This window comes from Shinella sp. JR1-6 (assembly GCF_004284735.1).
Lineage (GTDB): Bacteria > Pseudomonadota > Alphaproteobacteria > Rhizobiales > Rhizobiaceae > Shinella.
This window is the reverse complement of the sequence record NZ_SHMI01000011.1, coordinates 57,672-113,759: the sequence shown is the minus strand read 5'-3', so window position 1 is coordinate 113,759 and position 56,088 is coordinate 57,672. Positions and strand designations below refer to the sequence as shown.

Below are 56,088 nucleotides of genomic sequence, written 5' to 3'. Positions count from 1 at the left end.
GGCAGCATCGTCCAGGGACACGGCAAGCCGGGCGATACCGCCCGCTCGCTTTCCGACCCCGACGTCACGTTCCGCGTACTCGACAATGGTAAGGTCGAACGGACGAACGAGCGGCTCGGCACGGTCTCGATCACGAATCCGAAGACCGAGTGGACCCGGACCTCGCGCAGCAGGTAGGATGACGGCCAAAGGCACCGCACGCGTAATCCCGCGCCTGCAAGACTACCAGCAGACACTGACTTTGCTATCCTCCCGAGCATAATCAATAATTTATGGCGCCTCCCTCACATGCAGGATCATCTCCGCATGCGAGAGAAGCGCCATAACTTGCCGCAACCGGATCCTTACATATCGCCTAGGCTCAGGACCTATTAATTTGGATTGAGATGTGATTCAGGATCTCTGTTGAAGGAGGCTGTGATGGGTGATCTTTTGCGCTGAGCGAGCGCCAGATGGCGCTGATATCGCCGTTCCTCCCGCTGTCGCACGGTGTTCCGAGGGTTGACGACCGGCGAGTGATCAGCGGCATCGTCTATGTCATCAGGAACGGCTTGCAGTGGAAGGACGCGCCGATAGGGTATGGCCCGCACAAGACGCTCTTCAACCGCTTCGTCCGCTGGAGCCTAATGGGCGTGTTCGACCGCATCTTCGCTGGCCTTGCGGGTGAAGGGCCAAAACCCGAACGCATCATGATCGACGCAACTGAAGGCTCATCGCACCGCGGCGAGCCTGCTAAAAAAGGGGATATTTCCCGTCGTATCGGGCGAACCAAGGGCGGGCTGAACTCCAAGCTCCACACCGTCTGCGACGGTGACGGCCGGCCGATCATCTTGCTCCTGTCGCAAGGCCAGATGAGCGACCACAAAGGCGCGCGCCTCATGCTTGATGCCCTGCCGCCGGCCGAACACCTCATCGCCGATCGCGGTTTTGACAGCGCCTGGTTCCGCCAGGAGCTCGAAGCCAGAGGCATCGAGCCCTGCATCCCATCCAGTCGCAGCCGCAAAGTCCCATTCGCCTACAACAAGACGCTCTACCGTCAGCGCCACAAGGTCGAGAACCTGTTCGCCAAACTCAAGGATTGGCGGCGCATCGCAACACTCTACGACCGGTGCGCACACACATTCTTATCCGCCATCTGCATCACAGCCGCCGTCATATTCTGGATCTGATCAACGAGCCCTGAGCCTAGATCATGCCGAGATCTGCGTAGCTGTCGTGCAGGGCCTGGTCGCCAGCACTGAAGCGCGCGGCGGCGAAGTTGTGCTGGTGCCAGTAAGGGTAGATGTAAGGTGGGCGGCTGACCTTGTTCAGCGCGTCCAGCTCCTCCTCGCTCAGCTTCAGATCGACAGCGGCGATGTTGTCACGGAACTGATCCTCGCTGAGGCCGCCGACCACGAGACTTGTAACGGCAGGGCGCGAGAGGGTCCAGGCCAGTGAGACCTGTGCCACCGAGACACCACGGGTTTTGGCGATGACCTCAAGCGCGTCGACGATCGACCACAGGCGCTCCCGGTCCCGGATCGGTGGTTCGCTCCAACCGACGGCCTGACGGGAATCGGCAGGCGCCCTGTCGCGTCCGAAGGCACCGGAAAGCAGACCGGCGGCGAGCGGGCTCCAAACCATGACGCCGAGGCCCTGATCGACAGAAATCGGCAGAAGCTCGTATTCGGCTTCGCGTGCCTCAAGCGTGTAGTGGATCTGCTGGGTCACGAAGCGCGGCAGGTTCTTCGCCTCCGCCAAGCCGAGCGCCTTCATGATGTGCCAGCCGGAATAGTTGGAGCAGCCGACATAGCGGATCTTGCCCTGCTGGCACAGTGTATCGAGTGCCGACAGCATTTCTTCGACCGGTGTCACACCGTCCCATTCATGCATGAAGTAGATGTCGATGTGGTCGGTCTTCAGCCGCTTGAGGCTGCGCTCGCATTCGCGGATGAGATGGTAGCGCGACGTGCCTTCATCGTTCGGCCCATCGCCGATACGCATGCGGGCCTTGGACGAGATCAGCACCTTTTCGCGCTTGTCACCGAGCGCTTCGCCGAGAATTTCCTCCGAGCGACCGAGCGAATACATGTTGGCCGTGTCGAAGAGGTTCACACCGCCGTCGATGCAGCAGTCGATGAGACGGCGCGCTTCGGTGACACCCTGGTTGGCGACCCGGGCAAAGGCGCCGACCCCGCCGAAGGAGAAGGTGCCCATGGCGATCGCCGAAACCTTGAGGCCCGTGCGGCCGAGCGTCCTGTATTCCATGATGCTTCTCCCAGGTTCTATTGCGCCGGCTGCCGGGTTTTGCGCTTCGGGCGCTCCGGCACCGTCTTCGAGACACCGTGCTCGTGGCTGGCGCGCAGAACGAGCTCCGCGCCAACGAGGATCTTGACCGGCGGCTGAGGCTCGGCGGCGGCGATGAGGTCATCGAGCACGGTGACGGCGAGATAGCCGATCTTGCGCTTCGACACGTCGATCGTCGTCAACCCCGGTTCCATCGTCGCGCTCTGCGGCAGGTTGTCGAAGCCGATGATCGAGACGTCTTGCGGAATCGAAATGCCATGTTCGCGAAGTGCGCGGATGAAGCCGTAGGCGATGATGTCGTTCGTGCAGAAATAACATTCCGCAAGATCGAGCCCGGCCGACAGCAGCGCGCGCGTATCGAGATAGGCGCCGTCATAGGTCGATTCCACCGAGAGGATGTCAGCCCCGTTCACCGGCAGGCCCAGCCGCTCCATGTTCTTGAAGAACGCTTCGCGGCGCAGGCGGAAGTTGGTCGTGTCGACATGAGAAGCGACAAAGCCGATACGCTGGAACCCCTGCATGCGGAAACGCGAGAGCACCTTGTAGACCGCATCCTCGTTGTTCATATCGACGAAATTCGCTTCGAGCACGTCATAGAACGTATCGATGAAGACGGTCGGGAAACCCAGGCCCTGGATAAGCCTGATATCGGCTTCCGTCAGCTCCGTACCGAGCGCGATGACGCCTGATATCGGCGCGCCGGCCAGCGATTCCGCCACCGTGCTGATCGGCTGGCCCTCGAAGCTCACGACCTCCAGCGTGTAGTTGCGCCGTGTCGCCTCGGCGGACATGCCGTCGATATAGTCGGAGATGAAGACGCTATGGTCGCGGTTGACGGTATGGCCATGCTTGGCGATCTTCAGGAAACGCAGTGTTTCGCCGGGCTCCGCACTGCTTCGCGTTGCCCGGGGTACGTAGTTGAGGTTTGCCACCGCCTCCAGCACCCGCGCCCGCGTCACGCCGGAAATCTCTCCCTTGCCGTTCAATACGAGCGAAACCGTCGCGGGCGATACGCCTGCCGTCTCGGCAATATCCCTGATGGTCGGTTTTCCCGGTTTCTTCATGCGGAGATGCGGGCCTTTTCATGCTGCGACTGCGAACAAGTTTACTAAACGATTTAGATGAACTTTGCGAGACCTAGGGCAAATCGACCCCGTTCGCAACCAATTTTCCGCTCCGACGGGGCTTGTCAGGCCAAAAGTCCTTTGCTAGCGTTTTAGTGAAGCTAGACTTTGTTTAGTAAACAAATGGGAGGAAATCATGCAAAAAACCGGCAGACAGCTGGCGATGCTTGCTGTCATAAACGGCCTTTTGCTGGTGGCGGGCGCCCTGATTTCCGGCGGCTCGTTCCTTTCCCTCTTCAATCTTCAGTCCATGGCAAGCCAGGTTCCGGAAATCGGTCTCCTGGCCATCGGCGTGATGCTCGCCATGTGCGCCGGCAATGGCGGTATCGATCTTTCGGGCATTGCGCTCGCTAACCTTTCCGGCGTCCTGTCGGCTGTCATCGTCTCGTCGTTTATCTCGGCGGCGGAAAGCGGCACGGCCTTCAGTCTCGCCTTCATCCTGGGCGCCCTCCTCGTCGGCCTTGCCGGCGGCATCATCAACGGTGTCCTCATCTCTCGGCTGAACATCACGCCCATCCTCTGCACACTCGGGACGCAGATGGCCTTCATGGGGCTCGCCGTGGTCGTCTCCGGCGGCAAGGCCGTGACGGTCGGCAGCCCCGCGCTGCTGTCGGGTATCGGCAACGACATGATCGCCGGGGTTCCGATCGGCTTCCTCGTCTTCGTTCTGGTCGCAGCCGCTGTCGCCGCATTGCTGAAGTTCACGCCCTATGGCCTGTGGCTGATGCTGATGGGCACCAATCCCAAGGCCGCCGTCTATGCAGGCTTTCCTAGGAACGGCGTGATCGTCGCCACCTACGCGATATCCGGCCTGCTGTCGGGCCTTGTCGGCATCATCATCGCGGCACGCAACGTCAATGTGAAGTTCGACTACGGCAGCTCGTACCTGCTCATCGCCATCCTCATTGCCGTGATGGCCGGGGTGAAGCCGGAGGGCGGCTATGGGCGCGTCGTCTGCGTCGTCCTCAGCGCCATCGCCCTGCAGCTCATGTCGAGCCTGCTCAATTTCAGCGGCCTTTCCAATTTCGTGCGTGATTTCGCCTGGGGGCTGCTGTTGCTCACCTTCCTGGCCGTCGGCCGCTACGACATCGCTGGCTTCCTGTCCCCGGGACGCCGCTCGCCAACCCCTTCGGTGCCTGTCCCTCAAACGCCGAAGTGAAACAGGAGGGAAAATTCGTGGAGGAAAACATGAAATCGTTTTCGAAGAAGGTACTGGCTGGAACCACAGTTGCGGCCGTTGCGCTTGCCGGCTCGATCGGCACGCTGGTCGCACAGGAAAAGCCGGTCATCGCCACCGTGGTCAAGATCAGCGGCATTCCGTGGTTCGACCGCATGAACACCGGCGTCGTGGCTTATCAGGAAGCCAATCCGGACGTCGTTGCAAGCCAGAGTGGCCCGGCAACAGCGGACTCGGCCCAGCAACTGCAGATCGTCAACGACCTCGTTGCCAAGGGTGTCAACGCCCTTGCCGTCGTGCCGATGGACCCGGCCGTTCTGGAAGGCACCTTCCAGCGCGCCATGGAGCGCGGCATCGTCGTCGTCACCCATGAAGCCGATAACCAGGTGAACACCCATGCCGACGTCGAGGCCTTCGACAATGCAGACTATGGCTCGGCCCTGAACGAACGCCTCGCCGAATGCATGGGCAAGGAAGGCAAGTGGACGACCTTCGTCGGCTCGCTCGGCAGCCGCACGCACATGCAGTGGGTCGGCGCCGGTGAGGAGAATGCCAAGAAACATGCCGGCATGGAACTCGTCGATCCGAACAACGAATCCTTCGACGATGCCAACGGCACCTATGAGAAAGCCAAGGAAATCCTGCGCAAGCACCCCGACATCAAGGGCTTCCAGACCTCGGCGGGCAACGACGTGCTCGGTGTCGGTCGCGCTATCGACGAAGCGGGTCTGAGCGGCAAAGTCTGCCTCGTCGGCACCGGCCTGCCGAACCCCTCGGCCGACCTGCTGGAATCCGGTGCCATCACGGCGATTGGCTTCTGGGACCCGCAGAAGGCCGGCATGGCGATGAACGCCGTCGCACGCCTGCTGCTGGAGAAGAAGGAAGTCACCGACGGCATGGACCTCGGCGTCGAAGGTTACAACAAGGTCTCGGTCAAGCAGGGCCCGGGCAAGGGCCTGCTGATCCTCGGCAACGGCATGGTCCTCGCCGACAAGGCGACCTACAAGGAACACCTGTTCTAATCGACAAACCGTCAGCCGGCCGGAAGGTTCCCCTTCCGGCCGGGATCGTCCGGCGTGGCAAAACGCCGGTCAGCATGAGGACAATTTCCGTGGCGGCACAAGCACAAACAGCGCAGCAACCGGCAGCGCTCCTTGAACTCAGGAACATCCAGAAGTGGTTCGGCGGCGTCCATGCCCTGCGCGGCATCGATCTGACGCTCCATCCGGGCGAGGCCTACCACCTTCTCGGCGAGAACGGGTGCGGCAAGAGCACCGTCATCAAGATCATGTCGGGTGCGCATGCCCCGACGTCAGGCGAGATCGTGCTGGGTGGCGAGACCTTTGCGTCGCTGACACCGATCCAGTCGCTCGCCGCTGGCATCGAGACCGTCTACCAGGATCTGTCGCTGCTGCCCAATCTGACGGTCGCCGAGAACGTCGCGATGAACGAGCAGCTGGTGAACGCCAGCGGCCGTCTCGCACGTCTCTTCGATCGCAAGCGGTTGAAGGAAACCGCGGAGCGGGCGCTGGCCGCCGTAGGCCTGCCGAGCGACCGGACCTTCCTCAACACCATCGTTTCCGACCTGCCGCTCGCCTCCCGCCAGCTTGTCGCAATCGCCCGGGCCATAGCGACCCGCGCCAAACTCGTCATCATGGACGAGCCGACCACGTCACTGACACGCAAGGAAGTGGACAACCTCATCCAGGTCGTCGAGCGCCTGCGCACTGAAAACGTCGCCGTACTCTTCGTCACGCACAAGCTGGACGAATGCTATCGCATCGGCGGCCACGCCGTCGTTTTCCGGGACGGCCAGTGCGTCGCTCAGGGGCCTATCGAAACCTACAGCAAGAAGGAACTCGCCGAACTGATGACCGGTCGTTCCATCGATGCCCAGCGCTACCGCACGGGCAAACTGTCAGACAAGGAGCTGCTCAAAGTGGAGCGGCTCGTTGTCGATGGCGTGCGGGAGATGAGCTTCTCCCTGAAAAAGGGCGAAATTCTCGGCATTACGGGTCTTGCCGATTCCGGCCGCAACGAGCTTGCCCTGGCCCTGACCGGCGTTGCCCCTGCCACAGGCGGCACAGTGACACTCGATGGCAAGGTCGTTTCCGTCCGCTCGCCTGCGGAAGCCATCGCGCATGGTATCGGCTATGTCCCGGAGGACCGGCTTGCCGAAGGTCTCTTCCTGGACAAGTCGATCTTCGAGAACGAAATCGCCCTCATCGTTTCGCGCCTTGCCAATTCGCTTGGCGTTGTCGACCGGGAAGAAGGACGCGGGATCGCCGCCCGTCTTTCCGAGGAGATGCGGCTCAACACGAAGAATCTCGATCTGCCTGTCGGGGCGCTCTCGGGCGGCAACCAGCAGCGCGTGCTGATCGGCCGGTGGCTGAGCATCGCACCGAAACTGCTGGTGCTGCACGGGCCCACCGTCGGCGTCGATGTCGGCTCCAAGGACACGATCTATCGCGTCATCCAGGCCCTTGCCGAAGCGGGCATGGGGCTCGTCATCGTCAGCGACGACCTGCCCGAACTCCTTCAGAACGCCGACCGCATCCTCGTCATGAACGGCGGCCGGGTGGTCGCGGAAATGGGCGCCGGAGAGGCAACCGAAGACCAGCTCTACAAAGCAATGCTGGCGACCACGACGGAGACCATGCAATGAGTGCCTCACGAACCGATGAACTCCACGGCACCGCCGGCCCGTCGCGTTCCTTCAGCTTCAGCGAACTCGTGCGCCGCCGACCGGAAACCATCACGTTCCTGCTCCTGGTCGCAATCTGTGTCGGCGTCACCATCGCCAACCCGGCCTTCCTGCAACCCTCGACGCTTATCGACATCGGCCGCGCCAGCGTGGTCATGGGGCTTTTCGCGCTCGGCGTCTTCATCATCCTGGCGGCAGGCGGCATCGACGTGTCCTTCACGGCGATCGCGGCCTTCACCATGTATTCGATGACCGTGCTGGTGCAGACCTATCTGCCGAACCTGCCCATCGCCCTCATCATTCTCATGGCGACGGTCGGCGGCGCGGCGCTCGGCATTGTCAACGGCCTGCTCGTTCATCACCTGAAGGTGCCATCGCTGATCGTCACCATCGGCACGCAGTATCTCTTCCGCGGCTTCCTGCTCTCCTTCATCGGTACGGTCTGGATCATGTCGCTGCCGCCGCAGATGGGCAGCTTCGGGCGCATGCCGCTCCTGCAGCTCGAATCCGCCAATGGCGCATTGATCACGCTGCCGTTCTACTTCCTCGTCCTGCCCATTGCCGCCTTCGTGACCTGGTGGATCCTCAACCGTACCCTGATGGGCCGCGCCATCTTCGCCGTCGGCGGCAATGCCGACATCGCAAGCCGTCTCGGGTACAACTTGCGCACCGTGCATGTTTTCCTGTTCGGCTATGCGGGCGCGCTCGCGGGCCTTGCCGGCATCATCCATGTCTGCGCCAACCGGCAGGCAAATCCCTTCGATCTCGTTGGCACCGAGATCAACGTCATCGCGGCCGTCGTACTCGGCGGCGCGCGCATCACCGGCGGCACCGGCACGGTCCTCGGCACCCTACTCGGCGTGCTCCTGATCGTTGTCATCAACAGCGTGCTCGTCATGGTCGGCATTCCCAGCACCTGGCAGCGGCTCGTCGTCGGCAGCTTCATCCTGCTGGCTGCCGCCTTCTTCGTCACGCGCCAGCGCAAGAAATAATCCCCAATTCCCGGAGCAAGAGCATGAAGAAGTTTCTGAACGACCCCGTCAATTTCGTCGACGAGATGCTGGAAGGCATCTACAAGGCGCATCCCGCCGTCACCTATACGGCCAACGACCTGCGCTGCCTGGTCAGCGCAAGAACCAAACCCGGCAAGGTCGGCATCGCGACCGGCGGTGGCTCGGGCCACCTGCCGACCTTCCTCGGCTTCGTTGGCGAGGGCATGCTCGACGGAGCGGCGGTTGGCGGCGTCTTCCAGTCGCCCAGCGCCGAGCAGATGTACCAGGTAACGAAGCATATCGATCAAGGTGCCGGCGTCCTCTATATCTACGGCAACTACACCGGTGACATCATCAATTTCGACATGGCTGCCGAACTTGCCGATCTTGACGGTATCGTGGTCAAGCAGGTCGTCGGCAATGACGACGTCGCCTCCTCGGTGGTCGGGGAGGAACACAAGCGCCGTGGCGTCGCCGGCATCTTCTTCATCTACAAGACCGCCGGTGCAGCGGCCGCTGAAGGCCTCCCGCTCGATGAGGTCGCGCGCCTTGCCGACAAGGCACGGCTGCATACCCGCACCATGGGCGTCGCACTCTCCAGCTGCGTCGTTCCGGAAATCGGCCACGCCACGTTCTCCATCGGTGAAGACGAGATGGAAATCGGCATGGGCATCCATGGCGAACCCGGCATCAGCCGCAAGACGCTGGCGCCGGCCGATGCGGTCGTCGACGAGATGATGGAGCGCATCTTCGCGGAAACGGACTACAAGTCCGGCGACAACGTCGCCGTGCTTGTTAACGGCCTCGGCGGCACGCCGCTGGAGGAGCTCTACATCCTCTTCCGCCGCGTCGCGCAGCTTCTGGAAGCGCGCGGCGTTACCGCGAAACATGTCTGGATCGGCGAATTCGCCACTTCGATGGAGATGGCCGGCGCGTCGATCTCGATCCTGCATCTCGACGACGAGCTCGACCGCCTTGTCGCCGCTCCGGCCAACACGCCGTTCTTCCAGCATATTGCAGGGTGAAACGATGACGATCGAGACATTGAATGCCGCAGGCCTGATCGACCTTTTCAAGAGCTGGAAGGATCTCTTTTCCGAACAGCGTGAATTTCTCATCGCGCTCGACGGCAAGGTAGGCGACAGCGACCTCGGCATCACCATGAGCAAGTCCTTCGCCGCCGCTGCCGATGCATTGGAGGCAGAGGGCGAAGCGGCAGGTATCGCCAAGCTCCTGCGTACAGCCGGGGCAACAATGGCCCGCACCGCTCCCTCCACCATGGGTACGTTGACGGCGACCGGATTCCTGCGGGCCAGCAAGGCCGTTGAGGGCAAGGATGTGCTGGAAACGGCGGACATGGCCGCCTTCTGGCGCGCCTATCGCGATGGCGTTGCCGAACGCGGCAAGGCGAAGGTCGGCGACAAGACCTTGCTTGACGTGCTCGACCCGATTGCGGTGACACTGGAAGCACAGGCCGTTGCCGGCGCTTCGCTTGCCGATGCGCTCAACGCCGCGGCAGACGCCGCCGAGCAGGCGCTCGAAGCCACCAAGTCCCTGCTTGCCCAGCATGGCAAGGCCGCGGCCTTCCAGGAAAAGACCATCGGCCTGCAGGATGCGGGCGCGACAGTGGGGGCTTCCCTCATCCGCCGCATGGCGGACTTCGTGGCAAGCCGGTAGAGACTGCTTCCGGCGAGCCGCAGCGCATGTGCCTCGCCGGCTCGTCGCTCCGACCGGATGTCGGGGCCCCAACGCCAAACGCACCACCGGCGGGACAAGCCGCCGGCGGCGCATCCGGGGGAGGTATCAGTTGAGGGGGATGGCGTTGCCGTCCTTGCTTGTCTGGTAGACGACCGAGAGATCGTCATATTTCAGCCGGATGGCCTCGGCGCGTTCCTTGAACTGCGACCGCTGCGGCTCGGGAAGACGGTCGATCAGTGCGTGGATCGACTGTCCCTTCCAGAAGGCATTCGTCCTGTTGTAGCCGCCGGCGTCGAGCGTGAAGACCTCCTTCAGGATCTTCAGGTCGTGCGGGATGGAGAACGCGTCGCGGGAATCCTCGTGACTGAAGAAATAGAAGAAATTGTCGAACCCCGCCCAGGTGATCGCCGACAGACACATCGAGCAAGGCTCGTGCGTCGACAGGAAGATGAGGTCCTTGGAATCCGGCCGATCGCATTGCGGCATCTCGTAGAACCGCTTCAGGGTGTGGACCTCCCCGTGCCACAGCGGGTTTTCCGTCTCGTTGTTGGTCTCGACGAGCACCGTGGACAGGTCCGACTTGCGCAGCAGCGCCGCGCCGAAGACCTTGTTGCCGGCAGCAACGCCGACCTCCGTGGTGGGGATGATGCCGTCCTCCATCGTGCCGAACAGGGCATCGAGCAGGCTTCGGGTTTCGGTTTCTTCTGACATTGTGTCTCCGTTGGTGTCGTGGGGAAAGGTGGTCCGGATCAGGGACAGGGCACGATCCGGAGCCAGGGGAGTGTCGGGCGCCCTCAGTGCGCAGCCTCCGGGATCATCGGGATCTCGACGCCCTTGGCGTCATAGAGCTTGCCATTGAGGAAGTAGTCGCCGTCATGAAGCCGGGCGATATCGGTGTAGCGGATCGTTCGCTCGGTGGCCGCCACGAAGACGGACTGCTGGTCCGAATTGCCGGCCTTGACATGGTTGAACAGTAGGTTGAGGACGATCGCCATCAGGGCAGCAGAACTGATGCCGGAATGGAAGATCGTCGCGACCCAGGCGGGAAAGTGCTCGTAGAAGCCGGGCGAGGCGATGGGGATCATGCCGAAACCGATCGAGGTCGCGACAATCACCAGGTTCATGTTATTCTGGTAGTCGACCTTTGAGAGGGTTCGGATGCCGCTGGCCGCGACCGTGCCGAACAACACGATGCCGGCGCCACCGAGAACCGAACTCGGCACTGCCGCCACGACACGCCCCATGACCGGCAGCAAGCCGAGGATCACGAGGAAAAGGCCTCCGGTCGCCACCACATAGCGGCTCTTGACGCCGGTGACGGCGACAAGCCCGACATTCTGCGCAAAGGCGCTTTGCGTGAACGAGCCGAAGATCGGTGCGAGAATGCTCGACAGCATATCGGCGCGCAGGCCATCGCCCAGGCGGCGCGAATCCACCTTCGTCTCAACGATCTCGCCTACGGCGAGAATATCGGCCGATGTCTCCACCAGCGTGACGATGATGACGATAAGCATGGAGATGATGGCGGCGATCTCGAAGGTCGGGTAGCCGAAGTGGAAGATGGTCGGCAGCGCGAAGAAGGGACCGTTCGACACCTGCGAGAAATCGGTCATGCCGACGGCATAGGCAATGCCTGTCCCGATCACCAGCGCGAGCAGGATGGACAGCCGCGAGATCGAAGCGCTGCCGACCTTGCTGAGCAGGAGAACGATGGCCAGTGTCACAGCGGCGAGCTGGATGTTGGCCGGGCTACCGAAATCAGGCGAGCTGCTGTTACCGCCCATGGCCCAGAAGGCGGCGACCGGCATCAGCGTCAACCCGATCGTGGTGATGACGATGCCCGTGACGAGCGGCGGGAAAAAGCGGGTGATGCGCGAGAAGACCGGGGTGATCAGCAACCCGATCAGCGAAGCGGCGATAACGGCGCCCAGGATGGACGGAATGCCGCCATTGCCCGATATCGCCACCATCGTCGCAACGCCGGAGAACGAAACACCCTGCACCAGCGGCAGGCGGCTGCCGAAGAATGGCAGTCCGAGGGTCTGCAGGATGGTGGCAAGGCCGCCGGCAAACAGCGATGCCGTGACCAGCAGGCCGACATCGCTCGGGCTCAGTCCCGCGGCCTGGCCGACGATCAGCGGTACGGCGACGATACCGCCATACATCGTCAGGACATGTTGAAGCCCATAGGCGATGTTGGCGCCGACGCTGAGTTTTTCGTCTTCCGGGCGTGCGACGGTTGCACTTTCTTCGTCTGCATGTGCCAAGGTAAACTCCTCCCTACCTTTGCTTGCGTTGAATTCTGCGATTTGCCCCGTTTCAGTCGATTGCTTCGGCATGGCGCCGGGGCGCTGGCGCATGCCGGAACCTCACCTCTCGCCGGCGCTCCCTGCCGGTTGCAGTACTGGCGCGCGCGAAAAACCCGATGGCACATTGCCAAGCAGGCGCTGAGCGGACGGCAACAAAGGCGCCGAAGCGCGGCCCCAGGCGCGGCCCAAACAACAGTCATCTGGAAAGAGAGTATTTCTCTGCATGCCCCACCAGTTTCCACAGTTGGACCGGTCGGTTGACCGGTTTCGCTAGGACCCTGTTCCAGGAGGTGCGAGCTCCGGATCGTCATCAACTTGCGTTGAGCGGGGCATTTCATGTGAGGCCTAAACCTGCACTGTTACAAATCCTGCATTCTTTTAGCCGAGCCTGTCAAGCGCCAGCGCTGATCACCGAGGACGCAAACGAGCGCCCCCCCATTGGCAGGACGCAGCGGCGTGCCCGGCAATGTGTAGCCAAATCAAGGTGTCCCAGCCTCGAGGCCGCGCTCCATCCGATCGCATCTTTGCAGAAATGGCAAAAGACCTTCAGGAAAACGGACCGGCAACGCGCGGTCGACATTGCCAGAGAGGGGCGTCGCGGAGCGCTGATGCAGGTCGCGGATTTCGGATCTGATTGCGATGCCAGGACTATCTTGGCCGGCAGCCCGTTGCGCACATGAATGGGGCTACCCGCAGGAGTCCCGTTGCTCTAGAACGCCATCACGACGAGGATTGCACCGGAGGTTTGCCGTGAGCCAGAACAACAAGACCATCACCACGTGGTATGTCGATCCGGACGCTGAGGACCGGATGTCGGATGGTCATGCGCCCATCTGGCGGCACCTGATCGATCTCATCTCCGAGCGCGACCTCAGCCAGAAAAGCGTGCTCGATTTCGGCTGCAACCAGGGCGGCCTGTTGCGGCATCTCTATGCCATCAGGCCCTTCCGCAAGGCGCTCGGCATCGATATCGCCGAGCAGTCGATCGCCAAGGCCGAGGCATTCAAGGGCAATATTCCCGTCCAGCACGCTGTCGGCGGAACGCTGGGCCGCTGGATCGAGGAGTTCGATCTCGCGCTCAGCCATGAGGTGATCTATCTCGTTTCCGACATCGACGCCCATGCCGCCGATATTTTCAAGGCCCTGAAGCCGGGTGGCGTCTACTACGCCGTCACGGGCTGCCATACCGACAATCCACTCTGGCCGAAGTGGCGCGATCTCGTCGCCCAACGTACCAACACGGTTGTGCAGGACCGGTCGATCACCGACTATGCCAGGGCGTTTTCCAAAGCCGGTTTCACGGTCTCGGGCCGCAAGCTGGAATACGATGGCTTCATCCCGTTCTTCGAAGACGGCTGGACACCCGACTTCGCCGACGCGCTCGACTACTACACGCAGACCAAGATCGTCTTCCGGCTGGTCAAGACCCCAGCCGGTGCAGCGTCGTAAGCTCGACGTCGAAATGGGGCGGCTTGTCGGGCGCGACCTCGACGAACCGCCCTTTCACCCGGAAGGTCCGTTCAATCAGGCCGCTCTCGGCGAGCGCCCGCGGCGCGCCGTCGAAACGAAGCGCGCCCTTTTCCAGAAGAGAGATGCGGTCGCTGACGGCGATCGCCTGGTTGATGTCGTGGATCGCCATCAGGATCGTCACGCCGCGCTCGCGGCTGAGGCGGTGCACGAGGTCGAGCACCTCCACCTGGTAGCCGATGTCGAGGAAGGATGTCGGTTCGTCGAGAAGCAGGATGCCCGCCTCCTGCGCCAGCGCCGCCGAAATCCAGGCGCGCTGGCGCTCGCCGCCGGAAAGCTCCTGTAGCGTCCGGTCGGCGAAGCGCGTGAGGCCCGTGCTTTCAAGCGCCCATTCGATCGCCGCCTCGTCCTTCCGGTCATAGGAGCGGAACAGGCCGACATGGGGAAAACGGCCTTGCCGGACAAGCTGGGCGATCGTCATCTCGTCGGGCGCTGCCGGCTGCTGCGGCAGGAAGGCGAGTTTTTTCGCGATCGCGCGCCGCGACATCGCGGCGACGGCGGTGCCTTCGATCTGGGCTTTGCCGCCTGATGGTGTGATGAGACCGGCCAGCACTTGGAGCGCCGTGCTCTTACCCGAACCGTTCGGGCCGATGAGGGCGCGGATTTCGCCCTTTTCCATCGACAGCGAGAAATCGGTCAACGCCTTGCGGCGACCGTAGAGGACCGACAGGTGTGAAGCGGTGAGCGGCATGGGCGATCTCACGGAACCTTGCGCAGAAGCGCAAGCAGGACAGGAACGCCCATGAGGGCGGTGACGACGCCGATCGGCACTTCCTCCGGCCCGCCGGCCAGCCGGCCGATCAGGTCGCCCAGCGTGACGATGACGGCGCCGAGCACGACGGTGAGCGGAAGGACCAGCGGAAAATGCCGCCCGGCGAGGAAGCGCGCCAGATGCGGGACGATGAGGCCGACGAAGACGACCGGCCCGACGGCGCCGACGGCGCTGGACGCCAGCGCGCAGGAGACAAGCAGGACCAGCGAGAACTGTGCCTTGTAGGAGAGGCCGAAGGAGCGGGCGACAGTCGCATCGAACCGCAGCAGGATCAGCGGGCGGTAGATCAGCGGCAGCATTGCAAGGCCTGCAATCGTGAACGGCAGCAGGAAGAGCGCATGGTCCCAGGTCCGGGCATAAAGGCTGCCGGAGAGCCATTCGAGAATGATCTCGATGCGGGCCGAGCCCCAGCCCGCGATGAGCCCGATGGCAATGGCGTGCAGCACTGCGCCGATGGCGATGCCGCAGAGCGTGATCCGGAGCGGGCTGAGATCGAGGCGGAAGGCAAGCAGATAGATGATGCCGCCGGCGATCATACCGCCCATCATACCGGCGGGCGGGAGCCAGGCGATCGGTAGCTCGTTGACCGAGTAGGAATCGGGATTGCCGAGATAGACCGTGAAGAGAAGGAAGAGCGTCACGGTCAGCGTCGCGCCCTGCGAGACGCCCATCAGCGAGGGATCGGCGAGCGGATTGCGGGTGATGGTCTGGAGAAGCAGGCCGGCGAGCGCAAACTGCATGCCGGCCAAAATGCCGGTCACGATGCGCGGCAGCCGGATATCGAGGATGATCGAGCGTGCCTCCGGCGAACCGCTTCCAGTCAGCGCCGACAGGACATCACGGACGGGCAGGTCGACGATGCCGAGGAAGATGGCGGCGACGAACGACAGGAGGACGAGCGCGAGCGCAATCGGCAGGATCCAGCGGCTCGGCCGGCCAATCGTCGGGGCGCCCAGGCTCATGCGCCCTCTCCCTTGAAATCGAGCCGGCCGCGCTGGATGAGATAAACGAAGAGTGGACCGCCGATGAGCGCGGTGACGATGCCGACCGGCAGTTCCTTGGGAATGGCGGCGGTGCGCGCGACAAGGTCCGCCGCGGTCACGATCAGCGCGCCGATGGCAGCGGTCAGGCCGATCTCCCAGGCGGTGCCGCGCGGTCGCAGGAGCTTTGCCATATGCGGCGCGGCAAGGCCGACGAAGGCGACGGGGCCGGCAACAGGCGCGACGCCCGCGACGGGGCAGATGCCGAGCAGCAGCAAGACCGGTTTCCAGAGCGTGAGTTGAACCCCCATCGCCGCGGCGGAATGGTCGCTGAGCGCGAACATGGCGATCACCCGATGAAGGAAGAAGGCGCCCGACACCCCGACCAGCACCCAGGGCAGCATCTGGACGAGATGCCCCCAGGTCCGCCCGGCAAAGCCCCCGGCCAGCCAGAACAGCAGCGCCGTCGATTGCGGCCCGGCGAAAAGCAGCACGTAGATGGTGATCGCACCGAGGAAGAGCGAGACGCTGACGCCGCCGAGGGCCAGATGCAGCGGATGGCTGTTGCCGCCGCGCGCCACCCAGAACGTCACCGATGCGGCGGCAAGTCCGCCGGCGAGTCCGACGAGCGGATAGTAGTGCCCGGAAACCCAGGGCAGGAAGACGAAGCATGTGACGATCGGTGCGATCGCCCCGGCGGTGACGCCGGTTATGCCGGGATCGGCGAGCGGGTTTCGGGTCAGCGCTTGGAGGAGATAGCCCGACACGGCAAGCCCCGCACCGGCCGTCGCGGCGGCGAGGCTGCGCGGCAGCCGGAGCGTCCAGACGAGGATCGACTCGATCTTGCCGTCGGGGCTGAAAAGCGCCTGCAGGACCGCGCCGGCGGAAAGCGTGCGCGCGCCGGGCATCAAGCCGACAGCGATGACGAGAAGGGTCGCGACGACGATGCAACCGATGGCTATCGAGAATTTGCGTGCGTCCATCGTCGTCGCGGTCAGTCGCTTACTTCTGGAGTTCGGCCGGGATGATCTTGGCCGCTTCCGCCTTCACGTCAACCTTGGGAAAGACATCCGGATAGAGGTAGTGCGCGGCTTCGCGCAGCACGATCTCCCTGGCGATCGGACCGTTGGTCTCGACCCATTGATCGCCGACATAGTAGACGCGGTTGTTCTTGACCGCCGTGAGCTCCTGCCAGATCGGGTTGCCCTCATGCGGGCGATCCGGACCGTAATCATAGATGAAGAGGACTTCCGGGTCCTTTTCCAGCATGGTCTCCAGGCTGAGGTCCACGCCGAATTCGCCGCCCGGCACCATGGCGCCGGCAATGTTCTCGCCGCCGATGGCATTCAGGATCGAGGCGGACGTGTTCTCATCATGGAAAGCGAACGGCACTTCCCCGCCCCACATGATGGCGTAGCGGGGATGAGCATCCTTCGGCGCCTTGGCCGAGACGTCAGCGAGATGCGCGCGAAACGCCTTGTTCAACGCGACGCCGCGCTCAGGCTTGCCGAGGATTTTCGCCAGCGCCTCGATTTCCTTGTCGCTGCCGTCGAGCAGTTCCATGTTCCAGGCGACATAGGGCGCGATCTTCTCGAGCTGCGGCGCATTGCCGACGGTGTAGCGGCGGATCGCGACGATGAGATCCGGCTTTGCTTCCGAGAGAAGTTCGAGGTTCGGCTTGGCACGCTGACCGACCTGCACCATGTCCTTGGTGAGGCCGAGCAGGAACTCCGGCGGGCGGTCCGCGACCATATAGGTGCTCGCCACCGGCTTGATGCCGAGCGCCAGCGCCACGTCATCAGCGAAGAACGAGATGGAGGCGACGCGTTTCGGATGGGCAGGAACCGTCACCTCGACGCCGCGGTCATCAGTGACTTTCTGCGTGGCGTCTTCGGCAAGTGCAGGGTTCATGCCCGCAACGACGCAGGCGGCAAACACGCCGGACAGAAGGGCACGCCTGCTCGGCAAGGCAAAACTGGAAAACATTGTTCTCTCCCTCAAGGTGATCCGTGATGACAGTGGCGGACGGCTGACAGCATGAACGGTTGCACAGAATGCATGCTGCGCTCTTGAGGAAAGCCCTGTTCGCATCGATCGCACGGATGACGGACGTCGGTCTTCAAGGCAGGCTTCCCCGATCATTCTTGTCGCTCTGGCAGAATGTGGATAGATATGGTCAAGTTATTTGCAAGCGAAAGATTCTCACGCCGGCATGAGAAATCCTCAAACCGTCCGCGCCAAACTGCCGCCACTGGCAACACTGCCGGCCTTTTCCATCGCCGCGCGCACCGGCAGCCTGACGCTGGCAGCGCGCGAGCTGCATCTGACACCCGGCGCGATCAGCCGGCAGATCAAGTCGCTGGAGGAGGCCCTCGGCGTCCAGCTCTTCCATCGCGGGCACAATGCGATTTCGCTCACCGATGCCGGCCGACAATACCTGATCCACGTGAATGCAGCGCTCGCCACGCTGGAGAACGGCACGCGCGCCGTTCTGCCGGATCGCATACGCCTGGTGATCCAGGCGCCAATCACCCTGGCACGGCGCTGGCTCATTCCAAGGCTCGGCGCCTATCTTCAGGAAAATCCCAGCGTCGACCTCAACATCCAGTCACTCGCGCTTGGCGCCAGCGACGTTCCCGATGTCACGGTCAGCTACAAGCGCGGCTCAGACGAGGCCCGCTTTCCCAGCGCCTTCCTGCTCGATCGAACGGTCGCCGTCTGCTCGCCCCTGCTGATCGGCAGCCTGGCGAAGACGGTGACGCCGGGCGCGTTGCTGGGCCTGCCGATCCTGCTCGACACCGCCGATGCCTGGTCATGGCAGCGTTGGTGCGAGGCGGCGGGCATTGCGTTCCAGCCGCGCAGCGGCAGCCTCACCTTTGATACCGACGAGGCCTCCATCGATGCCTGCATGACCGGCCTCGGCGTCGGCCAGGCGAGCCCGTCGCTCATCGAGCGGGAATTGCGTGACGGCCAGCTCATCCAGCTCTGCCCCGCAATCAACCCGATCGTCGGTGCCTACGAGATCGCGGGACAAGCCACCGAGCGGGCAGCGGGATTTGACCGGTGGCTCCAGACCTGGCGGACCGACGCGGCACACTCCGACAGTGCAACCGTGCCATCATCAGAAAGGGGCATCTCGCAGTTCGGGTGACGCCGCCTCTTGTCCACGCAGCTAAAGGAGCAGGCTGTCACGTGCCCTGATCAAGATCCGCAAAACGGCGGCCGCGTTCCTTCATGCTGCCGGCATCCGGTTGCGGCCAGTGCCCGACCGAGCGAAAACGGGCCGCGATGCTGGCGGATTGGCCGTCTGCATGATCCAGGCGCTGCATGCCGATGGAGTAGAGGGCCGACAGCCGCTCGGGGGCACACATGTCGGCTACCGCCCCTTCTTCACAGCGGCCGGACCCGTAGAGCAAAACGGCACGATCGCCGATTTCGAGCGCATGGGTCGGTTCGTGCGTGGTCATGACGATGGTCAGGCCGCGCTCGGCGGCAAGCCGTCCAAGCATGGCCAGCATGATCGCCTGGTTGTGGAAATCGAGCGCCGCGGCAGGCTCGTCGAGCAACAGGATGTCAGCGTTCGATGCGAGCGCGCGGGCGATCAGCACCAGCTGCCGCTCACCGCCCGAAAGCGTCCCGATGGCCCTATGCGCAAAGCTGGAGAGACCAAGCAGGGCCAAAGCCTCGCGCGCGTGCTCGCGGTCGAGCGCAGTGGGGCTGGAGAACAGCCCGACATGCCGGGCGCGGCCCATCAGCACGACGTCGAAAACGGAATAGGAGAAGGGCGCGGCAAACTGCTGCGGCACATATCCGAGCATGCCAGCACAGCTGACATGACCTGTACTTGGCTGCATCAGGCCGGCAAGGCACTTGAGCAGCGTGGTCTTGCCGCGGCCGTTTCGACCGAGAAGCACGAGCGTCTGGCCCTTGCGCAGCGTGAAATCCAGTTTTTCGAACAGCCACGGATTGGCATCATCATAGCGGAAGCCGACGCCGCGGGCTTCTATGGCGACTACCATGCGTTCCCCCGGTTGCGATGCAACAAGATCAAGAAGACCGGCGCCCCGACGATCGCCGTCAGCACGCCGAGGGGTATTTCGGCGGCGATCATCGTGCGCGCAAGCGTGTCGACCAGCAGCATGAAGATCGCGCCGAGCAGCGCCGCTGCCGGCAGCAACCGGCCGTGATCCGGGCCTACCAGCGTGCGAGCGAAATGGGGAATGACCAGCCCCACCCAACCGATGATGCCCGAATTGGCAACGCTGGCGGCGGTAATGCCGGTAACGCAACAGAGCGCCAACCACCGCGTCGGCTCGACCTTGAGGCCGAGCGCGCGGGCATCCTCGTCACCGAGCGAAAGCACGTTGATCCGGAACCGCATCAACAGCAGCGGCACGGCGAAGAGCATGACGAGCGGCACCATGTAGAGCGCCCGTTCGGGGGTTGCGCTCGCAAACGAGCCCATGAGCCAGAACACGATGGCCGGCAGCGTGTCATTGGGATCGGCGAAATAGGTGCCAAGCGATACGAGTGCGGAAAACAGCGCCGAGACGACAATGCCCGCCAGCACCAGCATGAGCAATGACGATCGACCGGACTTGCGGCTCATCACGACGACGAGGAGCAGGGCGCCAATCCCGAAACCGAACGCCATTACCCAGAGCACGGCTGCCCCAAGCCCCAGCAGGATGGCAAGCACGCCCCCGAAGGCGGCACCGGAGGAAACGCCGATGACATGCGGATCGACCAGGGGATTGCGGAACACGCCCTGCAGCACCGCACCTGACAGGGCCAGCCCTGCTCCGACCGTCGCGCCGATCAGCAGGCGCGGCACGCGCACCAGCTCGACGACCCGCCAGACCGGTTCGGCAACGCCATCGCGACCGGGACCGATGCGCAGCCAACCGCCGACCAATGTCGCGAGATCGCCGAGACCCACGCCATAGCGGCCGACCGAAAGCGAGAGGATCATGGCAAGAACCAGCAGCCCGACCAGACCCGTCATGACCATGCGCACGTCGAGCGGCGGGTCTCCGGCAGCCGGCGCGGCGACGCCATCCGTCAAGGCCGCCCCTCCGCGGGAGCCGCCGGCGGTTCGTCGGAGAAGACCAGCGCGTTCAGAATGTCATGGAAAAGGTTGGGCTGCTGGCGGGGATCGGAGCAGAACTGCTCGATATGGTCGCCATTGTGCATGAAGACCTTGCCACCGCCGGGCATGCGCCAGACCCAGTCGACCGGGCCTTCAAGCACGGTGCCGTCCGGCCCCGGCCCCCCGATGAGGCAAAGCCATTGCGCGCCGGCGGGCGCGTCGGAAAACCCGCGTGCATACTGGCCGAGGATCCCCTCGTGCCGATGAAAGTTTTCAAAGTCCATCCGGCCGAAATAGGCGCCGGGCTGCGCAGGCCGGATCATCCAGTTGGTGAACGGCTTTGGCGGAACGGCGCGGAACGGGCTGAGGCAGGGCAGGAACGGCTGCAGGATATGGCCATTGAGCAGGAAGTGGCCGCCGCCAGCGAGATAGTCGACCAGCTTCGCCTCGATGGACTTCAGGAAGATCTGATCGGCCATGCCCGAGAGCATGACCACATCGACCTCGGCAAGATCGATCGTCTCGAGGTCATAAACATCGGCAGCGCTGTAACGCCAGTCCTGCGGCACAAGCCCGCCGATACGATCCCGGTTGTAGCTGCGGGTGGAGCGCAGATAGAGCAGATGTGGCCTGCGGCCGTCATGGCGGAGAACACGGTCAGCCATGGTTCTGCACCTCGCGCTTCAGCCAGGGATAGAAGCCGTTGAGGAACCGCGTCGTTGCGGGCATGAAACGGCGCCCGTGATGGGTATGCGGGTCGATGGTGGAGGCAATCAGCCGCCCGCCGCCGGCGACTGCCTGATCATAGAGCAGGCACCCCTCGTCGTTGTCGAGATTGAGGATCGGCGTTGCCGTCGGCGGCAGCCGGAAGGCACCGAAAAAGTGCCAGCACATATCCGCAAGGGGAATAGCCCGGGCCATGGAATGCTCGGGCCGCGGCTGATACGCCTCCATGCGCCCTCCCGGCCGCATCCACCATTTCCAGTCCTCTGTCTCACGCGAGAACCACTGGACCTCCACGACATCGAGCCATTCGTCCATGCGATTGGGCTCGAAGACGATGAGGAAGCCACCGCCGGCAAGATAGTCGTTGAGCTGACGGGCATGCCGCCGCAACAGGTCCTGGTTGGAGAAATCGGGAACGACGATGGCGCGGAACCCCGTAAGATCGACCTTGTCGAGGGTACGCAGATAGAGTTCCGCATCGAGATAGGCCTGATAATCGCGGTAGCATTGCAGCTGCGCGCCGTCACCCGACGTGATGAAGCCGATATCCTTCAAGGCACCCTCCCCGATCCTGGCTCGATCCCGAAAACTATCGAGTCCGCCCGAAGGCGTCGGCGTAGCCTGCGCTGCCGCCGTTCCATTCCATCTGCATGAGCTTGTCGACCTGTTCGTCGTTCAAGGTTTTGCCGTAGAGGAACTGAAAGCCATCGACGACAGCGGTGCGCATGTTGGTGTCGAACAGATCGGGATAACCGATTTCGGCAAACCACTGGTAGGCGAGTTCGCCGCCAGCCGCCGTCGCCGGGTCGATTGCCGGGGTCTTGTAGACCCGCGCCGCCTTGACCGCGGCCAGCGCGCCCAGCACGGGATGCTTGAGGATATCGTCGGGCTTGATGGTGTCGTTGTAGTAGTTGACGAGGACGATGTCCGGGTTCCATTCGAGCAGCGATTCCGCGCCGACGGTGACGGATCCTTCGGTGAAGCCCGCTTCGGTCGCGGCATTGATCAGGCCCGATGCTGCGAAATAGGCTTCCTCACGGCCGAACACCACGAACTCGTTGTCGCTCATGCTGTCGATGAAGACGATACGCGGTCGGGGCTTGCCTGCGGCCTTCAGCACCGCGGCGATGTCGGCGACGGTCTTGTCCTCCCAGTCGAGGAAGGCCTTGGCCCGATCCTCCTTGCCGAGGATCTGGCCGAGCATGGCGATGTAGCCGCGCCGGGTTTCGCGCGATTCCGTGCTGACCGTGGCCACCTTGATGCCCGCATTCTCCATCGGGGCAACACGCTCGTCGGCCTTGGCCTGCCATTGCAGCACCACATCGGGGCCTGCAGCGAGGATCTCTTCGACATTGGGGATGAAGTTGCCGGCGACCAGATCGGTGCGGATATCGGCAATCTCGGGGAAAAGCTGACCGATCACCCCGTTCATCAACGCCGCCTGCGCCCGCGGATTGATGGCGGTGAGGCGCTGGGTTCCCCCGTCAAGCGCGATCATGGCTTCGGGGATGGGCAGCGGAAAGATCGCCACGCTGTCCACCGGCCGTTCGATCGTGACCTGTTGCCCGCGGGAATCGGTGATCGACACTTGCTGCGCAAAACCGGCAGCGGGCACCGCCACGGCGATCAGCATTGCAAGACGCAGAGAAGAAAACAAGGAAGACACCACGACAGGCTCCGGATGAGGTGAAGGTGATGTCTCCTATTTTATCATGACGCTAATGGTCAAGTTTTATCTGCCGCGCTCCAAGGCATCGCCGCCGCGCTTGCTGTCCAGCAGCGATGCCGAAGCGCCGGCATCACGCTCCGACCGACTTCAATGCCGGAATGCGCTCGGCGTCACGGCGCTTGACGGCCTCGATATCCCGATAACCATCGGCCGGATGGGTTTTCGGCAGATACGGCCCCTCACCGAACAGTTTTTCGCGTAGCGTTCCGGGGCGGTAGCCCGTGGGATAGGCACCGCGTTTCTGCAGTTCCGGCACGATATGGGCAACGACATCCTCAAAGCTGTCCGGCGTGACAGCATAGGCAAGGTTGAAGCCGTCGACGTCCGTATCCGTAACCCATTCCTGCAGAATATCGGCGATGCGCTCCGGCGAGCCGACGAAGACCGGTCCCATGCCGCCGATGCCGCCGAACCGGGCGAGCTCGTCGATCGTCCAGGACTTGTCTCCGCCGGCGATGTGCTCGACGAAGGAGTGGATGGCATTGGTCTCTATCTTCTCGACCACGTCCGCCGGTGCATACTGGCCGAAGTCGATGCCGCTCCAGCCGGACATGAAGGTGAGCGAGCCGTCGTAGGAGACATAGCTCTTGTAGTCCTCGAACTTCTTCTCTGCCTTCGCCTCGCTCTCATCGGTGATGATGGTGACGAGCGTGTAGATATAGACCTTCTTCGGATCGCGGCCGGCAGCGGCAATGCGCTGGCGGATATCGGCAACATAGGCCTTGAGCACCGATTTGGTCGGCGCGGCGACGAAGATGCATTCGGCATGGGCGGCGGCAAAGGCCTTGCCCGGGCCGGACGCGCCGGCCTGGTAGAGAACCGGCGTGCGCTGCGGCGAAGGCTCCGTCAGGCCATAACCGGGAACCTCGAAGTACTTGCCCTTGTGGGCGATCTCGTGGACCTTTTCCGGGTGCGTGAAGATGCGCTTGCCGCCGTCGCGCACCACCGCACCCTCCTCCCACGAGCCTTCGAGCAGCTTATAGAGCACCTCGACATATTCGGCGGCGACTTCGTAGCGGTTGTCGTGCCGGCGCAAACCACCCTGCCCGACATTCTTCGCGCCGCTTTCCAGGTAGGAGGTGACGATATTCCAGCCGACGCGACCCTTCGAATGATGGTCCGCCGTCGCGAGGCGCCGGGCGAAGGTGTAGGGATGCTCGAAGGAGGTGGAGGCGGTGATGCCGATACCAAGATGCTTCGTGGCAAGCGCGATGGGGGCGGCAAGCTGGAGCGGGTCGTTCACCGGAATCTGTGCCGCCTGATGGATCGCGTGGTAGTTCGAACCCTTGTAGACATCATAGTAACCGATGACATCGGCGATGAAGATGCCGTCGAAGACGCCGCGTTCCAGCGTGCGGGCAAGATCCTGCCAGTAATCCAGGTCTTTGTATTTCCAGGATTTGTCATTCGGATGCGCCCACAGCCCCGGCGACTGATGACCGACACAGTTCATGTCGAAGGCGTTGAAGCGGATATGGCGGGCCATGGGAATCTCTCCAGGGATGCGGGAATGCCTGACGGCACGGACATATGGCGAGAATAACGCCTCCGTATCTTAAATACAGAAATTCTATCTTTTATATATACTAATTTCGGAAATGGCTTTTCTGGCCGCTGCCCAAGGGCTTTGGGAAGATGCGGCAGAGCGACGAACACCCGTACGCACCGATCCCCCAAACCCGACCGTGGCGCCCTGCCGCGTATCGGCCAGACCGCTGGAGACCGACCATGACTGCCCTGCATCTTGTCAAGGAACCTGAACTTCAAGACGACCGGGCTCGCCTGTTTGCGCGCGCCGAAGCGATTTCCGCCGATCTTGCCCGCCGCGGCGCGCAGCTCGATGCCGAAGGCAAGCCGCCGAAGGTGGAAATCGCCCGGTTAAAGAGCGAGGGCCTGCTGACGGCGCTACACCCGGTCGAGATCGGCGGCGGCGGGCTCGACTGGGTGGACGGGCTGAAGCTGGTGCGCATTCTCGCGCGCGGTGAAAGCTCGATCGGCCAGCTTCTCGGCTATCACTATGTCAACAGCCAGTACATCTATTGGGCGGCGGACGATCCGGACAAGGCCTGGAACCTCGGCGTCGAGACGGTTGCGAAGCGGCTCTATTGGGGCGCCGCGGTCAACCCGCGCGATCCCGGCCTCGTGCTGACCCGCAGCGGCGACCACTATCTGCTAAACGGCAAGAAGACCTTCTCCACCGGCGCGCATGTTTCCGACCGTATCAACGCCAATGCTGCCTTCGGCGACCAGATCGCCAACCTCGTCCTGCCGACCGACCGGCCCGGCTACATCGCCAACGACGACTGGGACAATATCGGCCAGCGGCTTTCCGACAGCGGCAGTGTCGAGTTCCGTGATTTTCCGGTCTACGAAACCGATTTTCTTCTGCCCCTAGCCGGGAGGGACAGCGCTCCGCCCGTGCAGGCGACGTTCAACACGCCGCTGATCCAGCTCGTCTTCGTCAATTTCTATCTCGGCACCGCGGAAGGCGCGCTTATCGCTGCTTGTGACTATGTGCGAACCACGACGCGGCCCTGGATCACGTCGGGCGTCGAGAAGGCGAGCGACGATCCCTATATCCTGGAGCGCATCGGCGAGTTCCGTGCAGCGTTGAAGGCTTCCGCCGCCCTTGCCGATGCTGCCGCAACCGCCGTTCAGTCGGCGCTTGCGCGTGGCCGGGGCGTTAGTGCCCGCGAACGCGGCGAGGCTGCAATCGAGGCCTATGCGGCCAAGGTCAGCGCCACGCATGTGGCGCTCGACGTCACCGCCCGCATCTTCGAGCTTACCGGCGCCCGCTCGACAGCCGCGCACCATCGCTTCGACCGCTACTGGCGCAACGTGCGCACCCACACGCTGCATGACCCGGTGTTCTACAAGGCGCGCGAGGTCGGCGATTTTACCCTGAACGACCGGGTGCCGGAACCAAGCCTCTATAGCTGAGGGCATTCAAACGACCTGCAAGGGGCGGCAAGGAGGGCCGCCCTTTTTTGTTGGTCAAAAAAAGGGCCGCAATCCCAGAGGATTGCGGCCAGGGGACCACCCCCACCACGAGGGTTGGATTTCAGAGCGCGCCGTTCTTCGGCGGCGTGATGCCGTTCAGGTGATAGTTGCCGACGACGTGGTACTTCCATCGCACCGGATCGTGCAGCGTGTGGGTGCGGGCGTTGCGCCAGTGGCGTTCGAGGTTGAGGCCGCGCTTCGTCGCCGAGGTGCCGGCCAGCTCGAAGAGCACGTTGGCCGCGTCGATCGCGAGTTCCGTCGTCAGCACCTTGGCGGCAGCCACCGCCAATGTTGCGGCGACCGCATTCTCCGAATTGAGGTTCACCTGCGCCTGATCGACCTTGCGCCCGGCCCGCTCCAATGTCGCCTCGGCCGCCTCGGCGCGGATGGCGAGTTCACCGATACGCGCGACGGTGAGCGGATCGTCGGCCGCGCGCTCGACGCCGCTGCCCGTCCACGGCCGCGCCTTGTCGCGCACATAACCGATCGTCTCCTTCAGCGCCGCGCGGGCGATGCCGAGATCGACGCCGGCATGAATGATCTGGCCGACCGAGCCGATCGTGCCGGGGCGCTCGAAGCCTTTGTGGTGCTGCACCACAGCGTCGGCGGGCACATAGACGTCGCGCAGGATTGTCGTGCCGCTGCCCGTGGTGCGCTGGCCGAAACCGTCCCAGTCGTCAACGATCTCGATGCCGTCAGTCTCGCGCGGGGCGAAGGACATGGTGAGGCGGTCCTCCCCGTCCAGCGCAAAGATCGTCACCCAATGGGCGAAGAGCACGCCCGTCGAATAGAATTTTCGACCGTTGATGCGGAACCCCGCGCCATCGGGCGCAATGCGCGTATTGTAATCGCCGACGGTTTTCGTGCCGACTTCGGAAAGGGCATTGCCAAACCGGTCGCCGGCAAGCACCCGGCCGAAATAGAAGCGCTTCTGCGTTTCGTTGCCGTCGTGGCGCAGCGCTTCGAGAATATAGAAGTGGTTCTGCGGGATCTGGCCGATCGAGCTGTCGGCTTCCGACAGGATCGCCGTCACCTCCGCGAGCACGGCGTTGGAGACGTCGATGCCGCCATATTCGGCGGGAACGGTAATGGCGAGCAGGCCGGAGGCGGAAAGACGGTCCAATTCCTCAAACGGCAGGGCCCGCTCGTAGTCCCGCCGGCTTGCACCGCCTTCGAATTCGGCAGCCAGCGTGCGCGCAATGGCAAGTGCCTCATCCTCGCTGGCAATGCGGTGGGCGGTTTCCTGTCGGTCGGCAAGCCGGGTGACGCTGCTCATGAAAAATCCTTTCGAAAAGTCAGGGATCACGCCCGGCGGGCGGCCTTGCGGTTGGCAAAGCCGATGGCGAGGACGGAGAAGATGAGAAGGCCGGTGCCGACTTGCTGCCAGTAGAAATTGAGGCCCGACAGCAGGAGCCCGTTGGCGACGACGCCGAGCAGCAGCACACCGAGTACGGTGCCCGGCACGTTCGGCCGGCCATGCGGATCGAAGGTGGTGCCGATGAAGGTCGCACCAATGGCGTTGAGCAGGAAGGCGTTACCGGACGAGGGGATGTAGACCGTCACCGTGGAGGTGAGGATAAGACCGACCACAGCGGCGATGGTCGAGACCAGGATATAGGTGAGCGCGGTGATGCGCGAGAGGCGCAGGCCCGAATAGCGCACGACGCTCGCCTGGATGCCGGTGGCGAGCGCCACCCGGCCGAAGCGGCTGCGCGCCAGCACGACCCAGGCGCCGGCGACGACCAGCGCCGTGACGATCAGCGGCACGGGAATGCCCGCCATCGCGCCATGGCCGAGGAAGCGAAACGCCTCCGGCACGCCGGCCGGCGGCAGGTAGACCGGGTTGCCGCCATTGGTCAGCAATTGCTGCACGCTGCGCCCGACGAAGAGCGTGCCGAGCGTCGCGAGGAACGGCGAGATGCCGATGCCGGCGATCAGCACGGCGTTGAACAGGCCGACCAGCGCCCCGCCGGCAAGTCCGCCAAGCGCCGCGAGCACGACCGGCTGCCCGGCAAGCACGAGGGAGACGAAGGCGAAGCTTGCAAAATCCACCGCCGTGCCGACCGAAAGATCAATGCCGCCGACCGAGACGGCGAAGGTCATGGCAATGGCGACGATGGCGAGCAGGGCGAAATTGTTGACCAGCACGCTGAGGAGGTTCGCGCTGGAGAGGAAACCAGGCGCGAGCGTTGCGAACAGGGCGAAGACCGCGGCGAGCGCAGCGATGAGCGCATAACGCGCCAGCCCTTGGGCGAAGGCGGGGAGGACGGCGGTCGCCATGTCAGGCGGTCTCCTTGCGGCCGAGCAGCGTGGTGGCGGAGACGAAGAGCAGGATCAGAAGACCCTGCACGCCGCTGACCAGCGTGCTGGAAATGTTGAGAAGCTGGAAGCCGTTGACGAGGAAACCGACGAAGAGCGCCGAGAGCAGCGTGCCCGTGATCGTCGGTACCAGCCGGCGGGAGAAGACCGTGCCGAGCAGGGCGGTGACGACGATCGGCAGCAGCATGTCGCCGGCCCCCGTGGTGCTGCCCGAGAGATAGGAGACCGAGAGGATGCCGGCAATGCCGCCGGTGAGGCCGCTCGCCAGGAACGAGCCGGCAACGAAGGTTTTGATCGGCAGGCCCGCCGCGCGCGCCGCATCCGGAAAGGCGCCGACCGCGTAGAGACGAAGGCCGAGCGGCGTATACTGCACCACGGCGGCGACGATGAGCGTGAAGCCGAGCAGGACATAGGCGAGCACTGGAATACCGAACGGTCCGCCGGCGGAGAGCGCCGAGAGGAAATCCGTCGAGGCGGGGACGACGGTGTTCTGTGTCAGCACCAGTTCAAGGCCGGCAACGACGTTCATGACGGCAAGCGTTGCGAGCAGCGGCACGATGCCGGCGAGCGTGACAGCGGCCGCGTTGACCGCCCCGATGGCAAGCCCCGTGCCGAGCGCGCCGAGGATGGCGACACCATCACCCTGTCCGGCCTGCACCAGTGAGGCGTAGACGGCGGCGCTGAGGCCCATATTGGCGGCGAGCGACAGGTCGATACCGCCGGTCACGACATTCGAGCCGCCCGCGATGATGACGATGGTGAGTCCGATTGCTAGCACGCCCGCGATGGCCGACTGACCGAGCACGTTGCCGATGTTGCCCACGGTGAGGAAAAACGGCGCGCTTACGGAGAAGACCGCGAGAACGCCAATGAAGACGGCCAACGCGCCGCCGCGCAGCGCGAGTGTGGCGAGCTGGCGGCCGAAAGCGGAGCGGGATTTGCCTGTCTCGAAAGCCTTCTGCGCCTCGATTTCGATGATGGAGGCCGGAATATAGGGGGCGTCAACCAGCATGGCGAAGCGTCTCGTAGGCGCCCGTGACATCCGCGAGGACCTCACCCGGGCTAGTTTCGGAAGAGATGAATTGCCGCGTGACGCGGCCGCGGAAGAAGACGAGGAGGCGATCGGTCACGCCGAGCAGTTCCTCGATATCGGAAGAGAGCACCAGCACGGCCGCGCCGCGCTCGGCAAGCTCGCCGATCAGCCGGTAGATCTCCACCTTGGCGCCGATGTCGACGCCGACCGTCGGCTCGTCGAGCAGGTAGATTTCCGACTGGCGGCTCAGCCATTTGGCGATCGCCACCTTCTGCTGGTTTCCGCCCGAAAGCGTCTTCACCAGCGCCTCGACGCCGTCGGTCTTGATCTCGAGCCGCTTGACGAGATCTTGCGTCTGGCGGCGTTCCGCGCCGCGGTCGATCAGCCCACGGGAAAACCGGGCGAGGCTGGCAAGTGTCGTGTTTTCGGTGACGGAGAGGTCGAGCGCGACGCCGTCGCGACGACGATCCTCCGGTACCAGTGCCAGGCGCCGATCGGTGGCGGCGGCGGGATCGACGGAGAACACCGTCTCCCCCTTGACGCGGACCGTACCCCCGGTCGGCCGGTCGAGGCCGAAGAGCGTGCGCACCACCTCCTTGGCTCCCGAGCCGACGAGGCCGGTGAGGCCCAGCACCTCGCCCTTGCGCAGCGTGAGGGAGACCGCTTCGAAACGGCCCGCCAGCGCGAGGTTTTCGACCTCGAGGATCACCGCGCCGGGCGCAACAGCCGGCTTCGGATAGAGGTCGCCGATGGCGCGGTTGACCATCAGCGCGCCGATCTCCGCCGCCGAGGTTTCTGCGACCGGCAGGGTGGCGACGTCGCGGCCGTTGCGCAGCACGGTGACCGTGTCGCAGAGATCGACGATCTCGCCGAGATAATGCGAGATGTAGAGCACCGTCACGCCCTCGGCGCTGAGGCGGTGGATGAGCTGGAAGAGCAGGTCCGCCTCGCGCCGGACGAGCGCGGCGGTCGGCTCGTCGAAGACCAGCACCTTGGGATTGGCGATCAGCGCGCGGGTGATCTGCACGATCTGCTTTTCTGCCGCCGAGAGATCGGCGATCAGCGCGGAATGCGGCAGCGCGAGGCCGAAATAGCGTTCGAGGATTTCGGCGGATTTGCGCCGCATCGCCGCGCGGTCGAGGAAGGGCGTGCCGGGGAAACGCAGCTCGCGGCCGAGGAACAGCGCCTCGCCGACCGTGAAGGTCGGCACCAGCAGGCGGTCCTGGTGGATGAAGTGCACGCCGAGTTCTTCCACGAGATGCGGCGTCAGCCGGTCATAGGCCTTGCCGTCGATCTCCACCGCGCCTTCGTCCGCCCGGTGAAGGCCAGCGATGAGCTTGATCAGCGTCGACTTGCCCGCGCCGTTCTGGCCGACGAGACCATGCACCGCGCCGCGCCGGACGGTGAGCGAGGCGCCCGAAAGCGCCTGCGCCCCGCCGAAACGCTTGACGATGTTTTTGAGGCGGATGATCGCCTCGCCGCTATTTGCCGTGTCCGCCATGGCCGTTGTCCTCGTTGTAACTCTCTCATCCGCCTGCCGGCACCTTCTCCCCGAGGGGAGAAGGTGGCCCGAAAGGGCCGGATGAGGGGGCTTCTCCTAAAAAATCAACCGATGCCGAGCTTTTTGGAGACGTCACCGACATTCACTTTGTTGGCGAGGAGCGCCGGCACGTAGGTTTCACGCGGCAGCGTGTCGCCGGCGAGATGGCGGGCGACGTTCTGGATCGCCACGCGGCCGAGTTCGGCCGGCTGCTGGGCGACGTCGGCGGCGGCCGGCGAATTCGGATCGGCGACGAGCTGGAGCACTTCCGGGCTGCCATCGACGCCATAGGTCTTGATCTCGGTGCGGCCGGCGGCAGTGAGCGCCTGCGTCGCGCCGAGCTGCGGGATATCCCAAGCCGACCAGATGGCCTTGATCGAGCCCTTTTCCGGATATTTGGCGAGGATCGCCGTGATCTGGGTGAAGGCGTCCTGGACGGTGTTCGGGATCACGTCGCGCAGCTCCGGCTGCACGATCTGCACCTTCGGGAAATATTTGACCACATTGACCAACTGGTCGTAGCGGATGGCGCAGGGTGTCACACCGTAGAAGCCGTTGAACACGACGATATTGCCTTCGCCGCCGATGTCAGAGACGAGCTGGAGGGCGAGGTCCTTGCCGATGCCCCAATTGTCCGAGGTGGAATTGTTGATCGAGTTGACCGAGCCGACATCGATGGTGAAGACCGGGATATCCGCCTCGCGCGCCTTCTTCAGCCAGGGGTCGATGACGCTGAGCGTGCCAAGAAGCTGGACGATGGCGTCCGGCTTCTGGGCGATGAGCGTCTGGAGCTGCGAGACAAGCTTGCCGTCGTTGCGGCCGGCGTCGACTGCGATCGGCTCACCGCCAAGGCGTTTCACCTCCTCGATCTGGGCGTTATAGGCTTGCAGATCGAAGAAATGATCGGTGCCGGCCGTGCTGATGCCGATGCGCTTGCCCTTCAGCGAAAGCCCCTCCTCAGCCGCGGCCGTGCGCGTCGAAAAAAGCCCCGCGCCCGCCACCACGCCGGCGACGGCGGTGAGCTTCAGGAGATTGCGGCGGTTGACGCCGGAAAGAGTGTCGTCGGTCATGATGTCCCCGTTAGATCAATAGTCATTTAATCTATAAATTATATAGACTACAGAGCGAGGACAGGCAGGATTTTCCAAAATGCGGGCGGGTTGGGAAAAGATTTCGGCTTTAGTCGACCGGCTCACGAACGTCGCGCGAACCCTTGCAAAAGCGCGATCCATCTCCGCAGCAAAGTCTTTAGCGCACCATGGAGGCTGATCAGAAACCGCCGCCGTTTGGCGTGAGCGGGATCGGCATCGCTTGTTCGCAACAGAGCGTAGCCTACCAAAAACATGACGCCGGCAAGGGCGACTGGCACAAGAACCGCCACCCCTAGCAAGGCCAATACATAGAAAACAAACGGATTTTCGGAAGCGGTAAGTCCGCCGCCACGGGTAGTGGGAAATCTACCGTCGATGATCCACGCAATCCAGACAGACAGAAAGGCGGGTCCGGAAAGGGACAGGCCCACGACGCCTGCCGCAGTTTTCAGGCGATCGCACCGCGTCGGCGCGGGCTTTTCTCTGGAACCACCCATTACGCCTCCATTCAGGGAGCCGGACTATCGGGTTTTCGTCACCATCCGGTTATGCGATCTGGTTAGCGAGAGGTTACCGCTTCCGACGCCCCTCACTCCGCAGCCACCGCCCTCGCCCGGAACGCGCCGCCCGGGTGGCGGTCCGGCAGGCGATCGCCCGTGCCGAAAAGGCGGTTGCGCAGGCTGCCGGCGGCGTAGGCGGTCTTGTAGCGGCCGCGCTCCTGCAAGACCGGGATGACGAGATCGATGAAATCCTCGTAGCTTTCGGGCGCGACGGTGCGGGCGAGGTTGAAACCATCCACCTCGCCCTCGGCGATCCACGCCTCCAGCGCGTCGGCCACCTGATAGGGGTTGCCCACGACCAGCGGATAGCGGCCGCCGAGCGCCATGCCGGCGAGGATGCTGCGCTTCGTCCAGCCGCGCGCGCGGGCAAGATCGACCGAGGTCTGCACGAAATTGCCCTTGCCGTAGGTGATCGGCTCGTCGGGTTCGTATTGCGAGAAATCGATGCCCGTGCCGGCGGAGAAATGCGCAAGGCCCGCTTCGGGGCTAGCGTAGCGCGCATAGTCCTCGAACTTTTCCCTCGCCGCCTTCTCCGTGCGGTCGACGACGACGGTGAGGCCGGCGAAGATGCGCACATCCTCGGCCCGCCGGCCCGCCTCCACCGCACCCTTGCGGATGGCGCGCGCCGCGGTGCGGGCGACGCCCGTATCCGGCGGGGAAATGAAGACGCATTCGGCATGGCGGGCGGCAAATTTTTGGCCACGGCCGGAGGCGCCGGCTTGGTAGAGCACCGGCGTACGCTGGCGCGAGGGCTCACTGAGGTGATAGGCTTCCATGCGGTAGTATTGGCCTTCGTGCCGGATTTTCCGCACGCGGGTGGGGTCGGCATAGACGCGGGCGCGGCGATCGCGCAGGACGGCGTCATCGTCCCAGCTTCCCTCCCAGAGCCGGTAGAGGAGGTCGAGGAACTCGTCGGCCCGGTCATAGCGCTGGTCGTGTTCGCCGAGCGCGCTTTCGCCCATCGCCCGCGCGGCGCTGTCGAGATAGCCGGTGACGATGTTCCAGCCGATGCGGCCCTCCGTCAGGTGGTCGAGCGTCGAGATGCGCCGGGCAAAAATCGCCGGCGCCTCCGCATTGACATTGACCGTGACGCCAAAGCCGAGCCCCTTCGTCACCGCCGCCATGGCCGAGATCAGCATCAGGGGATCGTTGACCGGGAGCTGGATGGATTCGCGCAGGGTCAGGTCGACGGACTGCTGGTAAACGTCGTAGACTCCGACGATATCGGCGAGGAACACGCCGTCGAACAGGCCGCGCTCCAGCGTCGCCGCCAGCTCCGTCCAGTAGCTGAGCTTCGTATAGCGGTGCGACTGGTCGCGCGGGTGGGTCCACAGGCCATGGTTGATATGGCCGGCGCAGTTCATGGTGAAGGCGTTGAGGAGGATTTCTTTTCGCATGTCTTGTTGCGGCGGGCGGCGCGCGCCCTTCCCGTTCAAATCCAGGAATGAAGCGGCGGCTGTACGCCGTTGAGGTAGTATTGGCCGATCGAATGGAACTTCCAGCGCACCGGATCATGCAGCGTGTGGGTGCGCGCGTCGCGCCAGAAGCGGTCGAGATTGTGCGCACCGAGCGTCGAGCGCGTGCCGGCGAGCTCAAAAAGCTTGTTGGCGGCGGTGAGCGCGACCTCCGTCGTCAGCACCTTGGCTTCGGCAACCGCGACCTTCGCCTTGGCGATCGTCTCGTCGGTGACGTCAGCGATGGTCTCGTCGAGCTGGCGGCCGGCGCGCTCCAGCAGCGCCTCGGCGGCATGCAGGCGGATTTTCAGATCGCCAATCGCCGCGATCGTATAGGGATCGTCCGCCGCCCTGTCGGAGCCGCTGTCGATCCACGGACGGGCGTGGTTTCGGACCAGGTCGATGGTCGCCTCGATGGCGCCGCGGGCGATACCGGCGTCGATCGCCGCGTGGATGAGCTGGCTCTGTGGGCCAATGGCGCTCTGGTTCTCGTAGACGATATGGGCGGGCAGCACCCGGTCCGCCGGGATCGCCACCGCGTCGAGGATCACCGTGCCGCTCGCCGTGGTGCGCTGGCCGAAGGCCGACCAGTCGTTGACGACCTCCAGCCCCGCCGCATCCCGGTCCGCGACGGCAACGACGACATGGCCGTCCTCATCGAGCGCGACGATGGGCACCAGATGAGCGAAGAGCGCGCCGGTGGAATAGAATTTTTTGCCGGAGACGGTGAACTGGTCGCCCTCACGGACAAGCTTCGTCTCGAAGGCCTCGGCGTTCTTGCCGCCGAATTCGGAAAAGGCGTTGCCGAGCCGTTTTCCGGCCAGCACCGCGCCGAAAAGCGCGCGCTTCTGCGCCTCGCTGCCGGTCTGGCGGATGACGTCGATGATCTCGAAACTGTTCTGGGCGATCTGGGTCAGCGAGGGATCGCCGGCCGCAAGCGTCGCGAAAACCCTTGCCAGCGTGACCTGCGAGACGCCCGCCCCGCCGTGTTCCTTCGGGATGGTGATGCCCCAGAGGCCGCTTTCGGAGAAGAGATCGACTTCGGCGAAGGGCAGACGCCGCTCGCGGTCGCGCTCCCCGGCCTCGGCGGCGAAAAGCGGCTTCAGCCGTTCCGCAACAGCGATCGCCTCCGCGTCGTCTTGGATGACATGGGCGGGCCTTGCTGGCGGCGCAGGCAGCCAGCCGGCTTCGCCGGGCGCGGGATCGGCAGGGGTTTGTCTGGCGGTGGCTTGGGTCGGGCTCATGGGTTCGGCCGTCACTTCAAAAAGGGGTTGCCGAGTTGCGGCAAGGCGCAGCCCGGCGGCGAAAGGCAAACATCAGAAGGCGGCGACCACCTGTCCCTTGTAGCGCTCCGCGATGAATTTCCGCGTCTCTTCGCTGTTCAGCGCCTTGGCGAGTTTTGCCACGCGCGCATCGTCCTTGGTCTCAGGGCGGGTGACGAGATATTCGCTCCAGACATTGTAGCCGTCCTGGCCGCGGTCGATCAGCAGCGCCTTGGAGATGTCGAGCTTGGCCTCGAAGACGTAGTTGCCGTTGAGTGCCGCGAGATCAACCTCGCCGAGCGCGCGCGGCAGCAGCGCCGATTCCAGCTCGACGATCTTCAGGTTCTTCGGGTTCTCGACAACGTCCTTGACGGTCGGCAGCGGGTCTTCCGGCGAGGTCAGTTCCGGCTTGCCGGAGACCTTGATCAGGCCGAGTTTTTGCAGGAGCAGCAGGCCGCGGCCGCCATTGACCGGATCGTTCGGGATCGCCACGGTCGCGCCGTCGGCGAGTTTTTCCACCGCGTCGATCTTCGTCGAATAGGCAACGAAGGGCTCGATATGCACGGGCACGATCGGCACGAGTTCCGTGCCGCGCTGCTTGTTGTAGTCGTTCAGGAACGGCCGGTACTGATAATAGTTGGCGTCGAGTTCGCCGGAGACGAGCTGGGCGTTCGGCTGGATGTAATCGGTGAAGACGCGGATATCGAGGTCGAGGCCGTCCCTGGCGAGGATCGGCTTGACGAATTCGAGGATTTCCGCGTGCGGAATGGCGGTGGCGCCGACGACGAGCGTTTCTTCCGCCTTGGCGGAGCCGACGGCGGCGAGCGCGAGGCTGGCGGCGATGGTAAGCGATTTCAGGATGCGCATGGGGGTCCTCCTGGCGCGGGTCATTTGCGGGAAAAACGGGTGACGAGGCGGTTGCCGCTCGCCTGGATGAGCTGGACAAAGACGATGAGAATGGCGACGCAGACCGGCATGATTTCGGTCTGGAACCGGTGGTAGCCATAGCGGATGGCAAGGTCGCCGAGCCCGCCGCCGCCGATGGCGCCGGACATCGCCGTGTAGTCGACCAGCACGATCGCGGTGACCGTGACGGCCGCCAAGAGGCTCGGCAGCGCTTCGGGCAGCACGGCGCGCAGGATCGTCTGGCTGGTGGAGGCGCCCATGGCGAGGCTCGCCTCGATGACGCCGCGGTCGACCTCGCGCAGCGCCGTCTCGACCAGCCGCGCGAAGAAGGGCGCGGTGCCGACGACCAGCGGGAAGATGACACCGCGGATGCCGAGCGAGGTGCCCGTGACGAGGACGGTGACCGGCATCAGCACGATGAGCAGGATGATGAAGGGCACCGACCGGATGATGTTCAGCACGAAGGACAGGCCGCCATAGGCGAGCGGCGCCTGGAAGAGCTGCTGCCGGCCGGTGAGGAAGAGCAGGACGCCGAGCGGCAGGCCGACGAGAACGGTAAGCAGCAGCGCGCCGCCGACCATGGCGAGCGTCTGGCCGAGCGCCGCGCCGATATCGCCCCAATAGATGTTGTCAAACGACATGGCGCGGCCTTTCCTCGATCGCGGCGAATGGCGCGCCGCCCTGCAATTCCACGTCCACGCCGCTCGCCTCCAGCCCTGCAATGGCGCCCGCCACGTCCCGCCCGCTGAGCGAGACGATGAACTGCGCATAGGGCGTCTCGCGGATATGGCCGATGCGGCCGGCGAGGATCGCGTAATCGACGAGGTTTTCGCGGGTGATGCGGCCGAGGATGGGCTTGTGCGCCGCCGGCCCCGTGAAGGTGAGGCGCACCGTGCGGCCGCCGGGATCGGCGACGGCATCGAGCGAACCGCTGTCCGGCTCGGCCTCGCGCACCAGGCGCAAGGTCGCGGTGTGGCGCGGATGCAGGAAGACGTCGGTCACCGGCCCCTCCTCCACCACGCGGCCGCGATCGAGCACGGCGACGCGGTCGCAGGTGCGGCGGATGACGTCCATCTCATGGGTGATGAGCACGATGGTGACGCCGAGGTCGCGGTTGATCTGGCGCAGGAGATCGAGCACCGCGCCTGTTGTCTGCGGGTCGAGCGCGCTGGTCGCCTCGTCGCAGAGCAGGACCGAGGGTTCGCAGGCAAGCGCCCGTGCGATGCCGACGCGCTGCTTCTGCCCGCCGGAAAGCTGGCGCGGATATTTTTGCGCATGTTCCGTCAGGCCGACGCGGGCGAGCAGCGCGGCGACGCGCTCGGCGATCTCGATCCTGCCGTAGTCGCCGGTCAGCTCCAGCGGATAGGCGACATTGTCGGCGACGGTGCGGGCGCTCAAGAGATTGAAATGCTGGAAGACCATGCCGATTGACCGGCGCAGCGCGCGAAGGCGCGCGCCGCTTGCGTCCGTCACCCGCTCGCCGGCGACGAAGACATCGCCGCCGCTCGGGCGCTCCAACAGGTTGATGAGCCGCACCAGCGTGGATTTTCCCGCGCCGGAGGAGCCGATGACGCCAAAAATCTCGCCTTTCGCGACAGAGAGGTCGACCCCGTCGAGCGCGGCGACGGCGCCCTCCTTGCCGGGAAAACTTTTGGTGATGCGTTCGAGCCTTATCATCGCCGTCAGCCCGCGCTGGCGCCGATGCGCCATTGGTAGGGCGGCGGCGTGCCGTTGACGGCGAAATCACCAATGATGCGGTGCTTGTAGATGCGCGGATTGTGCGAGGCGAGCGTGCGGGCGTTGCGCCAGTGGCGGTCGAGGCCGGCGGGCTTCTTGGTGGCGGACGCGCCGAGCGCGTCGAAGAGCAGGGTCGAGGCTTCGAGGATGAGGTCGGAGACGACCGTCTGGGCCTGCGCGGCTTCGAGTTCGGCGACGGCATTGGCCTTTTCCTCGGCCTCCGGGTCGTCCAAGAAATGCGCCGCGAAGGCGCGCTCCAGGCTGGCGGCGGCCTGAAGGGTGATCGCGCCCGCCGCATAGGCCGCGGCGCGGATGCGCCCGACGACCTGAAGAACCTGCGGATCCTCGCTGGAGCGCGCGGCGGCGGCGTGGGTATAGGTGCGGCGGCGCTCCGCCACGGCTTTGGCGACGTCGGCGGTAATCGCCCGGCCGATGCCGGCAAGCGTCGCCAGATGCACGAGCTGGTAGAAGGCGGCGGAATATTTGAAGCGCTCGTCGTCGATGACGACATCTTGCGGTTCGACGGCGACGTCGCGGAAGGTGGTGGTGCCGCTCGCCGTCAGCGTCTGGCCAAAGCCGTCCCAATCGTCGATCACCTCGACGCCGGCGGCCTCCCGGCGCACGGCGACCGAAACGCCCTCGCCCTCCGCATTGGATGCGCCGACATCGATCCAGTCGGCGAAGAACGAGCCGGTCGTGTAGTACTTCGCGCCGTTGAGGACGAGCCGGCCGTCCTTTTCGGCGACGTTGGTGGAGAAGCGTTCGAGCGCCGCGCCCGTGCCGATCTCGCTCCAGGCGTTGCCGGTGATCTCGCCGCGGCCGATCCGGCCGAACCAGAGGGCCTGGCGCTCCACATCCCTGGTGTTCAGGATATCCTCGGCAAAGCCGAAATGGCCGCGCAGCGCCTGCGTGATGTTGGAATCGGCGGCGGAAAGTTCGATCAGGAGGTTGAAGAACTGCGGCAGGCTCGCGCCCTTGCCGCCCACCGCCACCGGCAGGCGCACTGCGCCGAAGCCGGCTTCCTTCAGCAGGCGGATTGCCTTGTGCGGCAGGTCGCGCTCCAGGTCGCGCCGCGTCGCCTCCGCGGCGATCTCGGCGAAAATCGGCCGGAACGGCGCGGCGAGCGCCTCATAGGCTTCACCGGGGCCGGCGCCCCAGGCATTCTCGATCTGCGTCATGCATTCTACTCGTCGCTGCCGTGCCGGCCTTGCGGGCGGGTCACGCTTGGAATTGACGAAGAGAGTAGCCATCGCGCCAATGAAATACAGAAATTCTATCTTTTTTATATATTATAAAGCGGAATGCTGTTTCTTTTCGCAGACGGTTCGGGGACGGCCCAAACAAAAGACCCCGGCGCGAGGAGGCAGCGCCGGGGTCATACACCGATCAGGCCGGCCGGCTTCAGGCCAGCGCGATGGCTCTTTCAAGATCGGTGATCAGGTCATCGGGATGTTCGAGGCCGATGGAGAGGCGCACATAGCCGGGCGTGACGCCGGTCGCCTGCTGGTCTTCCAGCGAGAGCTGCGAGTGGGTGGTCGTCGAGGGGTGGATCGCCAGCGAGCGCGCATCGCCGATATTGGCGAGGTGATAGAAAAGCTGAAGGCTATCGATGAAGCGACGGCCGGCCTCCCGCCCGCCCTTCAGCTCGAAACCGACCAGCGCACCGAAGTGGCCTTGCTTGAAATATTTGTCCGCGCGCGCCTTCGCGGTACCCTCCTGGAATTTCGGGAAGATGACGCGATCGACCTTGGCATGGCCCTTCAGGAAGTCCGCGACCTTCACCGCGTTCTCGTTGTGCTGGCGCAGGCGCAGCGGCAGGGTTTCAAGGCCCTGGATGAACTGAAAGGCATTTTGCGGGCTGATGGCGGCACCAAGATCGCGCAGAAGCACGGCGCGGGCGCGCAGGATGTAGGGGTGGAAGCCGATGGCAGCCGCCTTCTCGATCCAGGTCTTGCCCTGGTAGCTCGCATCCGGTTCGGTGAGGTTCGGCTGGCGGGCCGGGTTCTCCGTCCAGGGGAAAGTACCGCTGTCGATGATCGCGCCGCCGATCGAGGTACCGTGACCGCCGATATATTTGGTCGTCGAATAGACGACGATGGCCGCACCATGCTCCAGCGGACGGATGACGAGGGGGGCGGCGGTGTTGTCGACGATCAGCGGAATGCCGTGGCGGCGGCCAATGGCGGCAACCTCCGCTATCGGGAAGACCTCCAGCTTCGGGTTCGGCAAGGATTCGGCATAATAGGTACGCGTGCGCGCATCCGTCGCCGTCTCGAAGGCTTCGGGGTCGGACGCATCGACAAAGCGGGTCTCGATGCCGAAGCTCTTCAGGGTGGCGGCGAAGAGCGCCCAGGTGCCGCCATAGAGACCGGCGGCGCTGACGATATTGTCGCCGGCGCGGGCAACATTGAGGATCGCAAAGGCCGAGGCGGCCTGGCCGGAGGCGAGTGCCAGAGCGGCCGCGCCACCCTCCAGCTCGGCAAGGCGCTGCTCGAAGGCGTCCTGCGTCGGGTTGGAAACACGGGTGTAGAGATGCCCCGGCGCCTCGAGGGCGAAGAGCTTGTCGGCGCCATCCGTACCGGGCAACTGGAAAGACGAGGTCTGGTAGATCGGCACCGCGACCGCACCACTCGTCGGGTCGTAACGGAAGCTGCCACCGTGCAGGGCGATGGTTTCCGGATGGCGGCTCTTGAAGGTGGCGGTTCCGGCCGGGACGGTCACGATATCCTGCTCGGCGGCCTCGGGGGACTGATGGATCGTCATTGCATTTCTCCTTTTGGTAGGGCGCGCTCAGGCGCGGGAGGGGCGGACGGACAGAACCACGCCCGCGACAAGGATGCTTGCTGCGGCCCAGAAGGCTTCCGGCACGTACCACCGGATGCCGTAGACATGGTCGTTGGTGCAGAGCGCCTGGGCGAGCGCGCAGAGATCACTTGCGCCCGCAAGGCACGTTACGGCCTGGCGAACGGTGAGATAGTCGTTCTCGACGACCTTGCTGAAGATCAGCCACCACCAGCCGGTGGCGGTGATGGCGAGGACGGCGCCGACAAGGGCAACGACATGCTGGCCGAGGCGCGCGCTAGACGTCATGGGAAATTCCGAGCGTTTCGAGAAGCGTGCGGCGCAGCGCGATGAGGTTTGCGTCGTCCCTTCGGCGTGGATGCGGCCGGTCGACCCGCACCTCGGCGACGATGGCAGCAGGCCTGTCGGAGAGCACGATCACACGATCGGCCAGAAGCAACGCCTCCTCGACATCGTGCGTGACGAGCAGCGCGGTGAAGCCGGCGCTCTTCCACAGTTCAAGGAGTTCGTTCTGCATTCTGAGCCGCGTCAGGGAGTCGAGCTTGCCGAAAGGCTCATCCAGCAGCAGCAGCTTGGGATCGTTGACCAGCGCCCGGGCGAGCGCGGCGCGCTGGGCCATGCCGCCCGAGAGTTGGTGCGGATAAAAATCAGCAAAGCCTTCCAGCTTGACGAGCTTCAGCACCTCGTCGATGCGGTATTCCCGCTCGCGGATGAGGCCCCGCGCTTCCAGACCCGTTGCGATATTGGCGCGCACCGTGCGCCAGGGAAATAGCGTCTCATCCTGGAAGACCAGGATACGATCCGGGTTCGGCGCGGTGACCGAGCGACCGTCCTCCAGCACCCTGCCGGCCGTCGGCGTCTCCAGCCCGGCGGCAAGGCGCAGCAGCGTGGACTTCCCGCAACCCGAGGGGCCGAGCAGGGCGACGAACTCGCCGGGCACAATCCTCAGGCTCACATCGTCGAGAACCTGCAGCTCCTTACCATCGAGCGCATAGCGGTGGGAAACGCCTTCCACATCGAGCGCAATGCTGGCGGCGGGGGCTTCTGGAAGGGCAAGAGCCATCAGAGGATCCCCTTCTGCCAGCCGAGCAATTCATCACGCACGAGGAAGAGAAGCCGCACCAGCCCCGCGCAGATCAATGCCATGACGATGAGGGCGGCATAGACATTGGCATAGGCCGAGTAGGCCGTGTTGAACTGGAGATACCAGCCGAGCCCGAACTTGGCACCGAGCATCTCGGCCACAACCAGAACGGCGAAGGAATAGTAGAGCCCCATGAAAAGCCCGACGAAGACATTCGGCAGCGAGGCAGGGATCGCAACCTTGAAAATAAGGAAACGGTTGTCCGCGCCGAGCGTGCGGGCGACGTCATAGAAGGATCGGTTCACCTGGCTGACCCCGGCCGCGGTGAGGATGGCAACCGGAATGCCCGATGCCAGCGCCACGAGGAAGATGGAGGCGTGGAAGGTCGACGGGAATAGGAAGAAGGTGCAGGGGATCCAGGCACTCGCCGGTACCGGCCCGATCAGCTTCAAAAGCGGCATGCCCCAATAGGCGAAACGCTTCGACCAGCCGAGCGCGACACCGCCGGCAAAGCCGACAAGAACGCCCGAGAAGAAACCGAGAGCCCAGAGGCGCCCCGTATAGGCGATGCAGATCAGCAGCCTGTCCCAGTCCGTGACATAGACATGCAGGAGGCCCTGCGGCGGCGAGAAGAACGGTTTCGGCAGCCAGCCGAGCTTGGCCGTCAGCACTTCCCAGGCAGCGAGCCAGAGGCCGAGCACGATGAACCACGGCCCGTAATGGATGAGCGTTTGCCCGACGCGGCCAAGCCTGCCGACCGTGACCGACAGCACGAGAAAAATCCCCGCGCCGGCGAGCGTGACGGCAGCAAACAACTCCGTCGCCCCCCAGACAATGACATCGGGCAGGCCGTAGGTGAGCGCTGCAGCAAGAGACCATGTGCCGGCCGCCCAAAGCCCGTTGCGCCAGATGCCCGAAAAAGGAAGGGCAAGCGAACGCCGCCCTGCCCCGCCGAAGGTTTCCTCGATCGCCGTGCTCATGGCGTCACGCGAAAATGTCGATGGTGATGCGGTTTGCGATCTCCTCCGGATCGGTAGAGGCATCGATAACACCGGTCAGCCTGAGGTCCTCATAGCCGATCTGCACTTCCTTCAGGAGTTCCTTGCCGAACCAATGGTCATGATAGGTGAAGGCGGCGAGGACTTCGGTCAGATCCTGCAGCGACAGGCCCGGCCTCAGCGTATCGAAGTACCATTTGGCAACTTCGTCCGGGTGCTTTGCCGTGTACTGGTGGATCTCGAGATTGGCGGCCGCGACCCGCTTGATGGCGTCCTTGTTGGCTTCGTAATAATCGCCGTTGACGCCGAGCACGCAGCAGACACGGTCCTGGAAGGTGCCGGTCTGCGTATCGGCAACGCGGCGAAAACCGTGCTGTTTCTCGTAGGAATAGGCCCAGGGATCCATATGCGCGACGGCATCCGCCTCGCCCTTCAGCACGCCTTCTGCAACGAGATCGAAGGGGAAGACCTTCCAGGTGACGTCGGTTTCCGGATTAAGGCCGGCCTTGGCGAGCGCGACGGAGAAGGCGACGCGCGAGGGCGACATGACGTCGAAGGTGCCGATCGTCTTGCCCTTGAGGTCAGTCAGCGTCCTGATCTCGGAGTCGGGCTTTACGAGGATGCTCTGGCAACCGCCATGCGAGCCGGCAAAAAGCCGAACGTCGAAACCCTGCTCGATCGGCTTCAGCCAGTCATAGAGCAGGCCCGGACCGGCTTCGGCCTTGCGGGTGGCGAGCGCCTGAATGAGCGTCTGCCCGCTTGCACCCTGATAGAACAGCTCCACGTCGAGCCCGTGCTTTGCATAGATGCCCTTGGAAAGACCAAAGCCGACGGGCGAATGGCAGGCTGCGACCTCGGTCCATTCCAGCTTGATCGGAATGAGATTGCCGGCGACAGCATAGCGCGTCGACCGTGCGCCGATCACCCCGGCCGTGGCAGCCAAGGCGGTTACGCCCGCAGCCTTGATTAGGCCGCGGCGCGACAGGCCATTGGAAAGAATGGTTTCAGATTGCTGGCTCATCGGATGTCCCCTCGCGAAATGATGGAGGCCAGCCTATCAAAAATTTATATAGTTTATAGATTTTATAGATTATACCATTGCCTCAAGGAGGAATATTCTTTTGCCATTCGCTGGCGCCACGCTTCCTGCATTCTCCCACCCCGAGAGCGTCGCCCCCAAACAGGATTGCGACAGACCCGAACGGGCCCTTTTTCCGTCTCCCTTTGGGGACTTGCCACAGGGGAACGCTCTCTCAACCTAGGTCCATCGCGGAGCACGCAACGCTGATCGCAAATCGACCAGAGCGTTCCGCATTCTTTTCCACCCGGCAGGTTAAAACCGTCCGCTACCACGCCGACAGGGAAGCAAATTTCTTCTCCTTCCAGGCAAAATTGAACGTTCATTTCTTAAATACACTAATTACATAGATAATATCTATATATCTTCCGAGCGAGCCAAAGCGTCCGCACACCGGAAGTTCGATCCTTTTTTGAAAATGGGGACATTTCAATATGATAGCGCAAAGATCCTTCCGGCGGATCATTCAATCGGCCGCGGCCGCCGCCTTCCTCGCCACCACCATGCTTTCCGGTCTCGCCCATGCCGGCCCGACACTGGACAAGATCAACCAGCGCGGCACGATCAAGGTCGGCGTCGGTACCACGCCAGGCTTCTTCGCACCCGACAGCAACGGCAAGTGGCAGGGCTTCTTCATCGATTTCGGCCGCGCCCTTTCCATCGCCGTCTTCGGCACACCGGACAAGGTGGAGTTCACCTCCTCCTCGCCACAACAGCGTCTTCCCGCCTTGCAGAGCGGCGAGTTCGACATCCTGCTCTCGGGCGTGACCGTCACCACCACCCGCGCCTTCAAGCTTGGCTTCCACTTCGGCCCGACGGTCTTCTACGACGGCCAAGGCATTCTCGTGCGCAAAGACCTCGGCGTCACCAAGGCAGCCGACCTCGACGGCGCAACCGTCGGCGCACAAAGCGGCACGACGGGCGAACTCAACGTCGCCGACTTCTTCCGCAAGACAGGCAAGACCTTCACGCCGGTCACCATCGAGGATACCGGACAGTTCATCGACGCGCTCGAATCTGGTCGGGTCGATGCAATCACGCAGGACTCCTCCGACCTCGTCGGCAAGCGGACCCAGCTGAAGAAACCCGATGACTACGTGCTCCTGCCCGAGCGCCTCTCCAAGGAACCACTCGCACCGGCGATCGCCGGCGGCGATGACCGCTGGCTGGAACTGGTGAACTGGACGGTCAACGCGACGATCCAGGCGGAAGAGTGGGGCATCACCTCGGCCAATGTCGATGAATTCCTGGAGACGGACGATCCGGCCATCCAGCGTTTCCTTGGCGTCGATCCGTCCTTCGCCAACGAGCTCGGGCTCGATCCGAAATGGGCCTACACCATCATCAAGACCGTCGGCAATTACGGCGAGATCTTCGATCGCAACCTGAAGCCCCTCGGCTGGGACCGCGGCTACAACAGCCTGTGGACCAACGGCGGCCTGCTCTACTCGCCGCCATTCCGCTGATGTCGGACAGACGCGTGTTTCGCGCCGTAATGCCGGGCCCATCAAGGCCCGGCATCTTCGGGAAGGTGCGCGCCTGGTGGGGCGGCTGGCCGGTCGGCCAGCTCGCCTTCCTTGCCGTCGTCGCGCTTTTCGTGGCCCTCTTCGTTCACAATACGCTCGAAACCATGGCGCGCATCGGTATCCTGCCCGGCTTCGGCTTCCTGTCCGGCTCCGCCAATTTCGAGATCGGCGAAAGCCCGATCGCCTTTCGCGCGGGCGATACCTATCTGCGCGCGATCCTTGCCGGGCTTGTCAACACGCTGAAGGTCTCCCTCCTCGGCTGCCTGCTTGCGACGGCCCTCGGCGTTGCCGTCGGCATTGCCGGCCTTTCGCGCAATCTCCTGCTTTCCTCGCTCGTGCGCTGGTACATCGAGATCACCCGCAACACGCCGCTGCTGCTGCAGCTCTTCTTCTGGATGGGGCTCGCCAAGGCGTTGCCCGCCCCGCGCCAGTCCACCGCGCTCCTCGGCGCCGTCTTCCTCACCAATCGCGGCATCTACATACCTTCTCTGTCGCTGGAGGGCGGTGCATTCGGTCTGCCGGCGGCGCTGGCCCTTGCAGGTCTTGGCGCCATCGCGCTCCTTCTCGCGCTGCGCGCCGCGCGCCGGCTGACACGTCTGACCGGCCTTGCGGCGGTCGTCCTTGCCACCGCCGCACCGCTTTCCTTTCTCCTCCTCTCCGGCGCCCAACCAGTCGCCGAAACCCCGGCGCTTTCCGGCTTCAACATTCGCGGCGGGCTCAATCTCTCGCCGGAATTCGCCGCGCTGTTGACCGGTCTCGTCGTGCGCTTCTCCGCGCTGATCGCGGAGATCGTGCGGGCCGGCATCCAATCGGTCGGCGCCGGCCAGTGGGAAGCAGCCCGTGCGCTCGGGCTGCATGACGGCCAGATCATCCGCCTTGTCGTGCTGCCCCAGGCGCTGCGCGTCATCACGCCGCTGACGACATCGAGCTATCTCGACCTTACGAAGGATTCGAGCCTTGCCGTCGCCATCGGCTTTCCCGACCTCGTCAGCATCATCAACACGACCGCCAACACGACCGGCCAGTCCATGGAAGCGCTGATCATTCTGATAGGGACCTTCCTTGCCATCAACCTCTCGCTGTCCGCACTCATGAATGCCTATAACAACCGTGTCGCCCTTCGGGGAGGCACACGATGACGGCGGCGACCCGAACCCTCGCGACGCTCCGCACCGGCCTCTTCGGCACGCGCACGAACACGCTGATCACCGTCGCGACGCTGCTTGTCCTGTCGCAGACCCTGCCGCCGCTGCTGCGCTGGGCCGTGCTCGATGCCACTTTCAGCGGCGATGCGAGCGCTTGCACACGGGAGGGTGCCTGCTGGGCCTTCGTTTCGGCGAAGCTGCGCTTCATTCTGTTCGCCTTCTATCCCCCGGACCTGCAATGGCGGCCAGCGCTCTTCATCCTGCTCATCGCGGCGATCCTGACGGCAAGCGCCCTGCCCCGTTTCTGGGGCCGCACCTTGCTTCTCGCCTGGCCGCTGGCGATCCTTGCCTGCTGGCTTCTCCTGGCCGGAACCTTCACCGCGACCCCCATCGCCTCCAACCAGTGGGGCGGCCTGCCGGTAACGCTCTTCGTCTGGGCCGTCTGCTTTGCCGCGGCAACGCCAATCGCCGTGCTGCTGGCGCTGGCCCGCCGCTCCTCGCTCGGCGGGCTGCGCACCTTCTCGGTGCTCTATATCGAACTGATGCGCGGTACGCCGATGGTCGGCATCCTCTATGTCGCCATGCTGATCCTGCCCATGGCCCTGCCGGACAGCCTCTCCTTCGACAAGATGCTGCGCGCCATCCTCATGGTGACACTGTTCTGGGCCGCCTACATCGCCGAGGTCATCCGCGCCGGGCTGCAGGCCATTCCCGGCGGGCAACGGGAGGCGGCAACGGCGCTCAGCCTCGGCTACTGGAGGACACAGCACCTCGTCATCCTGCCGCAGGCCTTTCGCATCGTCATCCCCGGCATGGTCAATCTCGCCATCGGCTTTCTCCTGGCGACATCGCTTCTTGCCGTCATCGGCATTTTCGATCTTCTCAACGCCGCCCGTGCGGCGGCCACCGATCTGCAATGGCTGGGTTTCTACAATGAGGCCTATTTCGTCGTCGCCCTCGTCTACTTCGTCATCTGCTTTGGCGCGTCCCGCTACAGCCGGTGGCTGGAGCGCCGGCTTTCGGGCAGCAGGACGCAAACCGGCGCCCCGAAGGCGCCGCGCAAGGAATAACTCCACCGTTAGCGGTACGAAGAATATAATTCCTTACTCAAACTATAGAATTTATTATTATTTTGTGATCCACTCCAATCCGGAAGACACAGCATGAGCACGACCGACCAGCCCCTTGATTTCCTTTGGTTCATCCCGAGTTCCGGCGACGGTGCCTATCTCGGCTCTGACGATCTGAGCCGCCCGCCGGATCCGGGCTATTTCCGCGAGATTGCGGTAGCGGCGGACCGTCTCGGCTATTCGGGGGTGCTTATTCCCGTCGGCGCCGCCTGCGAGGAATCCTTCGTACTCGCCGCCGATCTCGCTGCCCGCACGGAAAAACTGAAGTTCCTGGTGGCGATCCGCCCCGGCACCGCGACGCCGGCCTACTACGCTCGCCTTGCCTCCACGCTCGACCGCGTGTCGAACGGCCGGCTTCTGCTCAACATCGTGGTGGGCGGCAGCGCCGAGGAACTTGCCGGCGACGGCATCTTCCTGCCGCACGACGAACGCTATGACCACGCGAGCGAGTTCTTCCAGGTCTTCAACGAGCTGATCGAGACCGGCCGCTCCACCCTCGACGGGAAGTACATCAAGGCGATCGACGCCAAGCTCGGCCTGCCGCCCGTGCAGGCGCCGCGCCCACCGATCTATTTCGGCGGCTCGTCCGATGCGGCGATCGACTTCGCCGGCGGCATCGTCGACAAGTACCTCACCTGGGGAGAGCCGCCGGCCCAGGTCGCCGAAAAGATCGCCCATGCCCGCAGGGCCGCCGCTGCCAGAGGCCGCACCGCGACCTTCGGCATCCGCCTGCATTTCATCGTGCGCGAGACGGACGAGGAGGCCTGGGAGGCCGCCGATCGACTGATCTCGAAACTTTCCGACGAGGCCATCGCCTCGGCGCAGGACGTGCTGACGAAGAACTCCGATTCCGTCGGCCAGGCGCGCATGGTGGCACTGCATAACGGCCGGCGCGACAGGCTGGAGGTCTCGCCCAACCTGTGGGCCGGCATCGGCCTCGTGCGGTCCGGCGCCGGCACGGCGCTGGTCGGCTCGCCGAAGACGGTCGCGGCGCGGCTTCGCGAATACCAGGCGCTGGGGATCGATACGGTGATCGCGTCGGGCTATCCACATGTGGAGGAGGCCTACCGCGTCTCCGAGCTGCTTTTTCCGGAACTCGGTCTGCCCGGCCCGCGCAACCAGCTGCGCTCCTCCTTCGGCGGCCATCAGGTCTTCGGCGGCGGCGGCCATGGCGGCAACGTCAAGCTGACCTCCGCATCGTAGACGCGGCTTCCTCTCGCAAATGATCCGGGTGGCAGCCTGCCACCCGGACCAATCACCTCATCACCCCTGGCGTCGTGGGACGCCCGCCCTTCCGAGCGGGCACAGGTGTCATCCCTTGGCCGGTTTTTCCAGCAGATGCAGCAGATCCGGATGATGCGCGGCAGCGACATCAGGATGGGAACGCAGGCGGCTTTTCAGGTGATTGATGCCGACTTCGCGGAAGATCGGGTTCAGCGGATCGACCGTCACACCCCGTTCGGCGCGCTTCAGCTCCTCCGGCAGCGCGATCACGGGGATGGTCGCGTCGTAGCGTGCGCCGAGGAAGAAGGCGACGGAGAAACGCTCGGTGCCGGCAGGCGGCGTGACGACATCATGCACGTCCGCCCGCTCGAACCCGTTTGTCGCCAGCTCCAGAAGCTCGCCGCTGTTGATGATGAACGTGCCGGGCACCGGCGGCGCCTCGATCCATACACCCTCTTCCGTACGGATACGCAGACCCGGTGTCGTGTCCTGCAGCAACACCGTGACGAAGCCGCCGTCCTTGTGCGCCCCGACGCCCTGGTCGCTGCCAGCGGCCTCACGGCCGGGATAGCGGATGATCTTCAGAAGCTGCGAAGGCGACGGCTCGTAGATCTCGGCAAAGGCGTCTTCCGGCTGTCCGAGCGAAAGCGCAATGGCCTTCAGCACATCGATTCCGATACGGGTGACCTCCGCCTGATAGCGCAGCAGCAGCTGTTTCAGCTCCGGTTGGGCCGCCGGCCACTGGTTCGGACCGTAGAGGCGATTCCAGGGCGTCGCCGGCGCAGTCTCTATCGCGGTGCCCTCCGTGTTGATGTCAAGCTGCTCGCGCCAGTCCTGTTCTCCGCGGGTACGTTCATAGCCCGCCCGGTTGTAGCCGCGGAAATGCGGCGACTTCACCATTTCGATCGACAGCTTTTCCGCCTCCGGCAGCGCGAAGAACCGCTTGGAGGCAGCGAGCACGTCGTCGATCAGGCTCTGCGGCACGCCGTGGCCGGTCAGGTAGAAGAAGCCGTGATCATGCAGGACGCGGGTCAGTTCCCGGATAAAGCCCTCCCGCTCGGCTGGGCCGCCATAGAAGCGGGAAAAATCGATCGTCGGCAAATGGATGGGCTTGGTATGGATGGTCATGAAAGCTCCTCGATAGAAACGATGCGCAGGCCGCGCCACGGCCGAAGGCGCTGGACGGCGTTGACGACTCGCCTTTGGAGATCGACGGCCCGTACATCGGCAAGCGCCTGCCGAGCGTGACCGGGATCGATCGCACCGTCAGGAGCAGACGCGACGGGTAAAGCGCAGCCAGCAATCGTCACGGTGTTCTCCTCCGACAGTTCAATAAATTATATAATCTATAGAATTTAATCTAATCGAGAGCGTGCATTCCAACTTGCCCGGGATAGCGTAGTTTTTTCTCCTACCGTCGAAGCGCGGGGGATGAGGCTTGCCGCGTGCAGGCGTCGCGCCCGGATGGTTGCCGCCTGTTTCCAGCAGGGCACCCAAAGGCACGCGGCAAGCCGCCATCGTACCCTATATCCAGACCGTCCTCCCTTCGCCTTCGCATCCGAATGCTTTCAGCAGGTTAGGGGCGACGTCGAGCAGCCTCTCGGCCCGGTCGGTCAGGAGAAACGCCGCCGTCTGCGGCTCGCGATAGGCAAGGATCTCGGCGCGTGAGGCGCGCGTATAGAGACCACGCAAGGCGCGCAGGCAACCGCTATGGGTGACGGCGATATGCGGGCGGGCCGGATCGAGGGTCTGGAGCCATGCCTGCAACCGCCTGGTCAGCCCCGTCCGGCTCTCCCCGCTCGGCATCGCGTACTCCCAGGGGTCGGATGCGTTTGCGCCATATTGCTCCGGCAGATCCCGTTCGATCTCGTCGTGCAGGCGTCCTTCCCAAACGCCGTAGCTGCGCTCGGCAAGCCGGGGCTCCTCGGCAAAGCGGTCGAAGGGCACCGCCCAGATATCGGCGAGGATGGAGGCGGTCTGCCGGGCACGGCCAAGAGGGCTCACCCAGAAGACTGCATCCTGCAGGCCGGCCACGGTTTCCGAAAGCCGCACAGCTACGGCCTGCGCCTGCCGCACGCCATTGGCGGTGAGCGGCGTATCGCGGCTTCCTTGCAGGCGCCCGGCGACGTTCCATTGGGTCTCCCCGTGGCGAATGACGAGGAGGGTGGGCAGAGTATCGGTCATGTCATGAGGCCTTTGCATGGAGAAACCTTCGCCGCCGGGGCGGCGAAGGCAAGGAGGGTCAATCGGCAAGCCACAGAACGGAGGCCGGCTTGATGCCGAGCACCGTCTGGCTGCCCGGAGCAAGCAGGCCGTCGCCGGAATGGAAGGGGGCATCGACCAGCACCGTCGCCTTGCCCACCTCCACGCCGTAGCGCACCGTGGCACCAAGAAACTCCCGGTGCGCGATGGTGCCGGAAAGCGGGACGGCATCGGTTTCAACCGTGCCGATCGTCGCATATTGCGGCCGGAAAACGAGCTTGGCACCGGCCGGAACCTCGACACCGGCCGGGACCGGGATGCTGCCACCACCGGCAACCTCGAAACTGCGCGTCGCGCCCTCGCCCTTCACACTGCCCTCCAGGATATTGGCCGTACCGAGGAAGTTGGCGACGAAGAGATTGGCCGGCTTCTCGTAGAGATGCATCGGCGTGCCGACCTGCTGGATACGGCCCTCGTTGAAGACGGCAATGCGGTCGCAGACCGTGTTCGCCTCCTCCTGATCGTGGGTGACGAAGATGGTGGTGAGCTTCAGTCGCTGCTGAAGCTCACGCAGCTCCCGCCGCACCTCCACGCGCATCTTCGCGTCCAGGTTCGACAGCGGCTCGTCGAGCAGCAGCACCTTCGGCTCGATGGCGATGGTGCGGGCAAGCGCCACGCGCTGCTGCTGGCCGCCGGAAAGCTGCGAGGGCCGCCGGTCGGCAAGATGCGAGAGCCCGACCAGCGCGAGGGCCGCAGCCACCCGCTTGTCCACCTCGGCGCGCGGCAGGCGCCGTTCCTCGAGGCCGAAGGCGACGTTGCGCGCGACGGTCATGTGCGGCCAGAGCGCGTAGGACTGGAACACCATGCCGATGTCGCGCTTCCATGGCGGCATGTCGAGCACATCCTCGCCGCCGACGACAACCGCACCGTTCTGGGCCTGGTTGAAGCCCGCGATGAGGCGCAGCAGCGTCGTCTTCCCGCAACCGGACGGACCGAGGAAGGCGAAGAACTCGCCGGGCTGGATATCGAGGTTGATGTCCTTCAGCACATGCAGCGAACCGTAGTAGAGGTTCACGTCGCGGATGCTGATCGCCTTGGCGGGGCTGTCCGCAAGGGACGCCTTGTCGATATTGATAGTCATAGTCCGTTCCTCCCGGATCATTTGCCGATGCCGAGCGCCTTCTGGCGGCGCTCGATGACGTAGTGGGACAACAGCGTGCAGAGCGCGACCATGACGACCGCGATGACGCCGAGCGCAGCGCCGGGGCCGCGGCCGGCCGGCGATTGCATGAAGACGTAGAGACCGTAGGCGAGCGGGGCGTCGGAATTGCTCTGGATGAGCATCAGCGTCGCGGAAAGCTCGACGGCAGCAGTCGAGAAACTGGTGACGAAGCCAGCAAGAAGCCCGCCCGTCATCAGCGGCAGCACGATGCGGCGGATGGTCCGCTGCTTGGTCGCCCCGAGGTTTTCCGCCGCCTCTTCCAGCGATTCCGACACCTGTTGCAGGGCGGCATAGCAGGCCCGCAGTGCATAGGGCAGGCGTCGGATGGCGAGCGCCAGCACGACCATGACCCAAAGCGTGGCGAGCGGCGTACCATCCGGCAGCGTCACGCCGTAGAAGGTGCGCAGATAGCCGATGCCGAGCACGACACCGGGAATGGCAAGCGCCGAGGTCGCCGCCCAGTCGAGCCAGCGGCGGCCGACGATCTTGGTGCGCAGCACGAGATAAGCGATGGCACCGCCGACGACCACGTCGATGAGGCCGGCAAGCGTCGCGTAGATCAGTGTGTTCTTGATGTAGATCGAGCTTTCACCGAAGACGCGGCCGTAATGTGCCAGCGTCACCGCATCTGGCAACGGGCTGAAGGACCAGACCGTGGCGAAGGACAGCATGAGCAGGCCGATATGCGGCGAGAGCACGAGCAGGAGGATGAGGCCGACGACACCGTAGGCAAGGATGCTTTCGCCGAGGCCAAGCTTGCGCCGCGACAGGCCACCGCCGCCGCGCTGGGTGGTGGCATAGTCCTTACCGCGCATGGCGACCGCCGACAGCCACATGGCGAAGATCGAGACGACGATGAGGATGACGGAGATGACGTAGCCCATCGGGTCGGTCAGGCCGACCGAGGTCACGCGCAGATAGGCCTGCGGTGCCAGCATGTCCTTGACGTTGAGGAGAAGCGGCGTCGCGAGATCGTCGAAGACCTTGACGAAGACGAGCGATGCGCCGGCGAGGTAACCGGGCATGGCGAGCGGGAAGACGATGCGGCGGAAGAGGCGCATGCCGGACGAACCGAGGTTCTGCGCCGCCTCCTCCATCGACCGGTCGATGTTGCGCAGGCTGGTGGAGAGGTTGATCAGAATGAAGGGGAAATAGTGCAGCGACTGCACGAAGATGACGCCGTTGAGACCTTCCATGAAAGGAATGCGGACGCCGAACCAGTCGTTGAGCAGGAGGTTGACGGTGCCATTGCGGCCGAACAGCAGCTGCATGGCAACCGCGCCGACGAAGGGCGGCATGATGAGCGGCACGAAGCCGAGCGTCTGGATGACCAGCGATCCGCGAAAGTCGAAGCGCGTCGTCAGTACCGCGAGCGGCAACGCGATGGCGCTCGCCCAGACGACGGACATGGCCGAGACATAGACGGAATTGAAGAAGGAGCGACGGAAGAGGTCGGTCCTGAAGAAGTCGACGAAGTTGACGGCGGTGAGCGCGCCGGTGCCCTTCTCCGTGAAGGCGGTGTAGATCACCGTTCCGGCGGGAATGACGAGGAAGATCGCGAGAAACAGCGCAATCAGTGTCACCGCCAGAACCTGGCCGGGCCGCGCCGTAATGCGCCGGGCAGGAAGGGATGAAAGTGCGAAAGCCATGAGGCAGTCTCCGGAATGAGATCGGCCGGCCCGGCGGCCGATGGGCACCGGGGGAACGAAGACAGGACGGGAAAACAGGAGGGAGAGGGTTTCCGCTCTCAAGGAGACGCGGAAACCCTCAAGGCGTCAGTCGATGAGGTCGAGCGCCTGCTCGGCCTTGGTCTTGGCGGCAGCGTATTTCTCGCCGGCGAATGCCGCCCACGCCTGTTCCAGCTCGGCCTGGCGGGCCGTTTTCTCCTCGCCGCCGGTGAAGGCGGCGCGCATTTCGTCGCTCGCAGCTTCCTCCGCCGTGACCGGCATCTTGGAGATCAGGCCGTGCGCTTCGGCGATCAGCGCCCGCGCTTCGGCCTGGTCGTTGCTCGCCAATGCCTTCTCAGCAGCATGGATCGCCTTGGTCGCATCGCGCAGGCTGTCGAGCTGGAAGGTGATCAGCTGGTCATAGAGGGCATCGACGACATCCGTGCGCTTCTTGGAAACATCCGAATCGAAGGTGATCATCGACTGGAAGCGCGGATCCTCGAAGGGATTCGGGAAGCCTTCGGGTGCGTCCTTGTAGAGCGCCGGATTGATCGGCAGGCGGCGGATTGCCGGTTCGAGCAGAACGGCCTGCCCCTTTTCCGACAGCAGGTAGTTCACGAAGGCTTCGGCGCCCTTCGGGTTCGGTGCATTGGCAATGATGCCGACATTGGCTGGCACGACGGTGGTGATCGAGGGATAGCTGAAGCTGACGGGGAAACCACTCGCCTTGGCGGAGAAGGCGAAGAAGTCGATGACGATGCCGATACCCGTCTGGCCGGAGTTCACCGCATCCGGCACGCCAAAGGAGCGTTCCGTCACCTGCTGGAGGTTGCCGCCGATGCCCGTCAGCGTCGCCCAGCCCTTCTCCCAGCCCTCACCCTGGAGGATGGTCTCGATGGTGAGATGCGTCGTGCCGGAACGCGAAGGCGCAGCGATCGCGATGTGATCATGATACTCCGGCTTCAGCAGATCGCTCCATTCCGTGGGCTGCGGCAGGTTGTTGGCCTCCAGATAGCGGTCGTTCGACATGATGCCGTAGCCGGACGCGGCAAAGCCGAAATAGTAGCCATCCGGATCGTTGACGGGATAGGAGCCGACCTTCTCCGGCAGGCCCGTGACGGACGGAGCAAACTTGGCGAGCAGGTTGCGGCCCTTCAGGTTCTCGAAAGCATCAGGCGCGGAAGCCCAGAACAGGTCGACCTGGTTGTTGGCCTTCGTCTCGTCGACGAACTTGACGCCGGAACTCGTGCTCTTGTTCTGCACGCCGAGCGTATAGCCGGGATTGGCGGCCTCGAAGCCGGCCTTGAAGGGATCGGTGACGTCCTTGGAGAAGGACGTGATGACGGTGACCTTTCCGCCGTCCTCAGCATAAACAGTCGAAAGAGCGGCAGCCGACATCAGCATCGCCGCGGCAATGGTCTTGAGCATATGGTTTTCCTCCCAATGGCACCGCCGGCTCTCCGGCGGTCATCAGGATGTCAGCAAGGCCCGTGCCAGTTTCGGAAATCCCGGAAAACCGGTGTTTCCGCCCGGAGAATGGGAAAGAAAGGTAACATCGCCCCCAATTCTCGGGGTCAGAACGGTAACCTCACGCCTCCTCCTCGCCCCCGAGGCCGTGCTTGCGCATCTTGAGATAGAGCGTCTTGCGCGAGATGCCGAGTGCATCGGCTGTGGTGCCGATGCGGCCGTCTTGCTCGGCAAGGCTGTCGACGAGGATCGCCCGCTCCACCCGATCCATGCGCGCCTCCAGTGTTTCCCCGGATGACCCGCTCCCGCCGACCGGCAGGTCTTCCAGGCCGAGCACATAGCGTTCGGCGACATTGCGCAGCTCCCGCACATTGCCCGGCCAGCTGCGGCGGTCGAGATCGGCAAGGAAGGTCGCATCCACATGCGGCGCCGCGCGGCCCTGGCGGCGGGCGGCAAGATCGAGGAAGTGACGGAAGAGCAGCGCCACGTCGCCCCGACGCGCCGAAAGCGCGGGAAGCTCCACGCGGG

General features: G+C 64.1%; 53 protein-coding genes (2 of these 53 running past the window's edge). 15 read left to right on the top strand and 38 right to left on the bottom strand.

Features of this window, described 5'->3' with window-relative positions; translation table 11 throughout:
* Positions 1–177: the 3' portion of a hypothetical protein gene (locus tag EXZ48_RS19545; protein WP_024270403.1), read on the top strand. The gene continues 99 nt to the left of window position 1, outside the view; only the last 177 of its 276 coding nucleotides appear in the window; its start codon lies beyond the left edge, outside the window; it ends in the stop codon at positions 175–177.
* A gap of 260 nt (positions 178–437) precedes the next feature.
* Positions 438–1,169 carry an IS5 family transposase gene (locus EXZ48_RS19540; RefSeq protein WP_130517721.1) on the top strand — a complete coding sequence of 244 codons (732 nt, stop codon included), beginning with the start codon at positions 438–440 and terminating at the stop codon, positions 1,167–1,169.
* A gap of 16 nt (positions 1,170–1,185) precedes the next feature.
* On the opposite strand, the gene EXZ48_RS19535 is transcribed toward EXZ48_RS19540, so the two are convergent.
* Positions 1,186–2,247: an aldo/keto reductase gene (locus EXZ48_RS19535; protein ID WP_050745665.1), complete on the bottom strand. Its 1,062-nt coding sequence runs from the start codon at positions 2,245–2,247 to the stop codon at positions 1,186–1,188.
* Between the two features lie 17 nt (positions 2,248–2,264).
* Complete coding sequence (locus EXZ48_RS19530; RefSeq protein WP_024270401.1) at positions 2,265–3,350, bottom strand: LacI family DNA-binding transcriptional regulator; 1,086 nt, start codon at positions 3,348–3,350, stop codon at positions 2,265–2,267.
* 196 nt (positions 3,351–3,546) lie between these two features.
* On the opposite strand from EXZ48_RS19530, the gene EXZ48_RS19525 reads away from it, so the two are divergent.
* From EXZ48_RS19525 to EXZ48_RS19500, 6 genes are all read left to right on the top strand, one after another.
* Positions 3,547–4,569 (top strand): ABC transporter permease, encoded by a 1,023-nt coding sequence (locus EXZ48_RS19525; RefSeq protein ID WP_050745666.1) that lies wholly within the window; start codon positions 3,547–3,549, stop codon positions 4,567–4,569.
* Positions 4,570–4,598: 29 nt separating this feature from the next.
* Positions 4,599–5,609, top strand: coding sequence for a substrate-binding domain-containing protein (locus EXZ48_RS19520; protein WP_023512499.1), 1,011 nt, complete (start codon positions 4,599–4,601; stop codon positions 5,607–5,609).
* A 74-nt stretch (positions 5,610–5,683) separates the two neighbouring features.
* A complete protein-coding gene (locus EXZ48_RS19515) occupies positions 5,684–7,252 on the top strand; it encodes a sugar ABC transporter ATP-binding protein (protein WP_130517719.1) in 1,569 nt (522 codons plus the stop codon).
* Complete coding sequence (locus EXZ48_RS19510; RefSeq protein WP_050745668.1) at positions 7,249–8,283, top strand: ABC transporter permease; 1,035 nt, start codon at positions 7,249–7,251, stop codon at positions 8,281–8,283. The genes EXZ48_RS19515 and EXZ48_RS19510 overlap by 4 nt, the downstream gene beginning before the upstream one ends.
* A 23-nt stretch (positions 8,284–8,306) precedes the next feature.
* Positions 8,307–9,308: a dihydroxyacetone kinase subunit DhaK gene (locus EXZ48_RS19505; RefSeq protein WP_050745669.1), complete on the top strand. Its 1,002-nt coding sequence runs from the start codon at positions 8,307–8,309 to the stop codon at positions 9,306–9,308.
* Positions 9,309–9,312: 4 nt separating this feature from the next.
* Positions 9,313–9,960: a dihydroxyacetone kinase family protein gene (locus EXZ48_RS19500; protein ID WP_050745670.1), complete on the top strand. Its 648-nt coding sequence runs from the start codon at positions 9,313–9,315 to the stop codon at positions 9,958–9,960.
* A 126-nt stretch (positions 9,961–10,086) separates the two neighbouring features.
* Here EXZ48_RS19500 and EXZ48_RS19495 read toward each other — a convergent pair whose 3' ends face one another.
* Positions 10,087–10,692: a nucleoside deaminase gene (locus EXZ48_RS19495; protein WP_024270398.1), complete on the bottom strand. Its 606-nt coding sequence runs from the start codon at positions 10,690–10,692 to the stop codon at positions 10,087–10,089.
* An 83-nt stretch (positions 10,693–10,775) separates the two neighbouring features.
* Positions 10,776–12,320: a nucleobase:cation symporter-2 family protein gene (locus EXZ48_RS19490; protein ID WP_371260141.1), complete on the bottom strand. Its 1,545-nt coding sequence runs from the start codon at positions 12,318–12,320 to the stop codon at positions 10,776–10,778.
* Between the two features lie 780 nt (positions 12,321–13,100).
* On the opposite strand from EXZ48_RS19490, the gene EXZ48_RS19485 reads away from it, so the two are divergent.
* The gene (locus EXZ48_RS19485) at positions 13,101–13,739 is read left to right on the top strand and encodes a bifunctional 2-polyprenyl-6-hydroxyphenol methylase/3-demethylubiquinol 3-O-methyltransferase UbiG (RefSeq protein ID WP_245462227.1); all 639 of its coding nucleotides are present in this window, start codon (positions 13,101–13,103) and stop codon (positions 13,737–13,739) included.
* On the opposite strand, the gene EXZ48_RS19480 is transcribed toward EXZ48_RS19485, so the two are convergent.
* Genes EXZ48_RS19480 through EXZ48_RS19465 form a run of 4 tightly spaced genes read right to left on the bottom strand, consistent with a single transcriptional unit; the run spans position 13,711 to position 17,555 of the window.
* Positions 13,711–14,508, bottom strand: coding sequence for an ABC transporter ATP-binding protein (locus tag EXZ48_RS19480; protein WP_130517716.1), 798 nt, complete (start codon positions 14,506–14,508; stop codon positions 13,711–13,713). The two genes, EXZ48_RS19485 and EXZ48_RS19480, sit on opposite strands and share 29 nt — an antisense overlap.
* Before the next feature lie 8 nt (positions 14,509–14,516).
* A complete protein-coding gene (locus EXZ48_RS19475) occupies positions 14,517–15,551 on the bottom strand; it encodes an iron ABC transporter permease (RefSeq protein ID WP_050745673.1) in 1,035 nt (344 codons plus the stop codon).
* The gene (locus EXZ48_RS19470) at positions 15,548–16,552 is read right to left on the bottom strand and encodes an iron ABC transporter permease (RefSeq protein WP_050745674.1); all 1,005 of its coding nucleotides are present in this window, start codon (positions 16,550–16,552) and stop codon (positions 15,548–15,550) included. The genes EXZ48_RS19475 and EXZ48_RS19470 overlap by 4 nt, the downstream gene beginning before the upstream one ends.
* Positions 16,553–16,571: 19 nt before the next feature.
* Positions 16,572–17,555, bottom strand: coding sequence for an ABC transporter substrate-binding protein (locus EXZ48_RS19465; RefSeq protein WP_130517714.1), 984 nt, complete (start codon positions 17,553–17,555; stop codon positions 16,572–16,574).
* A 226-nt stretch (positions 17,556–17,781) separates the two neighbouring features.
* Between EXZ48_RS19465 and EXZ48_RS19460 the strand changes: the two genes are divergently transcribed.
* Positions 17,782–18,720 carry a LysR family transcriptional regulator gene (locus EXZ48_RS19460; RefSeq protein ID WP_130517712.1) on the top strand — a complete coding sequence of 313 codons (939 nt, stop codon included), beginning with the start codon at positions 17,782–17,784 and terminating at the stop codon, positions 18,718–18,720.
* A 37-nt stretch (positions 18,721–18,757) separates the two neighbouring features.
* On the opposite strand, the gene EXZ48_RS19455 is transcribed toward EXZ48_RS19460, so the two are convergent.
* The 6 genes from EXZ48_RS19455 to EXZ48_RS19430 all read right to left on the bottom strand — a co-directional run bounded on the left by EXZ48_RS19455 (position 18,758) and on the right by EXZ48_RS19430 (position 24,599).
* Positions 18,758–19,588, bottom strand: a complete 831-nt coding sequence (locus EXZ48_RS19455) for an ABC transporter ATP-binding protein (RefSeq protein WP_130517710.1) — start codon at positions 19,586–19,588, stop codon at positions 18,758–18,760.
* Positions 19,582–20,580 (bottom strand): iron ABC transporter permease, encoded by a 999-nt coding sequence (locus EXZ48_RS19450; protein ID WP_130517792.1) that lies wholly within the window; start codon positions 20,578–20,580, stop codon positions 19,582–19,584. Before EXZ48_RS19450 ends, EXZ48_RS19455 begins: the two co-directional genes overlap by 7 nt.
* Positions 20,581–20,630: 50 nt before the next feature.
* Entirely contained in the window at positions 20,631–21,323 is a 693-nt protein-coding gene (locus EXZ48_RS19445) for a hypothetical protein (protein ID WP_130517708.1), read from the bottom strand.
* Positions 21,316–21,939, bottom strand: coding sequence for a hypothetical protein (locus tag EXZ48_RS19440; protein WP_023512708.1), 624 nt, complete (start codon positions 21,937–21,939; stop codon positions 21,316–21,318). Before EXZ48_RS19440 ends, EXZ48_RS19445 begins: the two co-directional genes overlap by 8 nt.
* Positions 21,940–21,973: 34 nt before the next feature.
* Positions 21,974–23,041 carry an ABC transporter substrate-binding protein gene (locus EXZ48_RS19435; protein WP_130517706.1) on the bottom strand — a complete coding sequence of 356 codons (1,068 nt, stop codon included), beginning with the start codon at positions 23,039–23,041 and terminating at the stop codon, positions 21,974–21,976.
* Positions 23,042–23,183: 142 nt separating this feature from the next.
* Positions 23,184–24,599 (bottom strand): LLM class flavin-dependent oxidoreductase, encoded by a 1,416-nt coding sequence (locus EXZ48_RS19430; RefSeq protein ID WP_130517704.1) that lies wholly within the window; start codon positions 24,597–24,599, stop codon positions 23,184–23,186.
* 242 nt (positions 24,600–24,841) lie between these two features.
* Between EXZ48_RS19430 and EXZ48_RS19425 the strand changes: the two genes are divergently transcribed.
* Positions 24,842–26,053: an acyl-CoA dehydrogenase family protein gene (locus EXZ48_RS19425; RefSeq protein ID WP_130517702.1), complete on the top strand. Its 1,212-nt coding sequence runs from the start codon at positions 24,842–24,844 to the stop codon at positions 26,051–26,053.
* A gap of 121 nt (positions 26,054–26,174) precedes the next feature.
* Here the strand turns inward: EXZ48_RS19425 and EXZ48_RS19420 are convergent, their stop codons facing one another.
* From EXZ48_RS19420 to EXZ48_RS19340, 17 genes are all read right to left on the bottom strand, one after another.
* Positions 26,175–27,389, bottom strand: coding sequence for an SfnB family sulfur acquisition oxidoreductase (locus tag EXZ48_RS19420; protein ID WP_130517701.1), 1,215 nt, complete (start codon positions 27,387–27,389; stop codon positions 26,175–26,177).
* Between the two features lie 26 nt (positions 27,390–27,415).
* Complete coding sequence (locus tag EXZ48_RS19415) at positions 27,416–28,393, bottom strand: ABC transporter permease (RefSeq protein WP_130517699.1); 978 nt, start codon at positions 28,391–28,393, stop codon at positions 27,416–27,418.
* 1 nt (position 28,394) lies between these two features.
* Positions 28,395–29,444 (bottom strand): ABC transporter permease, encoded by a 1,050-nt coding sequence (locus tag EXZ48_RS19410; protein WP_130517697.1) that lies wholly within the window; start codon positions 29,442–29,444, stop codon positions 28,395–28,397.
* A complete protein-coding gene (locus EXZ48_RS19405; protein WP_130517695.1) occupies positions 29,434–30,966 on the bottom strand; it encodes a sugar ABC transporter ATP-binding protein in 1,533 nt (510 codons plus the stop codon). The genes EXZ48_RS19410 and EXZ48_RS19405 overlap by 11 nt, the downstream gene beginning before the upstream one ends.
* Before the next feature lie 104 nt (positions 30,967–31,070).
* On the bottom strand, positions 31,071–32,075 hold the full coding sequence (locus EXZ48_RS19400) for a sugar ABC transporter substrate-binding protein (RefSeq protein WP_050745682.1): 1,005 nt from the start codon (positions 32,073–32,075) through the stop codon (positions 31,071–31,073).
* A 122-nt stretch (positions 32,076–32,197) separates the two neighbouring features.
* Entirely contained in the window at positions 32,198–32,593 is a 396-nt protein-coding gene (locus EXZ48_RS19395; RefSeq protein ID WP_130517693.1) for a hypothetical protein, read from the bottom strand.
* Between the two features lie 92 nt (positions 32,594–32,685).
* Positions 32,686–34,053: an LLM class flavin-dependent oxidoreductase gene (locus EXZ48_RS19390; RefSeq protein WP_050745683.1), complete on the bottom strand. Its 1,368-nt coding sequence runs from the start codon at positions 34,051–34,053 to the stop codon at positions 32,686–32,688.
* 35 nt (positions 34,054–34,088) lie between these two features.
* Complete coding sequence (locus EXZ48_RS19385) at positions 34,089–35,354, bottom strand: SfnB family sulfur acquisition oxidoreductase (RefSeq protein WP_050745684.1); 1,266 nt, start codon at positions 35,352–35,354, stop codon at positions 34,089–34,091.
* A gap of 72 nt (positions 35,355–35,426) precedes the next feature.
* Positions 35,427–36,239 (bottom strand): MetQ/NlpA family ABC transporter substrate-binding protein, encoded by an 813-nt coding sequence (locus tag EXZ48_RS19380; protein WP_088016509.1) that lies wholly within the window; start codon positions 36,237–36,239, stop codon positions 35,427–35,429.
* 20 nt (positions 36,240–36,259) lie between these two features.
* Entirely contained in the window at positions 36,260–36,919 is a 660-nt protein-coding gene (locus tag EXZ48_RS19375; RefSeq protein WP_130517692.1) for a methionine ABC transporter permease, read from the bottom strand.
* Positions 36,909–37,955 carry a methionine ABC transporter ATP-binding protein gene (locus EXZ48_RS19370; RefSeq protein ID WP_050745726.1) on the bottom strand — a complete coding sequence of 349 codons (1,047 nt, stop codon included), beginning with the start codon at positions 37,953–37,955 and terminating at the stop codon, positions 36,909–36,911. The genes EXZ48_RS19375 and EXZ48_RS19370 overlap by 11 nt, the downstream gene beginning before the upstream one ends.
* 5 nt (positions 37,956–37,960) lie before the next feature.
* A complete protein-coding gene (locus EXZ48_RS19365) occupies positions 37,961–39,193 on the bottom strand; it encodes an acyl-CoA dehydrogenase family protein (protein WP_050745685.1) in 1,233 nt (410 codons plus the stop codon).
* Positions 39,194–39,416: 223 nt separating this feature from the next.
* The gene (locus EXZ48_RS19360; protein WP_130517691.1) at positions 39,417–40,778 is read right to left on the bottom strand and encodes an O-acetylhomoserine aminocarboxypropyltransferase/cysteine synthase family protein; all 1,362 of its coding nucleotides are present in this window, start codon (positions 40,776–40,778) and stop codon (positions 39,417–39,419) included.
* Between the two features lie 27 nt (positions 40,779–40,805).
* Positions 40,806–41,105, bottom strand: coding sequence for a hypothetical protein (locus EXZ48_RS19355; RefSeq protein WP_050745686.1), 300 nt, complete (start codon positions 41,103–41,105; stop codon positions 40,806–40,808).
* On the bottom strand, positions 41,095–41,880 hold the full coding sequence (locus EXZ48_RS19350) for an ABC transporter ATP-binding protein (RefSeq protein WP_050745687.1): 786 nt from the start codon (positions 41,878–41,880) through the stop codon (positions 41,095–41,097). The genes EXZ48_RS19355 and EXZ48_RS19350 overlap by 11 nt, the downstream gene beginning before the upstream one ends.
* Positions 41,880–42,881, bottom strand: coding sequence for an ABC transporter permease (locus EXZ48_RS19345; protein WP_023512620.1), 1,002 nt, complete (start codon positions 42,879–42,881; stop codon positions 41,880–41,882). Before EXZ48_RS19345 ends, EXZ48_RS19350 begins: the two co-directional genes overlap by 1 nt.
* A 4-nt stretch (positions 42,882–42,885) precedes the next feature.
* Entirely contained in the window at positions 42,886–43,920 is a 1,035-nt protein-coding gene (locus tag EXZ48_RS19340; RefSeq protein ID WP_050745689.1) for an ABC transporter substrate-binding protein, read from the bottom strand.
* A gap of 560 nt (positions 43,921–44,480) precedes the next feature.
* Here EXZ48_RS19340 and EXZ48_RS19335 point away from each other — a divergent pair.
* From EXZ48_RS19335 to ssuD, 4 genes are all read left to right on the top strand, one after another.
* Complete coding sequence (locus EXZ48_RS19335; protein WP_371260143.1) at positions 44,481–45,443, top strand: amino acid ABC transporter substrate-binding protein; 963 nt, start codon at positions 44,481–44,483, stop codon at positions 45,441–45,443.
* Between the two features lie 14 nt (positions 45,444–45,457).
* Positions 45,458–46,642 carry an amino acid ABC transporter permease gene (locus EXZ48_RS19330; RefSeq protein WP_245290189.1) on the top strand — a complete coding sequence of 395 codons (1,185 nt, stop codon included), beginning with the start codon at positions 45,458–45,460 and terminating at the stop codon, positions 46,640–46,642.
* Positions 46,639–47,718, top strand: coding sequence for an amino acid ABC transporter permease (locus EXZ48_RS19325; protein WP_130517690.1), 1,080 nt, complete (start codon positions 46,639–46,641; stop codon positions 47,716–47,718). Before EXZ48_RS19330 ends, EXZ48_RS19325 begins: the two co-directional genes overlap by 4 nt.
* A gap of 93 nt (positions 47,719–47,811) precedes the next feature.
* The gene (gene ssuD, locus EXZ48_RS19320) at positions 47,812–48,981 is read left to right on the top strand and encodes an FMNH2-dependent alkanesulfonate monooxygenase (protein ID WP_050745693.1); all 1,170 of its coding nucleotides are present in this window, start codon (positions 47,812–47,814) and stop codon (positions 48,979–48,981) included.
* Between the two features lie 108 nt (positions 48,982–49,089).
* Here ssuD and EXZ48_RS19315 read toward each other — a convergent pair whose 3' ends face one another.
* From EXZ48_RS19315 to EXZ48_RS19285, 7 genes are all read right to left on the bottom strand, one after another.
* Positions 49,090–50,130, bottom strand: a complete 1,041-nt coding sequence (locus EXZ48_RS19315; protein ID WP_130517688.1) for an isopenicillin N synthase family oxygenase — start codon at positions 50,128–50,130, stop codon at positions 49,090–49,092.
* Positions 50,127–50,312 carry a hypothetical protein gene (locus EXZ48_RS19310; protein ID WP_130517687.1) on the bottom strand — a complete coding sequence of 62 codons (186 nt, stop codon included), beginning with the start codon at positions 50,310–50,312 and terminating at the stop codon, positions 50,127–50,129. The genes EXZ48_RS19315 and EXZ48_RS19310 overlap by 4 nt, the downstream gene beginning before the upstream one ends.
* 214 nt (positions 50,313–50,526) lie before the next feature.
* A complete protein-coding gene (locus tag EXZ48_RS19305; protein WP_050745695.1) occupies positions 50,527–51,186 on the bottom strand; it encodes a histidine phosphatase family protein in 660 nt (219 codons plus the stop codon).
* Between the two features lie 58 nt (positions 51,187–51,244).
* The gene (locus EXZ48_RS19300) at positions 51,245–52,345 is read right to left on the bottom strand and encodes an ABC transporter ATP-binding protein (RefSeq protein WP_023512691.1); all 1,101 of its coding nucleotides are present in this window, start codon (positions 52,343–52,345) and stop codon (positions 51,245–51,247) included.
* A gap of 17 nt (positions 52,346–52,362) precedes the next feature.
* Positions 52,363–54,075: an iron ABC transporter permease gene (locus EXZ48_RS19295; RefSeq protein WP_023512692.1), complete on the bottom strand. Its 1,713-nt coding sequence runs from the start codon at positions 54,073–54,075 to the stop codon at positions 52,363–52,365.
* 126 nt (positions 54,076–54,201) lie between these two features.
* Positions 54,202–55,521, bottom strand: coding sequence for an extracellular solute-binding protein (locus EXZ48_RS19290; RefSeq protein ID WP_130517685.1), 1,320 nt, complete (start codon positions 55,519–55,521; stop codon positions 54,202–54,204).
* Positions 55,522–55,681: 160 nt separating this feature from the next.
* Positions 55,682–56,088, bottom strand: partial view of a sigma-54 dependent transcriptional regulator gene (locus EXZ48_RS19285; protein ID WP_050745697.1) — the final stretch only. 922 nt of this gene lie beyond the right edge of the window; 407 of the gene's 1,329 nt are visible here — the last part of the coding sequence; its start codon lies beyond the right edge, outside the window; it ends in the stop codon at positions 55,682–55,684.

Coding starts and splice junctions, on each gene's coding strand:
- EXZ48_RS19295 (WP_023512692.1), bottom strand. CDS start 54,075: ATGGCTTTCGCACTTTCATCCCTTCCTGCCCGGCGCATTACGGCGCGG.
- EXZ48_RS19420 (WP_130517701.1), bottom strand. CDS start 27,389: ATGAGCAGCGTCACCCGGCTTGCCGACCGACAGGAAACCGCCCACCGC.
- EXZ48_RS19345 (WP_023512620.1), bottom strand. CDS start 42,881: ATGAGCACGGCGATCGAGGAAACCTTCGGCGGGGCAGGGCGGCGTTCG.
- EXZ48_RS19375 (WP_130517692.1), bottom strand. CDS start 36,919: ATGTCGTTTGACAACATCTATTGGGGCGATATCGGCGCGGCGCTCGGC.
- EXZ48_RS19465 (WP_130517714.1), bottom strand. CDS start 17,555: ATGTTTTCCAGTTTTGCCTTGCCGAGCAGGCGTGCCCTTCTGTCCGGC.
- EXZ48_RS19515 (WP_130517719.1), top strand. CDS start 5,684: ATGAGGACAATTTCCGTGGCGGCACAAGCACAAACAGCGCAGCAACCG.
- EXZ48_RS19360 (WP_130517691.1), bottom strand. CDS start 40,778: ATGACGATCCATCAGTCCCCCGAGGCCGCCGAGCAGGATATCGTGACC.
- EXZ48_RS19410 (WP_130517697.1), bottom strand. CDS start 29,444: ATGCTGGTTGACGCCCCCTATATTCCGGCCTCCATCATCGAAATCGAG.
- EXZ48_RS19395 (WP_130517693.1), bottom strand. CDS start 32,593: ATGGGTGGTTCCAGAGAAAAGCCCGCGCCGACGCGGTGCGATCGCCTG.
- EXZ48_RS19300 (WP_023512691.1), bottom strand. CDS start 52,345: ATGACTATCAATATCGACAAGGCGTCCCTTGCGGACAGCCCCGCCAAG.
- EXZ48_RS19415 (WP_130517699.1), bottom strand. CDS start 28,393: ATGGCGACCGCCGTCCTCCCCGCCTTCGCCCAAGGGCTGGCGCGTTAT.
- EXZ48_RS19340 (WP_050745689.1), bottom strand. CDS start 43,920: ATGAGCCAGCAATCTGAAACCATTCTTTCCAATGGCCTGTCGCGCCGC.
- EXZ48_RS19535 (WP_050745665.1), bottom strand. CDS start 2,247: ATGGAATACAGGACGCTCGGCCGCACGGGCCTCAAGGTTTCGGCGATC.
- EXZ48_RS19485 (WP_245462227.1), top strand. CDS start 13,101: ATGTCGGATGGTCATGCGCCCATCTGGCGGCACCTGATCGATCTCATC.
- EXZ48_RS19460 (WP_130517712.1), top strand. CDS start 17,782: ATGAGAAATCCTCAAACCGTCCGCGCCAAACTGCCGCCACTGGCAACA.
- EXZ48_RS19520 (WP_023512499.1), top strand. CDS start 4,599: ATGAAATCGTTTTCGAAGAAGGTACTGGCTGGAACCACAGTTGCGGCC.
- EXZ48_RS19475 (WP_050745673.1), bottom strand. CDS start 15,551: ATGAGCCTGGGCGCCCCGACGATTGGCCGGCCGAGCCGCTGGATCCTG.
- EXZ48_RS19385 (WP_050745684.1), bottom strand. CDS start 35,354: ATGAGCCCGACCCAAGCCACCGCCAGACAAACCCCTGCCGATCCCGCG.
- EXZ48_RS19500 (WP_050745670.1), top strand. CDS start 9,313: ATGACGATCGAGACATTGAATGCCGCAGGCCTGATCGACCTTTTCAAG.
- EXZ48_RS19495 (WP_024270398.1), bottom strand. CDS start 10,692: ATGTCAGAAGAAACCGAAACCCGAAGCCTGCTCGATGCCCTGTTCGGC.
- EXZ48_RS19380 (WP_088016509.1), bottom strand. CDS start 36,239: ATGCGCATCCTGAAATCGCTTACCATCGCCGCCAGCCTCGCGCTCGCC.
- EXZ48_RS19505 (WP_050745669.1), top strand. CDS start 8,307: ATGAAGAAGTTTCTGAACGACCCCGTCAATTTCGTCGACGAGATGCTG.
- EXZ48_RS19470 (WP_050745674.1), bottom strand. CDS start 16,552: ATGGACGCACGCAAATTCTCGATAGCCATCGGTTGCATCGTCGTCGCG.
- EXZ48_RS19370 (WP_050745726.1), bottom strand. CDS start 37,955: ATGATAAGGCTCGAACGCATCACCAAAAGTTTTCCCGGCAAGGAGGGC.
- EXZ48_RS19525 (WP_050745666.1), top strand. CDS start 3,547: ATGCAAAAAACCGGCAGACAGCTGGCGATGCTTGCTGTCATAAACGGC.
- EXZ48_RS19455 (WP_130517710.1), bottom strand. CDS start 19,588: ATGGTAGTCGCCATAGAAGCCCGCGGCGTCGGCTTCCGCTATGATGAT.
- EXZ48_RS19480 (WP_130517716.1), bottom strand. CDS start 14,508: ATGCCGCTCACCGCTTCACACCTGTCGGTCCTCTACGGTCGCCGCAAG.
- EXZ48_RS19530 (WP_024270401.1), bottom strand. CDS start 3,350: ATGAAGAAACCGGGAAAACCGACCATCAGGGATATTGCCGAGACGGCA.
- EXZ48_RS19365 (WP_050745685.1), bottom strand. CDS start 39,193: ATGACGCAGATCGAGAATGCCTGGGGCGCCGGCCCCGGTGAAGCCTAT.
- EXZ48_RS19450 (WP_130517792.1), bottom strand. CDS start 20,580: ATGGTCATGACGGGTCTGGTCGGGCTGCTGGTTCTTGCCATGATCCTC.
- EXZ48_RS19315 (WP_130517688.1), bottom strand. CDS start 50,130: ATGACCATCCATACCAAGCCCATCCATTTGCCGACGATCGATTTTTCC.
- ssuD (WP_050745693.1), top strand. CDS start 47,812: ATGAGCACGACCGACCAGCCCCTTGATTTCCTTTGGTTCATCCCGAGT.
- EXZ48_RS19445 (WP_130517708.1), bottom strand. CDS start 21,323: ATGGCTGACCGTGTTCTCCGCCATGACGGCCGCAGGCCACATCTGCTC.
- EXZ48_RS19305 (WP_050745695.1), bottom strand. CDS start 51,186: ATGACCGATACTCTGCCCACCCTCCTCGTCATTCGCCACGGGGAGACC.
- EXZ48_RS19405 (WP_130517695.1), bottom strand. CDS start 30,966: ATGGCGGACACGGCAAATAGCGGCGAGGCGATCATCCGCCTCAAAAAC.
- EXZ48_RS19290 (WP_130517685.1), bottom strand. CDS start 55,521: ATGCTCAAGACCATTGCCGCGGCGATGCTGATGTCGGCTGCCGCTCTT.
- EXZ48_RS19400 (WP_050745682.1), bottom strand. CDS start 32,075: ATGACCGACGACACTCTTTCCGGCGTCAACCGCCGCAATCTCCTGAAG.
- EXZ48_RS19325 (WP_130517690.1), top strand. CDS start 46,639: ATGACGGCGGCGACCCGAACCCTCGCGACGCTCCGCACCGGCCTCTTC.
- EXZ48_RS19510 (WP_050745668.1), top strand. CDS start 7,249: ATGAGTGCCTCACGAACCGATGAACTCCACGGCACCGCCGGCCCGTCG.
- EXZ48_RS19430 (WP_130517704.1), bottom strand. CDS start 24,599: ATGGCCCGCCATATCCGCTTCAACGCCTTCGACATGAACTGTGTCGGT.
- EXZ48_RS19425 (WP_130517702.1), top strand. CDS start 24,842: ATGACTGCCCTGCATCTTGTCAAGGAACCTGAACTTCAAGACGACCGG.
- EXZ48_RS19390 (WP_050745683.1), bottom strand. CDS start 34,053: ATGCGAAAAGAAATCCTCCTCAACGCCTTCACCATGAACTGCGCCGGC.
- EXZ48_RS19350 (WP_050745687.1), bottom strand. CDS start 41,880: ATGGCTCTTGCCCTTCCAGAAGCCCCCGCCGCCAGCATTGCGCTCGAT.
- EXZ48_RS19490 (WP_371260141.1), bottom strand. CDS start 12,320: ATGCCGAAGCAATCGACTGAAACGGGGCAAATCGCAGAATTCAACGCA.
- EXZ48_RS19335 (WP_371260143.1), top strand. CDS start 44,481: ATGCTTTCCGGTCTCGCCCATGCCGGCCCGACACTGGACAAGATCAAC.
- EXZ48_RS19355 (WP_050745686.1), bottom strand. CDS start 41,105: ATGACGTCTAGCGCGCGCCTCGGCCAGCATGTCGTTGCCCTTGTCGGC.